The organism is Pseudomonas sp. CCNWLW23 (genome assembly GCF_037095675.1).
Lineage (GTDB): Bacteria > Pseudomonadota > Gammaproteobacteria > Pseudomonadales > Pseudomonadaceae > Aquipseudomonas > Aquipseudomonas atacamensis.
The window spans coordinates 174,384-230,584 of the sequence record NZ_JBAWKM010000001.1 but is presented as its reverse complement, the minus strand read 5'-3'; the positions used below and the strand labels follow the sequence as shown (position 1 = coordinate 230,584).

The window sequence follows — 56,201 nt, the reverse complement described above, 5'->3', positions numbered from 1 at the left end:
GCGCGTTCCTCGCGCCAGGTTTTTTCCTGAGCTAGTAAGAGTGCGTTTTGACTCTTAAGTTGCTCGACTCGGCCAATCAGCAGTTCGAGTCTGGCCATCAGCGCTTGCAGGTCGGTGTCTTCCATTGGGTCCACGTGTTCGTCTGATGGGTGGTGACTGGCGGACAGCCTTTAATGGTCTTGGCGGGGCTGTCGATGTAGGATACAAGGCCTTCATTCTAGACATAGCGCCGTCTGGCGCCTAGCTGCCCATGACCATTGCGAATTCCCCGTACCAAGCCTTTGCCACCCTGCTGACTGCCAGCGGCCACAACGTCTCGCCTGCCGAACTGCACGGCGTGCTGCTCGGGCGCAGTTGCGCCGGGGCCGGCTTCGATCACGAAGGCTGGCTGATCGACGCCGCCGAACTGCTCGAAGGCGACATCCAGGACAACGTCCGCAACGCCCTGATCGGCCTGCAGGAGATGGTCAAAGGCGAGCTGACCGGCGACGACGTCACCGTCGTTCTGTTGCTGCCGACCGACGATGCGCCGCTGGCCGACCGCGCTGCTGCACTGGGCGAGTGGTGCCAGGGCTTCCTCAGCGGTTTCGGCCTGAACTGCCGCGACAGCAGCATGCTCAGCACTGAAGCCACCGAAGTGCTGCAGGATCTGGCAGCCATTTCCCAGGTGCAGGACGCGCTGGAAGAATCCGAAGACGGCGAATCCGACTACATGGAAGTCATGGAATACCTGCGCGTCGCGCCGTTGCTGCTGTTCTCGGAAACCAAAAAAGCCGATGTGCCGCCAGCCGCCAAGCCGTCGCTGCATTAATCGCGTGCCAGGGAAAGCCATCTGCCCATGACCCACATCCCCAAAGCGGAATACAGCCGTCGCCGCAAGGCCCTGATGGCGCAGATGGAACCCAACAGCATCGCGATCCTGCCCGCCGCCGCGGTGGCCATCCGCAACCGCGACGTCGAGCATGTTTACCGTCAGGACAGCGACTTCCAGTACCTCAGCGGTTTTCCCGAGCCACAAGCCGTCATCGTTCTGATGCCCGGTCGCGAGCACGGCGAGTACATCCTGTTCTGTCGTGAACGCAACGCCGAACGCGAATTGTGGGATGGCCTGCGCGCAGGGCAGGAAGGCGCGATCCGCGAGTACGGCGCCGACGATGCTTTTCCGATTACCGACATTGACGACATCCTCCCAGGCCTGATCGAAGGCCGCGACCGGGTGTATTCGGCGATGGGCAGCAATCCCGAATTCGATCGGCACCTGATGGACTGGATCAACGTGATCCGCTCCAAGGCGCACCTCGGCGCGCAGCCGCCGAATGAATTCGTTGCCCTGGATCATCTGCTGCACGACATGCGCCTGTATAAATCGGCGGCAGAAGTGAAGGTGATGCGCGAAGCCGCGCGGATTTCGGCGCAGGCGCATATCCGCGCGATGCAGGCCAGTCGTCCGGGGCTGTATGAATACAGCCTCGAAGCCGAACTGGATTACGAATTCCGCAAGGGCGGGGCGAAGATGCCGGCCTACGGTTCGATCGTCGCCGCCGGGCGCAACAGCTGCATCCTGCATTACCAGCAGAATGACGCGCTGCTCAGGGACGGCGATCTGGTGTTGATTGACGCCGGTTGCGAGATCGACTGTTACGCCAGCGACATCACCCGCACGTGGCCGGTCAACGGCAAGTTTTCGCCGGAGCAGAAGGCGATCTACGAGTTGGTGCTGGCTTCGCAGGAAGCGGCGTTCGCCGAGATCGCCCCCAACAAGCACTGGAACCAGGCGCACGAAGCCACGGTGCGGGTGATCACCGCAGGTCTGGTCAAGCTTGGCTTGTTGCGGGGCGAGGTTGACGAGTTGATCGCAAGCGAAGCCTACAAGGCTTTTTATATGCACCGCGCCGGCCACTGGCTGGGCATGGATGTGCATGACGTTGGCGAGTACAAGGTCGGCGGCGAATGGCGTGTGCTGGAGGTCGGCATGGCGCTGACCGTGGAGCCTGGCATCTACATCGCGGCGGACAATCAGAACGTGGCGAAGAAATGGCGCGGTATTGGCGTGCGTATCGAGGATGACGTGGTCGTGACCCGATCCGGTTGTGAAATCCTCACCAGCGGCGTGCCAAAAACCGTCGCCGAGATCGAAGCGCTGATGGCCCAAGCAAGGACACACGCAGCATGAGTCGAGTCAATCTGGCAATCATCGGTGGCGGTCTGGTCGGCGCCAGTCTGGCGTTGGCGTTGCAGGCCGGGGCCAAGGCGCAGGGCTGGAAAATCGTCCTGATCGAACCGTTCGCCCCCGGCGACAGCTGGCAGCCGAGCTACGACGCCCGCTCCTCGGCGTTGTCGTTCGGCTCGCGGCAGATTTATCAGCGCCTGGGCGTGTGGCAGGAAATATCCCGCCGCGCCGAGCCGATCAAACAGATTCATGTCTCCGACCGTGGCCGTTTCTCCACCGCGCGCTTGTCGGCGATGGAAGAGGGTGTGCCAGCGCTCGGTTACGTGGTGGAAAACGCCTGGCTCGGCCAGTGCCTGTGGCAGCACCTCGACAAAGACGTGATCACGTGGCGCTGCCCGGCGGAAGTCACGCGCATGGAACCGTTGGCCGATGGCTACCGCCTGACCCTCAACGACGAAACCACACTGGAATGCGATCTCGCGGTACTCGCCGATGGCGGCCGCTCCGGGTTGCGCGAACAGTTGGGCATCAACGTGCGCAAGCGCCCGTACAACCAGAGCGCACTGATCGCCAACATCACCCCGAGTGAAGCGCACAACGGCATGGCCTTCGAGCGCTTTACCGACGAAGGCCCAATGGCCCTGCTGCCGCTGCCGGACAATCGCTGCGCGCTGGTCTGGACCCGTCTGGGCATGGACGCGCAGCGTCTGACTGAATTGAGCGAGCGTGATTTTCTCAGCGAGCTGCAAGGCGTGTTCGGTTACCGCCTCGGCACTTTGAAACAGGTCGGCGCACGGCATCTTTATCCGCTGTCACTGATCGAAGCTGAAGAACAGGTGCGCTCGCATCTGGCCGTACTTGGCAACGCCGCACACAGCCTGCACCCGATCGCCGGCCAGGGCTTCAACCTGTCGCTGCGTGACGCCGATGCCTTGGCTGCCGCGCTGCTTGCGAGTGATAAGCCGCTGGGCGACTTCGCCACGTTGCAGGCCTATCGCGAACGGCAGCGCCTCGATCAGGACCTGACGGTGGGCTTCTCCGATCAGGTCACGCGCCTGTTCGGCAGCACCCAGCCGCTGGTGTCGCTGGGGCGCAATCTCGGCCTGCTCGGCCTCGACCTGCTGCCGCCAGCCAAACGCTGGTTCGCCCGGCAGGCGATGGGCCTGGGAACCCGTCCGGATGCTTGAGTGGCTGAGCAAAAAATTCGGCAAGGCACGATTGATGCGCTGGGTAATGACCTTCTACCCGCCGTATCTCGGCGCCGGAGTGCACGTTCGGCACATCAGTGACGACTTTCGCGATGTGCAGGTGTCCATGGGGTTGGGCTGGTACAACCGCAACTATGTCGGCACCCAGTTTGGCGGCAGTCTGTATTCGATGGTCGACCCGTTCTTCATGTTGATGCTCATGGAAAACCTCGGTCCGAAGTACATCGTCTGGGACAAGGCCGCCGACATCGATTTCATTGCGCCGGGCAAAGGCCCGGTGTTCGCCCGGTTCAACATCGACCAGACCCTGCTCGACGAGATCCGCCGGCAGACCGCCAACGGCGATAAATACCTGCCGCAGTTGCAGGTCGACATTCATGACGGCGCCGGCAACCTTGTGGCGCGGGTCGGTAAAACCCTTTACGTGCGGCTCAAGCCGCAAGCGAGACAGGCCTAAAGCATGGAAATGCGCGCAGATCTGCTGATTGTCGGAGCCGGAATGGTCGGCAGCGCCCTGGCGCTGGCGCTACAGGACAGTGGGCTGGAAGTGCTGTTGCTCGACGGCAGCCCGTTGAGCGTGAAGCCGTTCGATGCCGAGGCGGCGTTCGAACCGCGCGTCAGCGCATTGTCGGCGGCGAGCCAGCGCATTCTCGAGCGCCTTGGCGTCTGGGACGGCATCGCCCAGCGGCGCAGCAGCCCGTACACCGACATGCACGTCTGGGACGGCAGCGGCACCGGGCAGATTCATTTCTCGGCGAGCAGCGTACATGCCGATGTGCTCGGCCACATCGTCGAAAACCGCGTGGTCCAGGATGCGCTGCTCGAGCGTTTGCATGATTGCGACCTGGGCATGCTGGCCAATGCGCGGCTGGAGCAGATGCGTCGCTCCGGCGACGACTGGCTGCTGACCCTGGCCGATGGCCGCACCTTGCGCGCGCCGCTGGTGATCGCGGCGGACGGCGCCAATTCAGCGGTGCGCCGTCTGACCGGCGTGGCGACCCGCGAGTGGGATTATCTGCATCACGCCATCGTCACCAGCGTGCGCTGCAGCCAGCCGCACCGCAAAACCGCCTGGCAGCGCTTTACCGATCACGGGCCGCTGGCGTTTTTGCCACTGGAGCGTGACGGTCAGCAGGACTGGTGCTCGATCGTCTGGTCGACCACACCGGCTGAAGCCGAGCGCTTGATGGCGCTGGAAGAGACTGCGTTTTGCGCTGAGCTGGAGCGAGCCTTCGAGGGACGCCTCGGTGAAGTCATCAGCGCCGACCCGCGTCTGTGCGTGCCGTTGCGTCAGCGTCACGCCAAGCGCTACGTCGCTGAGGGCCTGGTCTTGATCGGTGATGCGGCGCACACCATTCACCCCTTGGCCGGGCAGGGTGTGAACCTTGGTTTCCTCGATGCAGCGGTGCTGGCGGAAGTGTTGCTGCAAGCGCATGAGCGCGGTGAGCGACTGGCAGACGTGAAGGTGCTGAGCCGCTACGAGCGTCGGCGTATGCCGCACAATCTGGCGCTGATGGCGGCGATGGAAGGCTTCGAGCGGTTGTTCCAGGCCGACCCGCTGCCGCTGCGCTGGTTGCGCAATGCCGGGTTGAAGCTGGTCGAGCAGATGCCCGAGGCGAAGGCGTTGTTTGTGCGCGAGGCGCTGGGGTTGACCGGGGATCTTCCAGCTCTGGCAAAGCCCTGACCGCCTCATTGAGGCTGATGGCCCCTTCGCGAGCAGGCTCGCTCCCACAGTTGAGATGCATTCCAATGTGGGAGCGAACCTGCTCGCGAAAGCGTCCGCCCACTTACCGCAGTTTTGAGTCGTGCAACATCTGGTAACGCCTTCCCCCAGTGTTCGATTGTGGTGGTAAATGTGAGTCCTTATCATTTGGCCCACATTTCCCGACCGTGAGACCACTCCCATGTTGGCATCCAAGCGTCTTCTGACCGCACTGGCCTTGACCCTGATCGGCAGCACCACTGCCCAGGCCGCCGATGAGGTGGTGGTTTACTCGTCGCGTATCGATGAGCTGATCAAACCGGTATTCGATGCCTACACCGCCAAGACCGGGGTGAAGATCAAGTTCATCACCGACAAGGAAGCGCCGCTGATGCAGCGCATCAAGGCCGAAGGTGAAAACGCCACCGCCGATCTGCTGCTCACCGTCGATGCCGGCAACCTGTGGCAGGCCGAGCAGATGGGCATCCTCCAGCCGTTCACTTCGAAAACCATCGACACCAATATTCCCGCGCAATATCGCTCGTCCACCCACGCCTGGACCGGCCTGAGCCTGCGCGCGCGGACCATCGCCTATTCCACCGAGCGGGTGAAGCCGGGCGAACTGACCACCTATGAAGCGCTGGCCGACAAGAATTGGGAAGGCCGCCTGTGCCTGCGCACGGCGAAGAAGGTCTACAACCAGTCGCTGACCGCGACCATGATCGAAGTTCACGGCGCCGAGAAGACCGAGAAAATCCTCAAGGGCTGGGTCAACAACCTGTCCACTGACGTGTTCTCCGATGACGTTGCGGTGCTGGAAGCGATCAACGCCGGGCAGTGTGACGTTGGCATCGTCAACACCTACTACTACGGTCGCCTGCACAAGCAGAAGCCTGAACTGCCGGTGAAACTGTTCTGGCCGAACCAGGCTGATCGCGGTGTGCATGTGAACCTGTCGGGCATCGGCCTGACCAAGCATGCACCGCACCCGGAAGCGGCCAAGGCTTTGGTCGAATGGATGACCACGCCTGAGGCACAGAAGATTTTTGCCGACGTGAACCAGGAATTCCCGGCCAACCCGGCGGTGGCACCCTCGGAAGAAGTGGCGGCGTGGGGCAAGTTTGTTGCCGATACCTTGCCGGTAGAAGTGGCGGGCAAACGTCAGGCCGAGGCGATCCGGATGATGGATCGGGCGGGGTGGAACTGAGGCGTTTCGTGTAACTGTTGATCTTTCAAGATCGCTCCCTCACCCCAGCCCTCTCCCGGAGGGAGAGGGAGCCAACTTGTGTTGCTTTCGAAACTTGAGTTCGACTCAATATCTCAGGTCGATGTAGTTTGCATGAGCACCTCGGTCAGTTCCCTCTCCCTCCGGGAGAGGGCTAGGGTGAGGGCAGCAATCCCAACCTGAAATACGCAATCCAAGAACACCCCAATCCCTCCAGAGACCCAAAAGTGGCCCACCCCGCCCAACGCCGCTGGTACCCCATCGTCTTCGCCATCGCCGCGCTGGTGTTGTTGCCGCTGAGCGTGCTGTTGTTGTCGTGGCAGACCATCGATCAGCAGATCTGGTCGCACCTGTGGCAAACCCAGATGCCGCGACTGCTCGGCAATACCCTGACGCTGATCCTCGGCGTCGGTGTCGGCGTGACCCTGCTGGGTGTCAGCCTGGCGTGGCTGACCAGTCTCTGTGAATTCCCCGGTCGGCGCTGGCTCGACTGGGCGCTGATGCTGCCCTTCGCCATCCCTGCCTATGTACTGGCGTTCGTCTTCGTCGGCCTGCTCGATTTCGCCGGCCCCGTGCAGTCCCTGTTGCGCGAATGGTTCGGCAGCGGCCTGCGCCTGCCACGGGTGCGTTCCACCGGCGGGGTGATCGTGGTGCTGGTGCTGGTGTTTTATCCCTACGTTTATCTGCTGGCGCGCACCGCATTCCTGGCTCAGGGCAAAGGCCTGATGGAAGCGGCGCGGGTGCTCGGGCAATCGCCGTGGCAGGCGTTCTGGCGGGTCGCGTTGCCGATGGCGCGTCCGGCGATCGGCGCGGGCGTGGCGCTGGCGCTGATGGAAACCCTCGCCGATTTTGGCGCGGTGTCGGTGTTCAACTTCGACACCTTCACCACGGCCATCTACAAAACCTGGTACGGCTTCTTCAGCCTGCCCAGCGCCGCACAACTGGCCAGTCTGTTGCTGCTGGTGGTGATGCTGGTGCTGTACGGCGAGCGCCGTGCGCGCGGGGCGAATCGGGCCAGCAATGAGCGGCCACGGGTGAAAGCGCTGTATCACCTGCGCGGGCTCAAGGCGTTGGCGGCGACAGGCTGGTGTGGAATGGTATTCGCCTGCGCCTTCGTCATCCCGGTGCTGCAACTGATCGTGTGGTTCTGGCAGCGCGGACGCTTCGATCTGGATGAGCGCTACGCCGGACTGATTCTGCACACGCTGTACTTGGGCGCGATGGCCGCGCTGATCACCGTCAGCGTTGCGCTGTTGCTGGCGTTTGCCCGGCGTCTGGCGCCGACCCCAGCCATCAACTCCGGCGTCGGTCTGGCCAATCTCGGCTACGCCTTGCCCGGTTCGGTGCTGGCGGTGTCGATCATGCTTGCCTTCAGTTATCTGGATCGTGAACTGGTGATTCCGCTCTCCGCCTGGCTCGGCGGTGCCGGCAAACCGTTGCTGCTCGGCAGCCTCGCGGCGTTGCTGATGGCTTATCTGGTGCGCTTCATTGCTGTCGCCTACGGGCCGCTGGAAAGCAGTCTGGCGCGTATACGGCCATCTTTGCCCGAAGCGGCACGTAGCCTGGGTGTCAGTGGGCCGCGACTGTTTTTCAAAGTGTATCTGCCGCTGTTGCTGCCCGGCACCTTGAGCGCCGCGTTGCTGGTGTTTGTCGATGTGCTCAAGGAAATGCCTGCGACCCTGCTGATGCGCCCGTTTGGCTGGGACACGCTGGCGGTGCGCATCTTTGAAATGACCAGTGAAGGCGAATGGGCGCGCGCCTCATTGCCGGCATTGACGCTGGTGCTGGTCGGGTTGTTGCCGGTGATCGGATTGATTCGACGTTCGGCGCACCGAAACACTTAGTCGTCAGTCCTACATCATGCGGCTACAATGCGCGGCATTCGGTGCGGTTCGTCTGACAGACCCGTGCGCTGGAATCGGCTGAAAGCCTTATTCATCAAGGCTTTCCGCCGTATAGCGGCGGTCCGCACCCTCGCCACGCCCGGAAGGAGAAACCCATGGGACAGCGTACGCCTCTGTATGACCTGCACCTCGCGCTCGGCGCGAAGATGGTCGATTTTGGCGGTTGGGACATGCCACTGCATTACGGCTCGCAGGTCGAGGAGCACCACGAAGTGCGCCGCGATTGCGGGGTGTTCGATGTTTCCCATATGACCGTGATCGATGTCACCGGCGCCCAGGCCAAGGCCTGGCTCCAGCATTTGCTGGCCAACGACGTCGAACGTCTGCACCGCCCCGGCCGGGCGTTGTACAGCACCATGCTCAATGAGCGCGGCGGCATCGTCGACGACATGATCGTCTATCGCCTCGACGACGCGTACCGGCTGGTGTTCAACGCCTCGACCCGCGATCAGGATCTGGCCTGGATGAACGCCCAGCTCGGCGCCTACGACGTGCAACTGCACGAGCGCGCCGAGCTGGCGATGCTCGCCATCCAGGGCCCGCAGGCCCGGCACAAGATTGCCGAACTGGTCACCCAGTCCCGTGCCACGCTGATCCAGCAACTCAAACCTTTCGAAGGCGCCATCGACGGCGACTGGTTCATCGCGCGTACCGGTTACACCGGCGAGGATGGCCTGGAAATCTGCCTGCCCGCGAATCAGGCGCCGGGTTTCTTCAACGACCTCGTCGGCGCCGGCATTTCGCCGATTGGCCTCGGTGCCCGTGACACCTTGCGGGTCGAGGCTGGGATGAACCTGTACGGTCAGGACATTCATCAGGACGTTTCACCGCTGGCCTCGAACATGGCCTGGAGCATCGCCTGGGAGCCGGCCTCGCGGCAGTTCATCGGCCGCGCGGCGCTGGAGGCGGAAAAAGCCGCCGGTGTGGCGCACAAACTGGTCGGTCTGGTACTGGAAGAACGCGGGGTTTTGCGTGCTCACCAGGTGGTTCGCATCGCCGATGTTGGCGAAGGGGAGATCACCAGTGGTAGTTTCTCTCCTACGCTGAGCAAATCGATTGCCCTGGCGCGTGTTCCGATGGCAACCGCCGACCGCGCCGAAGTGGAAATCCGTGGCAAGTGGTATCCGGTGCGAGTGGTCAAACCGACCTTCGTGCGCCATGGCAAAACCTTGATCTAACCTTTTCTGGCGGGCATGACCGCTGACCAATTTCCGAGGAACCGAAGATGAGCGATATCCCTGCCGAACTGCGATTTGCCGAAAGTCATGAATGGGCGCGTCTGGAAGCTGACGGCACTGTCACCGTGGGCATCAGCGATCACGCGCAGGAAGCGCTGGGCGACGTGGTGTTCGTCGAGCTGACCGAAGTCGGCAAGGTGTTCGCCGCCGGTGATCAATCCGGCGTGGTCGAGTCGGTGAAAGCCGCCTCCGACATCTACGCCCCGGTCAGTGGCGAAGTCATCGCGATCAACGAAGAGCTGGGTGGCTCGCCCGAGCTATTGAACTCCGACCCGTACGGCGCGTGGATCTTCAAGCTCAAGCCAAGCGACAAGGCCGAGCTGGACAAGCTGCTGGATGCGGCGGCTTACAAGGCTGCCATCGGCGAGTAACTTGCCGGCGCGCCCCAAAGCCCCGATTCGTCGGGGCTTTTTTATGGGCGACGAATATCCCTTTGTGGGAGTGAGCCTGCTCGCGAAAGCGCCATATCAGTCAATGCCAAGGTTTCTGAAACACCGCTTTCGCGAGCAGGCTCGCTCCCACAGGGGCGGCGTGATCTTGAAAATTCGCCTGCTATGCTGGTTTGACCGTGTCGATTGACGCCAAGCGCCAGCCAGGAGAACCCGTCATGTCCCAGTCGCCGTCCCTGAGCCAGTTACGCGATCCCGAAGCCTTTCTGCGCCGCCACCTCGGCCCGGATGCCGCCGAGCAGCAAGCAATGCTCGACAGCCTCGGCCTGGGCAGTCGCGCCGAGCTGATCGAGCAGACCGTGCCGCCGGGCATTCGCTTCAATCGCGCACTGGATCTGCCGCCGGCTCTCGACGAACAGGCTGCACTGGCGAAGCTGCGCGGTTATGCCGAGCAGAATCAGCTGTTCACCAGCCTGATCGGCATGGGCTATCACGGCACTGTCACGCCGACCGTCATCTTGCGCAACGTGCTGGAAAATCCCGGTTGGTACACCGCGTACACCCCATATCAACCAGAAATCGCTCAAGGCCGGCTCGAAGCGTTGCTCAATTTTCAGCAACTGACCATCGACCTCACCGGCCTGGAACTGGCCAACGCCTCGCTGCTCGATGAGGCTACCGCAGCGGCCGAAGCCATGGCTTTGGCCAAGCGCGTGGCGAAGTCGAAGAGCAATCTGTTTTTTGTGGATGAAAATTGCCATCCGCAAACTCTCTCCGTGGTACAGACCCGCGCCGAAGGTTTCGGCTTCGAGCTGATCGTCGACGCGGTGGATAACCTGGCGCAGCACGAGGTGTTCGGCGCGCTGCTGCAATACCCCGACACCCACGGCGAAATCCGCGATCTCAAACCCTTGATCAACCACCTGCACGCACAACAGGCCCTGGCCTGCGTCGCCACCGATTTGCTCAGCCTGCTGGTGCTGACGCCGCCGGGTGAGTTGGGTGCCGATGTGGTGTTCGGTTCGTCCCAGCGTTTCGGTGTGCCGATGGGTTATGGCGGCCCGCACGCGGCGTTCTTCGCCAGCCGCGAGGAATACAAACGGGCGATTCCGGGGCGGATCATCGGTGTGTCGAAAGATGCTCGCGGCAACGTCGCGCTGCGCATGGCCCTGCAAACCCGCGAGCAACACATCCGCCGCGAGAAAGCCAATTCGAACATCTGCACCGCGCAGGTGCTGCTGGCCAATATCGCCAGTTGTTATGCGGTGTATCACGGCCCCGAGGGTTTGAAGCGTATCGCCCAGCGCGTGCATCGTCTGACCTGCATCCTCGCGGCGGGACTCGAGCGCAACGGCATCAAACGGCTCAACAGGCAGTTCTTCGACACGCTGACGCTGGAGGTCGGCGGTGCGCAAACGGCGATCATCGAAAGTGCTCAGGCAGCGCAGATCAACCTGCGTATTCTTGGTCGTGGCCGCGTCGGTCTGAGTCTGGACGAGACCTGTGATGAACACACCGTGGCGAAGCTGTTCGATGTGCTGCTCGGCGCCGATCACGGCCTGAGCGTTGATGCGCTTGATGCGCAGGACATCGCCTCGGGAATTCCCGACGAACTCCAGCGCAGTACGCCGTACCTGCAACATCCGGTGTTCAACGCTCACAACAGCGAAACCGAGATGCTGCGTTACCTCAAACAGCTGGAAAACAAGGATCTGGCACTCAACCAATCGATGATCCCGCTGGGCTCGTGCACGATGAAGCTCAACGCCACCAGCGAGATGATCCCGATCACCTGGCCGCAGTTCGCCCATCTGCACCCGTTCGTGCCGAGGGAGCAGGCTGTCGGTTACACGCTGATGATCGAGGAGCTTGAGCGTTGGTTCTGTGCGATTACCGGTTTCGATGCGATCTGTATGCAGCCCAACTCCGGCGCCCAGGGCGAATACGCCGGGCTCCTGGCGATCCGTAGATATCACGAGAGCCGAGGGGAGGGCGAGCGGGATGTCTGCCTGATTCCGTCATCGGCCCACGGCACCAATCCAGCGTCGGCGCAGATGGCCGGGATGCGCGTGGTGATTGTCGAATGCGATGAGGCGGGCAACGTTGATCTGGATGATTTGCAGCTGAAAGCCGCCGAGGCCGGGAATAAGTTGTCGTGCCTGATGGCGACCTATCCGTCGACCCACGGGGTTTACGAGGAGGGCATCAGCGAAATCTGCGCAGTGATTCACCAGCATGGCGGCCAGGTGTATATGGATGGCGCCAATCTCAATGCCCAGGTCGGCCTGGCCAGGCCGGCGGACATCGGCGCCGACGTGTCGCACATGAACCTGCACAAGACCTTCTGCATTCCCCATGGCGGCGGCGGGCCGGGCATGGGCCCGATCGGCGTTCGTGCGCATCTGGCGCCGTTCGTCGCCAACCATCCGGTGGTGCCGATTGACGGGCCGCTGGCGCAGAACGGCGCAGTCAGCGCAGCGCCGTGGGGCAGTGCGAGCATTTTGCCGATCAGTTGGATGTACATCGCCATGATGGGCCCGCAACTGGCGGACGCCAGCGAGGTGGCGATTCTGGCGGCGAATTATCTGGCGCAGCATTTATCCGGCGCGTTTGCGGTGCTCTACACCGGGCGCAATGGCCGCGTGGCGCATGAATGCATTCTTGATCTGCGCCCGCTGAAGGCGCAGACCGGCATCAGCGAGGAAGACGTCGCCAAGCGGCTGATGGATTACGGCTTCCACGCGCCAACCATGTCCTTTCCGGTACCCGGTACGTTGATGGTCGAGCCGACCGAGAGCGAATCCAAGGCTGAGCTCGACCGCTTCATCGCGGCGATGCTGAGCATTCGCGCCGAGATCAATGAAGTGCAGAAGGGCAACTGGCCGGGCGAAGACAACCCGCTCAAACGCGCCCCGCATACCTTGGCCGATGTCACTGGGATCTGGGAACGGCCTTACAGCATCGAACAGGCCATCACCCCGGATGCGCACACACGCTTGCACAAATATTGGCCGGCGGTGAATCGGGTGGATAACGTCTACGGCGATCGCAATCTGTATTGCGCTTGTGTGCCGGTGGATGATTACCGCTGACATTCAGTCTGTATGCAGTCATCGTGGGAGCGAGCTTGCTCGCGAAAGCGTCGTGTCAGACGCCGCATATTTTGGATGTGAAATTGCCTTCGCGAGCAAGCTCGCTCCCACAGGGTTCTGTATCGGGTTCAGAATCCGGGCAAAAAAATGCCGCTCGTTTGAGCGGCATTTTTTGTTACTCGGAAGCCACGGCGTTCTTCGCCAGAATCGCGTTCGCCAGTTCCATGTCCGAAGCCTGCAGGCCCGGGTTGTCGGCGCGGACTTTCTGCATCGCTGCTTCCAGGTACGGGCCACGGATGCCGCCGTCGCTGGCGACGAAGCTGCCGGCGTCGTCCTGGGCGGCGACGATCAGCTTGTGATCCTTGAAGGTCAGGTAGGTCGAACCGGTGGTGGCGCCGGAGGAGATGACGTTACGCCAAAAGCTGTCCGCCATGGCCGAACCAACGGGAAGCGACAGCAGGGCCAAGGTGGCGACAGCGAGTTTGAAACGCATGATGAGGTGACTCCTGGGATTGACTACGGCGTTGGATAGCCGATCCCCGATCCAGTTCCGTGCTGAATTATTTCAACTCACTTTGCGGTGTCACCCGCAGCACTTCCTCCACCGTGGTCAGCCCCGCCGCAACTTTCTGCGCACCGGACAGGCGCAGGCTGCGCATGCCTTCCTTGAAGGCCTGACGCCTGATCGCGGTGAGGTCGGTATCCGGGGTGATCAGCGCTTTGAGGCTGTCGCTCAGTTGCATGATTTCGTACACGCCGGCGCGGCCGCGATAGCCGGTGTCGCGGCATTCCAGGCAACCGATCGCCCGTTGCGCATTGCTCGGCAGCGGCGCCTGCCAGGGCCGGGTCAGGGTTTGCCAGTCTTCATCTTCGAGCGTCAGCGGCGCCTTGCAGTGCGGGCACAACGTGCGCACCAGACGCTGAGCCATAACGCCGAGCACGGTGGCTTTGATCAGGTAATGCGGCACACCCAGTTCGAGCAAACGGCTGATGGCGCTCGGCGCATCGTTGGTGTGCAGTGTGGACAGGACCAAGTGCCCGGTGAGCGCGGCCTGAATCGCCATTTCCGCAGTTTCAAGGTCGCGGATTTCGCCGATCATGATGATGTCCGGGTCCTGCCGCATCAGCGCGCGCACCCCGGCGGCGAAGGTCAGTTCGATGTTGTGCTGCACCTGCATCTGGTTGAAGGCCGGCTCGACCATTTCGATCGGGTCTTCGATGGTGCAGAGGTTGACCTCCGGCGTCGCCAGTTTTTTCAGCGTGGTGTACAGAGTGGTGGTCTTGCCCGAACCGGTCGGCCCGGTGACCAGAATGATGCCATTGGGCTGGCGGGTCATGTCCTGCCAGCGGCGCAGGTCGTCGGCGCTGAAACCCAACTGGTCGAAATTCTTCAGCAGCACTTCCGGGTCGAAAATCCGCATGACCATTTTTTCGCCGAACGCTGTCGGCAAGGTCGACAGCCGCAACTCCACTTCGCCGCCGTCCGGGGTCTTGGTCTTGACCCGGCCATCCTGGGGTTTGCGCTTTTCGGCGACGTTCATGCGGCCAAGGCTTTTCAGGCGGCTGACGATCGCCATCGTCACCTGCGGCGGGAACTGATAGACGTTGTGCAACACGCCGTCGATGCGAAAGCGCACGGTGCCGTGCTCGCGGCGCGGTTCGATATGGATATCGCTGGCGCGCTGCTGGAAGGCGTACTGGAACAGCCAGTCGACGATGTTGACGATGTGCGCGTCGTTGGCGTCCGGCTCCTGATCGCTGGCGCCGAGGTTCAGCAGTTGTTCGAAGTTGCCGAGATTGCCGCCCTGGGCGTCGGCATTGCTGGCACCGCTGACCGATTTGGCCAGCCGGAAAAACTCGACGCTGAAGCGCTGGATGTCGACCGGGTTGGCCACGACCCGTTTGATCGGCAGCTTCAATACGTGGGTCAGGTCGGCTTCCCAACCGCTGACGTAGGGCTGAGCGCTGGCCACGGTGACCGAGTCGCGGTCCACGGCGACGGCGAGAATCTTGTGCCGTTGCGCGAAGGCGTAAGACATCAGCGGTGTGATCGCCGCGACGTTGATTTTCAACGGATCGATGCGCAAATACGGCTGACCGGCCTGTTGCGCCAGCCACAGGGTCAGGCTTTCCAGATCCAGATGTTTGCCCGGACGGCTGAGGTCGTCGAGTTGCTGGCTGGCGATGAATTCCAGCGGATGCATCTGCCCGTGAGCAGCATGGCGACGGCGGGCATTGAGCGCCTGTTCCGCCGCGTCCTGGCAGATGAAGCCTTGGGCGACCAGTTCCCGTAATACATCGTTGAGGTCCAGCCAGCGGTCCTGAGTGACAAATTGAACGGACATGCGGCTTTCCTTTTTAAGCGTCATGCGCAAAAGGATAGTCGTGGCCCCGCTGACCGTTGGGCCACTACCCGACGAAGCCGTTGCCGAATTTGTCAGCCGGCAGCCTGTGCGGGCGCCTGCCACGCCGTGTCGGCGTTGTGCAGGTCCACCGCGCAGACGCTGATCAGGTTACGCAGTTTCTCCGCGATCACTTGCGCGCGATGCCAGCTCAGGCCGCTCATGAGCAGATCGATCGACAGCAGATCGTCCTGGCGCTGGACCTTGACCTGCTCCGGCGTCAGAAATTGCAAGGCGAACAGATTCAACACGCGCACCAGCAGATCCGGCTCGGCCTCGGCGAGGATTTGGTATTGCGCCAGGCAGTGGGCGTTGTTGACGTTCCAGACATCAGCGCGGGCGGCGGGGCTGTTTACGGCTTCAAGGTGCGGCATGGCGAGTCTCCAAAATCACTGGAGAAATTTTTACATTCGGTGCGGGGTATTTCTTGGCTATGATCGGCGCCTGAACGGATTTATCGAAAGAATTGATTCGTGAAAGCTGATCTTTGAGGATTTTTTATGCACAGCGAGCTGGACGCCTACGACCGCAAGATTCTCGCCTTGCTGCAGGAAGACGCTTCGCTGTCGAGCGCGCAGATCGCCGAGCAGGTGGGCCTGTCGCAATCGCCGTGCTGGCGGCGGATTCAGCGGATGAAGGAGGAGGGCATCATTCGCGGCCAGGTGACCTTGCTGGATCGCAAGAAGATCGGCCTGAACACGCAGATTTTTGCCGAGATCAAACTCAACGCTCATGGGCGTTCGAACTTCACCGAGTTCACCGAGGCGATTCGCGGCTTTCCGGAAGTGCTGGAGTGTTATGTGCTGATGGGGGCGGTGGATTTCATGCTGCGCATTGTCGCGGGGGATATCGAGGCGTACGAGCGGTTCTTTTTCGAGAAGCTGTCGCTGGTGCCGGGGATACAGGAAGTGAATTCGATCGTGGCGCTGTCGGAGATCAAGTCCACCACCAGCCTGCCGGTCTAGTGCGGATGGCCTTCGTGGCGAGGGGATTTATCCCCGCTGGGCTGCGCAGCAGTCCCCGCTTGATCGTTCCCACGCAGAGCGTGGGAACGATCGGGTGGGAAGGTGTTTAGCTGCGCAGGAGGATTTTCCAGGCGCGGTTCTGGTACACCGCAATCGCCTGATGCTTGCGCGCATCGAGCAGTTCGTCGGTGATGGTCGGCTCGTTGGCCAGTTGCGCCAGTTTGTTCAATTCACCGTACAGGCGATCCATTTCCGGGATGTCCAGCACGTTGCGCGCATGGTGCAACCAGACCTGAATGCGCTCGATACGCGGCAGTTGTTCAGCAAGATCTTCCGGCTGCTGCTGATAGCGTTGCAGCTGCAGAGCAGTAGCTTCTTCGCCGAGCAGACGCGGCAACCAGCTGTGCAATTGCGCGTCACCCTGACGATTACCGCGAGTATTGCGGTCGGCGGTCCAGGTGCGGGCCAGCAGCCAGCGTGAAGCGTTCAGCGAGAACTGGCCCCAGCGCGGGTCTTCCAGCTCTTCGAGGAACTGCTCAGGCGCGGCCTTGCGCACGTCTTCGTCCTCGATGCCGACCTGCACCAACGGGCGCCAGTCTTCGAGCAAGGCATCGAGGGCCACGCGCAAATCGTGGGTCGACTGACGCGGCGCCGCCTGGCCGAGGCTGCTGAGCAGGGCGCGCATTTCCGCGAGGTTCTCGACCCAGTCCTGCAACAGGCGCCAGTGGCCGTTGAAACGATATTGTTCAGCCAGACGCTGGCTGCTGCCGAGCAGATGCCAGCTCAGCGCGGCGAAGGCGTCGTCGAGACGGGTTTCGCTGGTCAGCTGCGGCGCCGGGAGGCTCAGCGAGTAGCTGTTGGCGTCGTGCAGGCGATAACCGCGCTCAGCCTTGCTGATATCGCATGGCATCAGCGCCAGGGTTTCGGCCAGTTCGGCAGCCAGTTCCAGCAGCGCCGCAGGCTCGCCTTCGCGCAGTTCCAGTTCCAGCTCGCAGATCTCTTCCTTCTGCTTGCCAACCACCACGTGACCGAGGTCCAGCGCGGCTTCGATGACCACTTTGGTCTTGCCACGGCCCCAGGCGATTTCGGCGCGCTCGCGGACGAAATCGGTGGTGAAGATCGGCTTGAGGGTTTTCTTGTCCAGCTCGGCCAATGCCTCGGGCCAGCATTCGCCGTCGAGTTTCTTTACGTCGAGCTTGGCTTTCGGCAGTTTCCAGTCGTACTCGTTACGCTCGGACAGACCGGCGACGCTCTGGCCACGGGTCTTGAGGGTCTGAATCACTTCGTCACCGTCCTTGCGCAGGCGCAGTGCGACTTTGGCTTGGGCGAGGTCGCGCTCGGGGGTGTCGAAGTACTGGTTCATCAACTCACGGCGTTCCCAGCCACTTTTGTTGCGTTTCTTCAGCAGCGGGTGCTCGCGCAGGGCAGCGAGGGTTTCGCGGCTGACGCGGAGTTTGATTTCAGTTTCTTTTTGCATGGCCGGAACATCCAGAATCGGGAGCGCAGCCGGGGGAATGTGTGGCTGCCAAGGCCGTGCAGTGTACAGGAGTCAAACTTCCTACGCCCTGCGGCGGTTTATTCCGCGCGCCGGATGGTTCTATAGTGGGCCTCAATCCGGGACCTGGAGTCAGTGATGCCATTGCCGTCCATGCAAGACCAGTTCGCCGCGCTGATTGCCGCGCCATCGGTCAGCTGTACTCAACCGAACCTGGACCAGTCCAACCGCGCCGTCATTGATCTGCTCGCTGGCTGGCTCGGTGACCTGGGCTTCAGCTGCGATATCCGGCAGGTCAGCCCCGGCAAATTCAATCTGCTCGCCAGTTTCGGCAGCGGCCCCGGCGGCCTGGTGCTGGCCGGGCACAGCGACACCGTGCCGTACGACGACGCGTTGTGGCAGACCGACCCGCTGAAGCTCACTGAAGTCGATGGCCGCTGGGTCGGGCTGGGCAGCTGCGACATGAAGGGTTTCTTCGCGCTGATCATCGAAGCCGTACGGCCGCTGCTCGATCAGCCGTTCAAGCAACCGCTGCTGATCCTCGCCACCTGCGACGAAGAAAGCTCGATGTCCGGCGCTCGCGCGCTGGCCGAGGCCGGGCAGCCGCTGGGCCGCGCGGCGGTGATCGGCGAGCCGACCGGGCTCAAGCCGATTCGCATGCACAAAGGCATCATGATGGAGCGCATCGACATTCTCGGGCAGAGCGGCCACTCGTCTGATCCGCGTCTGGGCCACAGCGCCCTTGAAGCGATGCACGATGCCATCGGCGAACTGCGCGGTCTGCGCCTGTTGTGGCAGCGCGAATTCAGCAATCCACAATTCAGCGTGCCGCAACCGACGATGAACTTCGGCTGCATCCATGGCGGCGACAACCCCAATCGCATCTGCGGCCAGTGTTCGCTGGAGTTCGACCTGCGACCGCTGCCGGGCATGGACCCGAACCTGCTGCGCGCGGAAATCCTGCGCAAGCTCAACCCGGTGGCCGAGCGGCATAAGGTGAAAATCGATTACAAACCGCTGTTCCCGGAAGTACCGCCGTTCGAACAGTCAGAGGATGCCGAACTGGTGCGCATCGCCGAAAAGCTCACCGGCCATCGCGCCGAAGCAGTAGCGTTCGGCACCGAAGCGCCTTATCTTCAGCGCCTCGGCTGCGAAACCATCGTCCTCGGCCCCGGCGACATTGCCTGCGCGCATCAACCCGGCGAGTACCTTGAAATGTCACGTTTGCAGCCTACCGTGCATCTGATTCGGCAGTTGATTGAACATTACTGCCTGACGACAGACGAACGATGATGGCCCTGTGAGGGAGCGAGCCTGCTCGCGAAAGCGTTTTGTCAGCCGCCATTGATGAACCTGATCCACCGTTTTCGCGAGCAGGCTCGCTGCCACAGGGTTAAATGTCTTGCATCAACCCGGTAAATTGCCTGCACCACAACCCGTATTCATGAGGAGAGCGCGCGTGTCGCCAAGCCTGTTCCGACGATAACCATCAGCCCGCTGTGCGTTTTTCGTTTCGCCCCTTTTTTCGGCTGCTCTTTATTACAGGCCCAGGTTCATGCCCGAATACGTTAATTGGCTTCGCCACGCGTCCCCTTACATCAATGCCCACCGCGATTGCACCTTCGTCGTCATGCTGCCCGGCGACGGCGTCGAGCATCCCAACTTTGGCAACATCGTCCACGACCTGGTCTTGCTGCACAGTCTGGGCGTGCGTCTGGTGCTGGTGCACGGCTCGCGCCCACAGATCGAAACCCGCCTCGCCGCCCGTGGCCTGACCCCGCATTACCATCACGGCATGCGCATCACCGATGCCGCGACCCTGGAATGTGTGATCGACGCGGTCGGCCAGTTGCGCATCGCCATCGAAGCGCGGCTGTCGATGGACATGGCCTCGTCGCCGATGCAGGGCTCGCGCCTGCGCGTGGCCAGCGGCAACCTCGTCACCGCGCGGCCGATCGGTGTGCTGGAAGGTGTCGACTATCACCACACCGGTGAAGTGCGTCGGGTTGATCGCAAGGGCATCAACCGCCTTCTCGACGAGCGCTCGATCGTGCTGCTGTCGCCGCTGGGCTATTCGCCGACCGGCGAGATCTTCAACCTTGCCTGCGAAGACGTCGCCACTCGCGCCGCCATTGATCTGGGCGCGGACAAGCTGCTGTTGTTCGGCGCCGAGCTCGGCCTGATCGACGAGAACGGCAAACTGGTGCGCGAACTGCGCCCACAGCAAGTGCCGGCCCATTTGCAGCGTCTGGGCATGAGCAACTATCAAGCGGAGTTGCTCGATGCCGCCGCCGAAGCCTGCCGTGGCGGCGTGGCGCGCAGTCATATCGTCAGTTACGCCGAAGACGGCGCACTGCTGACGGAGCTGTTCACCCGTGACGGTGGCGGTACGCTGGTGGCGCAGGAGCAATTCGAATTGGTGCGCGAGGCGGCGATTGAAGACGTCGGCGGCCTGCTCGACCTGATCAGTCCGCTGGAAGAGCAGGGCATTCTGGTGCGCCGCTCGCGGGAAGTGCTGGAGCGCGAGATCGAGCAGTTCAGCGTGGTCGAGCGCGAAGGCATGATCATCGCCTGTGCGGCGCTGTATCAGATTGCCGATTCCGATGCCGGCGAACTGGCGTGCCTGGCGGTGAGTCCCGAGTATCGCCATGGCGGACGCGGCGACGAATTGCTAGAACGCATCGAAACCCGTGCGCGGGCGCAGGGTTTGAAAACCCTGTTCGTACTCACCACGCGCACCGCGCACTGGTTCCGCGAGCGCGGATTCGAGCCGAGCAGCGTGGAACGCCTGCCAGCGGCACGGGCGTCGCTGTACAACTATCAGCGTAATTCGAAGATCTTCGAAAAGACCCTCTGAACAACAGAGAGGTCTGTGGCGAGGGGATTCATTCCCGCTGGACTGCGCAGCAGTCCCCTTGCGTTTCCAAGTGAAAACATAGGTGGTCGCTACGCGACCCAGCGGGGATAAATCCCCTCACCACAGGGTTCTGCATTCAGTCAGTGATGAATTTGGCGCTGACGTACGGCGAATAATCAGGCAGCACCGTCTCGACCTTGCCTTGTTCCTTCAAGAATTTCGCCGTTTCGGCAATGGCCTTGGCGGTGCCGCCGTCCAGCAGCGCGGTGCTTTGCTGCGCCTTGGCATCCGGGAACGCCGAACCGGCCATCAGTTCCGGCACATCTGCTGCGTTGGCACCGGTCAATTTGGCGATTTTCTGCACAGGCACCGAGTCGGCCGTCCAGCTGTCTTTGTGTGCGGCGTAATCAGCGAACGAGTCCAGGGTGACCTTGGCAAACTTGGCCACGACCTCGGGATGCTTCTCGGCAAAGTCCTTGCGCGCCACCCACACCTCGAAGGTCGGCGCACCCCACTGGCCGACCTGGGCGGCGTCGGTCAGGGTCTTGCCGGTCTTGCGGATCTCGCCCAGTGCCGGCGACCAGACAAACGCCCCGTCGATGTCGCCTCGCTTCCAGGCGGCGGCAATCTCGGCCGGTTGCAGATTGACCACTTTGACTTGCGAGGTAGTCAAGCCCCAGTGCTTCAACGCCCCAAGCAGACTGTAGTGCGAGGTCGACACGAACGGCGTGGCGATGGTCTTGCCGATAAGGTCCTGTGGTTTGTCGATGCCGCTGCCGTTGCGCACCACCAAGGCTTCGGCGGCATTAATCTGCGCCGAAACGATAAACGCCACGATCGGCAGATTGCGTGAAGCAGCTGCTGCCAGTGGGCTTGAGCCAAGGTTGCCGATCTGCACGTCGCCAGAAGCAATGGCAGTGACGACTTCCGGGCCGCTGTTGAAACGACGCCAGTCGATCTTCTCGCCGATGGTTTTTTCATAGACACCATCGGCCTGCGGCACTTTGCTCGGATCGATCCCGGTCTGGTAGCCGACCGTCAGACTGGCGGCATGTGCGGAAAAAGAAAGCAGTGCCGACACACAAACTGTAACAAATTGACTTGATAGTGCGCGTTTCGCCATGATGCGTCGCCTTTTCGATGGGATTTGCCGTGTTGGGAGCACGGCAAAGCTAATCGATCTAAAAAAAGGTCAACAAATACCATTTAGGAATGAGCTTAGGCGCCGATACGCTGTTTCCCGGCGCAAAGGGCCATTAATGGGCCATATGTCCGAATGGTATGAAAAAGGATGAATAAATTCTTTTTGGGATTATCAGGAAGTCTTTACGCTGCAGGGACCCAATCACTGGCGATTAGACGATGGTCGTAGACACACAAGGTTACGATTGACTTGGCAGTCACGGTCTGGCGCTAATCGCGCATCTTAGGATTCAGGGCAAATCGACCCCGAACCAGGAACACAAGAATTAGAACGAGAGGAGCGATACATGAACAAGTCCACCTTGGCCCTGGCTGTGGCCGTTGGGGTTATGGCGCAGCAGGCAGGCGCCGCCGGTTTCATCGAAGACAGCAAGGCTACTCTGGGGCTGCGTAACTTCTATATCAACAACGATAACCGTGATAGCGCTGCCAATAGTCCCGCTAACAAGCGTAACGGTGTGCAGAGCAAGAACGAAGAATGGGGCCAAGGCTTCGATCTGCGCTTCATCTCCGGCTACACCCAAGGCACCGTAGGTTTTGGTATCGATGCTATCGGTCTGCTGGGCGTTCGCCTGGATTCGGGCGGTGGTACCAACGGTGCGACCTCGACTTCGTACGGCGGAACTGTATTCCCAAGCAAATCCAATGGCGAAGCTGTTGATAACTTCTCGAGCCTGGGTCTGACGGCTAAAGCCAAGATTTCCCAGACAGAGCTGAAGCTGGGTACCTTGCAGCCGAAGAACCCGGTCATCGTCACCAACGACGGTCGTCTGCTGCCGCAAACCTGGCAGGGTGGCCAGATTACTTCCGGCGAGATCAAGGACTTGACGCTGGTCGGTGGCCAGATCGAGCACGTGAAAGGTCGTAACTCCAGCAACAATGAACAGCTGTCGATCGGTGGCGCAACTGCGCGCACCACAAACAGCAACAAGTTCATCTACGCCGGTGGTGACTATAAAATCACCAAGGATCTGACGGCCCAGTACTACTACGGCAACCTGGAAAACTTCTACAAGCAACACTTCCTGGGTCTGGTGCATAACTGGTCGATTGGCCCAGGTGTGTTGAAGTCCGACTTCCGGTACTTCAATAGCTCCGATGACGGCCGCAATGGCAACGATTCGGACTACTTCAGCAACGGTGCGTACGGCAACAGTACGCTGGGTAACGGCAAAGGTAAGGTCGACAACAACCTGTACAGCGGCTTGTTCCTTTATACCGTTGCCGGTCACACCTTTGGTGGCGGCTATCAGGTGAGCAACGGCAGCAGCGACTTCCCTTGGCTGAACCAGGGTGACGGCTCGTCTAACTACACGATCACCGACATGCAGATCCAGAAGTTCAACCGTGCCGGCGAGCGCACTTGGCAGGCACGCTACTCCTATGACTTCGCCAAAGTTGGCGTGCCAGGCCTGACCGCTGGCATGGTTTATCTGCGCGGCGACAACATTGATACCTACGGTAGTCGTGTGCAAACCTCGAATGGCGCCTCCGAGTGGGAACGCGATTTGACCGTGGCGTACGTTGTTCCGGAAGGCCCGTTGAAGAACGTCGGCTTCATGTGGAAAAACGCTACGTGGCGCAACGACATCGCCGGTCAACGCGACCAGGACGAAAACCGCCTGATCCTCAGCTACTCGATCCCGCTGCTGTAACAGCTCGACCAAGTAACTGAAGCAAAAAAAGCCCCGTCCGGCATCGCGCCGGACGGGGCTTTTGCGTTTCGAGTCAGGCTCACCCCCGTAAGCCCTTCTCGATTTCCCTCTTTGCTGCAACTCAAGGCCTTCTCGAACCTTGCAACCGATATTCGTCGCGATGCCGGCCGGTGTCCAATGAACAGATGTTTAATATTCATTAATGATCTAGATATCTAGTTATTTATTCTTTTTCACGCTGTTCGATCACGAGCTACAGTTGTTGTCTCCCATCCCTCATCAGGAGCAGCACCATGAGCCTCAGACTCGGCGACATCGCCCCCGATTTCGAACAAGACTCCAGCGCCGGCAAGATTCGTTTCCACGAATGGCTGGGCGATAGCTGGGGCGTGCTGTTCTCCCACCCGGCGGACTTCACCCCGGTGTGCACCACCGAGCTGGGTTTCACCGCCAAGCTCAAGGATGAATTCAGCCAGCGTGGCGTCAAGGCCATCGCGCTGTCGGTCGACCCGGTGGACTCGCACCACAAGTGGATCGAGGACATCAACGAAACCCAGAACACCATCGTCAACTTCCCGATCCTGGCCGATGCCGATCGCAAGGTCTCCGATCTCTACGACCTGATCCACCCGAACGCCAATGACACGCTGACTGTGCGTTCACTGTTCGTCATCGATCCGAACAAGAAGATCCGCCTGACCATTACCTATCCGGCGAGCACCGGGCGCAACTTTCACGAGATCCTGCGGGTGATCGACTCGCTGCAGCTCACCGACAACTACAAGGTCGCCACCCCGGCCAACTGGCAGGACGGTGAAGAGGTGGTGATCGTGCCGTCGCTCAAGGATGAGGACGAAATCAAGCAGCGCTTCCCCAAAGGCTATCGCGCGGTGAAGCCGTACCTGCGCCTGACGCCGCAGCCGAACAAATAAGTCAGTGAGATTTTGATCGTTCCCACGCTCTGCGTGGGAATGCCGCCCGTGACGCTCCGCGTCACAGTGGACGCGGAGCGTCCATGGATTCATTCCCACGCAGAGCGTGGAAACGATCTTCGTGTGACTACGCAGGGGAATTTCGGCCGTTTCGACGGCTTTTTTTTCGCCTGTATTCTGCGCAGCGGTATATCTCTTAAATGCATAACCAAATGAATAAATATGATTTATGGATATATAAATCAGCTGGTAAGGTCACTGCCATTGAAGCGAGATCGCAGCCTGCGAATCGCCCGTAACGCTTAAAGGAATCTGCAATGCTGGTCGTCTCACTCGGTGGCAGCCCCAGCCTGCGCTCCCGTTCCGGGGTGCTGCTGGAGCGTTCGCAACGCTGGTTGCAACAGCAAGGGGTGGAAGTGGTGAGTTATCAGGTGCGGGACTTCCCGGCCGAGGATCTGCTCCACGCGCGCTTCGACAGCCCGAAGGTCCTCGACCTGCTGCAACAGATCGCAAACGCCGATGGCCTGCTGATCGCCACGCCGGTGTACAAGGCCTCGTTTTCCGGAGCGCTGAAGACCCTGCTGGATCTGCTCCCCGAGCGTGCCTTGAATCACAAGGTAGTCTTGCCGATGGCTACCGGCGGCAGCATCGCCCACATGCTGGTGGTCGATTACGCGCTCAAGCCTGTGCTGTCGGCACTCAAAGCGCAGGAAATGCTTCAGGGCATTTTCGCCGAGGACAGCCAGATCGCTTACGGCGAAGGCAGTGCCGCCGCGCAACTGGCGCCGGCCCTGGAGCAGCGCTTGCACGAGGCCCTGGACCAGTTCGTCGGTGCCATGGCGCGCCGGCCGAAACCGCTGGAGCCGGGCCTGCTGAACGAACGTTTGTTGAGTGCTCGCTGGAGCATTTAAGCCTCATCGAAATTTGAAGTACTGGCCTTACTCGCCCGCCAACGGGCAAGCAGGTGCAGCCAAAACCCAACAGCAAAAAGGAGAGCGCTATGCGCACTGTATTTTTGCGTCGTGGTCTGGTCGCTCTGTTTGCTGCGGCTGTCACCTTCGGCGCCATTACCCAAGCTCAAGCCGAGACCCTTCGGATCGGTTATCAGAAGTACGGCACGCTGGTGCTGCTCAAAGCCAAAGGCACGCTGGAAAAACGCCTCGCCGCGCAAGGCGTCGACGTGCAATGGACCGAGTTTCCCGGCGGCCCGCAGCTGCTCGAAGGCCTCAACGTCGGCTCGATCGATTTCGGCGTGACCGGCGAAACCCCGCCGGTTTTCGCCCAGGCCGCTGGCGCGGATCTGCTCTACGTCGCCTATGAACCGCCAGCGCCGAACAGCGAAGCGATCCTCGTGCCGAAGGACTCGCCGATCAAATCGGTGGCCGACCTCAAGGGCAAGAAAGTCGCCCTGAACAAAGGCTCCAACGTGCACTACCTGCTGGTGCGTGCACTGTCAGACGCCGGCCTTAAGTACAGCGATATTCAGACCGTGTTCCTGCCACCGGCCGATGCCCGCGCTGCGTTCGAACGTGGCAGTGTCGACGCCTGGGTCATCTGGGATCCGTACCAGGCCGCTGCCGAGAAACAACTGCAAGCGCACACCCTGCGTGACGGCAAAGGCATCGTCGACAACCACCAGTTCTATCTCGCGACCAAACCTTACGCGCAGAAAAATCCCGAGGTGATCAAGACCCTCGTCGAAGAGGTGCGCGCGGTGGGTGAATGGTCGCAAGCCAATCTCGAAGACGTGACGCAACAGGTCGCGCCACTGCTGGGCCTGCCGGCGGACATCACCCTGACCTCGGTGAAACGCCAGGGCTACGGCGCGTTGTTCCTGACCCCGGAAGTGGTCGCTGCGCAACAGAAAATCGCTGACACGTTCTTCCAGCTCAAGCTGATTCCCAAGCCGTTGAGCATCAAGGATGTGATCTGGACCCCGCCGGCCGCTGTGGCCCAAAGCTCCCCAGCCCAGTAATTCGAATCCACAAGGAGACCACTCCATGAGCCTCAATATCTTCTGGTTCCTGCCTACCCACGGCGACGGCCATTACCTTGGCACCGCCGAAGGCGCCCGCGCGGTTGATCACGGTTATCTGCAACAGGTCGCGCAAGCGGCGGATCGTCTGGGTTTTGGCGGTGTGCTGATTCCTACCGGGCGCTCCTGCGAAGACTCATGGCTGGTCGCGGCCTCACTGATTCCGGTGACCCAGCGTTTGAAATTCCTCGTCGCCCTGCGCCCCGGGATCATTTCCCCGACGGTCGCGGCGCGGCAGGCAGCGACGCTGGATCGTTTGTCCGGCGGGCGTGCGCTGTTCAATCTGGTCACCGGTGGCGATCCGGAAGAACTGGCCGGCGACGGTCTGTTCCTCAATCACCAAGAGCGTTATCAGGCTTCGGTGGAATTCACCCGTATCTGGCGCCGTGTGCTGGAAGGCGAAACCGTCGATTACGACGGCGAGCACATTAGCGTGAAGGGCGCGAAGCTGCTGTATCCGCCGATCCAGCAACCGCGTCCGCCGCTGTATTTCGGTGGCTCTTCGGAAGCGGCGCAGGATCTGGCGGCCGAGCAGGTCGAGATGGTCCTGACCTGGGGCGAGCCGCCGGCCGCGGTGGCCGAGAAGATCGCACAAGTCCGGGCCAAAGCCGCCAAGCTCGGCCGCACCGTGCGCTTCGGTATTCGTCTGCATGTGATCGTCCGTGAAACCAACGCCGAAGCCTGGCAGGCAGCGGACCGGCTGATCTCGCATCTGGACGACGACACCATCCAACGTGCGCAGGCTTCGCTGGCGCGCTTCGATTCGGTCGGCCAGCAACGCATGGCCGCGCTGCACGGCGGCAGCCGCGACAACCTCGAAGTCAGCCCCAACCTCTGGGCCGGCGTCGGTCTGGTACGTGGCGGTGCCGGTACTGCGCTGGTCGGCGATGGCCCGACCGTGGCAGCGCGGGTCAAGGAATATGCCGATCTTGGTATCGACACCTTCATCTTCTCCGGTTATCCACACCTCGAAGAATCGTATCGCGTGGCCGAGCTGCTGTTCCCGCACCTCGATGTCGAACGCCCGGAACTGCCGAAGAGCGCCGGTTATGTCAGCCCGTTCGGCGAGATGGTCGCTAACGACATCCTGCCCAAAGCCGCATCGCAGAGCTGAGGCGCGGCCATGAACAAATTTATCCACAGCCTCGCGCCTTGGGCGTTGCCGGTGTTGCTGCTGGCGGTGTGGCAGTTGTCGGTGTCGACGGGCTGGTTGTCGACACGGATTCTGCCGGCCCCGGTGGCGGTGATCGAAGCCGGTGTCAGTCTGGTGCGCAGCGGCGAGATCTGGACGCACCTGGCGATCAGCGGCTGGCGCGCGGCACTCGGTTTTACCATCGGCGGCAGCATTGGTCTGGTGCTGGGTTTCATCACCGGCCTGTCGAAGTGGGGCGAGCGCCTGCTCGACAGCTCGGTGCAGATGATCCGCAACGTGCCCCATCTGGCGCTGATTCCGCTGGTGATCCTGTGGTTCGGCATCGACGAGTCAGCAAAGATTTTCCTTGTGGCGCTGGGCACCTTGTTTCCGATTTACCTGAACACTTATCACGGCATCCGCAACGTCGACCCGGCGCTGGTGGAAATGGCGCGCAGTTATGGTCTGAGCGGTTTCAGCCTGTTCTGGCAGGTGATTCTGCCGGGCGCGCTGCCGTCGATTCTGGTCGGCGTGCGCTTCGCCCTGGGCTTCATGTGGCTGACGCTGATCGTCGCTGAAACCATCTCGGCCAGCTCCGGCATCGGCTATCTGGCGATGAACGCTCGAGAGTTCTTGCAGACCGACGTGGTGGTGCTGGCGATCCTGCTTTACGCGGTGCTCGGCAAACTCGCCGACCTCGCCGCCCGTGGACTTGAACGTGTGTGGCTGCGCTGGCACCCGGCCTATCAGGTTGCCAAGGGAGGTGCGGCATGACTGCTCAACAACCTCCACGCCTGCTGCGCGGGATTCCGCTGGCGGTGCGCAACCTGCAGAAAACCTTCGGCGCGCGCCAGGTGCTGCGCGACATCGATCTGCACATTCCGGCGGGGCAATTTGTCGCCGTGGTCGGGCGCAGCGGTTGTGGCAAGAGCACGTTCTTGCGCTTGCTCGCCGGCCTCGATCAACCGACTGGCGGCGAGCTGCTGGCCGGCTCCGCGCCGCTCAGCCAGGCGCGCGACGATACGCGGCTGATGTTCCAGGAAGCGCGGCTGCTGCCGTGGAAAAGGATCATCGACAACGTCGGTCTCGGCCTCAAGGGCAACTGGCGCCAGCAAGCGCTGGATGCACTGGAAGCCGTGGGTCTGGCTGATCGCGCCAATGAGTGGCCGGCGGCATTGTCCGGTGGCCAGAAGCAGCGCGTGGCGCTGGCCCGGGCGCTGATTCACCAGCCGCGTCTGCTGCTGCTCGACGAACCACTCGGCGCACTGGATGCGCTGACCCGCATCGAGATGCAGCAACTGATCGAACGGCTGTGGCAGCAACACGGTTTTACCGTGCTGCTGGTGACCCATGACGTCAGTGAAGCGGTGGCGATTGCCGATCGGGTGATTCTGATCGAGGACGGCGAAGTCGGCCTCGACCTGCACGTCGAACTGCCGCGCCCCAGGGTGCGTGGCTCGCATCGCCTCGCCGCACTGGAAACCGAAGTGCTCAACCGTGTTCTGTCCCTGCCCGGCGAACCGCCGGCGCCGGAACCCGTTTCACCCCTGCCTACGCAATTGCGTTGGGCGCAATAACACCTTTATCAACGACAGGAATCAATGCCATGACTATCAAAGCCATCAACGTGCGCAACCAGTTCAAAGGCTCGATCAAGGAAATCGTCCTCGGCGACGTGCTGTCGGAAATCGACGTGCAGACCGCTTCGGGCATCGTCACTTCGGTGATCACTACCCGCTCTGTGAAAGAGCTGGAGCTGGTGGTCGGCAGCGAAGTGATCGCCTTTGTGAAATCCACCGAGGTATCGATCGCCAAGTTGTAAGCCGGTGAACAAAAAACAACCCCGGAGGGTGTGAGCCCTGCGGGGTTTTTTGTGCCTGTCGATCGTTCCCATGCTCCGCGTGGGAATGCCTCTAGGGACGCTCCGCGTCCAGTGACGCGGAGCGTCACGGGCTGCATTCCTTTGCTGCGCGTGGGAACGATCATGTCTCAGCGCTTGGGCAGATACGGCGGTAGATACAGGCCAATGTAGGCATCAAACACGCGCATCCCTTCCTCGGCCATGCGCGGGGTGATCTGCCCGTGCTGCTGCACCGAACGAGCATATACGCGGTCGCCCAGTTCCATCGCCAGGGCAAACACATCGACATCGTCCGGCAGCCTTGGCAACTCGAAATGCTGGTCGAACAGCTTGTGCATCAGGTCGCCCAGTTCGAGGTCGTGCTGGCGGTCGGCCTGGGTCACTTCGGTCAGGCCGTGTTGCGCCAGGATCAATTGCCGTGCGGCCGCATCCTGGTCGTAGATCTCGAGCATGCGCTGTTCGACCAGTCGCGACAGATCTCGCCAGTCACGCAAAGCATCGTGATCGATCGGCGCTTGCAGGCAAGCGCGGAAGGCTGCGTGGACATCGGCGGTCAGCGCTTCGAGCAGCGCCGGTACGCTGGCGAAGAAGTGATACACGGAGGAGGGCGGAATCTGCGCGCGCTCGGCGACGCTGTAGATCGACAGACTGGCCACGCCCTCGGCCGCCAGCAGCGTGCGCGCGGCATCGAGGATCGAATCGATCCGCGCCTGACTGCGGGCACGGGGTTTGCGGACGGTGGCGGGACGCGTCATGGAAGTCTCCTGCGGGGCAGCGGGCATTGTACGAGGCGGTTCAGGTGTTGTCTGCCAGTACCCTGTGGCGAGGGGATTTAGCGAAACGTCGCACCGCCCCGTTCGGCTGCGCAGCAGTCGTAAACCCTGAGAGCCGGGTATTCCTGACGCACCGAGTGGGATGGATTTGGGGCTGCTTCGCAACCCAACGGGGATAAATCCCCTCGCCACAGGTTTTGTGTTCGGCCATAAAAAAACGCCGCTGGCTGAATCAGCCAACGGCGTTTTTTTGAAGCTGCAAACCATTTAAACGGTATGCAGATACCAGTTGTACTCAAGGTCGGAGATGGAGTGTTCGAACTCCTCCAGCTCGCTTTCCTTGCAGGCGACGAAGATATCGATGTACTTCGGATCGATGTACTTGGCCATCACCTCGCTGTCGTCCAGCTCGCGCAGGGCATCGCGCAAGTTGTTCGGCAGGCTCTGTTCGTTCTGCTCGTAGCTGTTGCCTTCGACAGGCGCGCCCGGTTCGATCTTGTTGACCAGGCCGTGGTGCACGCCGGCAAGTACCGAAGCCATCAGCAGGTACGGGTTGGCGTCGGCGCCGGCCACGCGGTGCTCGATACGTACGGCATCGGCTGAACCGGTTGGTACGCGGATCGCCACGGTGCGGTTGTCCAGGCCCCAGCACGGCGAGTTCGGTACGTAGAACTGCGCGCCGAAGCGACGGTAGGAGTTGACGTTCGGGCAGAGGAAAGCCATCTGCGCCGGCAGGGTCTCGAGCACACCGCCGATCGCGTGACGCAGCGCGGCGTTCTGCTCGGGATCCTCGCTGGCAAAAATGTTTTTGCCGGCTTTGTCCAGAATCGAAATGTGTACGTGCAGACCATTGCCCGCCTGGCCCGGATACGGCTTGGCCATGAAGGTGGTGTCCATTTCATGGTCGTAGGCGATGTTCTTGATCAGACGCTTGAGCAGGACGGCGTAGTCGCAGGCCTTGATCGGGTCGGCGACGTGGTGCAGGTTCACTTCGAACTGCGCCGGGGCACTTTCCTTGACGATCGCATCGGCCGGGATGCCTTGCTCTTTGGCACCTTCCAGAATGTCCTGGAGGCAGTCGACGTATTCGTCGAGGTCGTCGATCAGGTAGACCTGCGTCGAGTGCGGGCGTTTGCCGGAGATCGGCGAGCGTGGCGGCTGCGGACGGCCGTTCACGTTTTCCTGGTCGATCAGGTAGAACTCGAGTTCGAAGGCGGCGCAGATGGTCAGGCCGAGCTCGTCGAACTTGGTCACCACCTGGCGCAGCACTTCACGGGGATCGGCGAAGAACGGATCGCCTTCGAGTTCGTGCATGGTCATCAACAGCTGCGCGGTCGGGCGCTTCTGCCATGGCTCGTTGCACAGGGTATCGGGGATCGGATAGCAGATGCGATCGGCGTCGCCGATGTCCAGGCCCAGACCGGTGCTTTCCACCGTGGAGCCGTTGATATCCAGAGCAAATAGAGAGGCCGGCAGGTTGATGCCTTTCTCGTAAACCTTGTGGAGGCTGGTGCGTTCGATGCGCTTGCCGCGCACCACACCATTCATATCCGCAATCAGAAGGTCAACGTACAGAACCTCAGGATGTTCCTTAAGGAACGCGTTCGCTTCGTTAAGCTGAACGGCACGCGGGGGTACCGACATGATGCAACACCTTTGTTGTTAAAAATATCAATCATTGATCTTTTCTGGTTTCAGTCAACCCGAACGGCCTGCCGAAGTCAAGCGAGGCCTTTTTTGCCCCGAAAAAGCGCTTGAAGGGCATTTATGGGGCACTTTGGGGCGTTTTTTCAAACCTTGAACGTTGCTCAGCTGCGGGCTTGAGCAGGCCGTGTTGTATTTTTTACGGGGGTGTTGTGTAAAAAAATGAACAAGGCTAAGCTCCGGTCAAACCCATAACAGCAATAATACCGGGGTGCTTCATGTCTCGCCTGCCGTTAATCGGCATCACCGACTGCTCGCAACAGTCCGGTCTGCATGCTCATCACATCAGTGGCGATCAATCCGTCCGTAGCGCAGCCAGCAAGGCGCGCAGCCTGTTGACGACACGCTCGCCAACATCCGGCAAAACGGCAGCGTCCGATATTCTGGACGTCGGGCACAGCATCCGCTTTATGGCGTCTCCTTTCACTATAGAACTCTTTCCCTCTCAAAGCCCGTGCCGCACTCAGCGTCATGCTTGTGATTCTGCACGTTTGCAAAGTGCACGGGAAATGCAACGCCAGCGTCAAGGGCAGGTAAGCTCCTCTTTCATTGTCTATGCGCGGTGCCAGGCGTAAGCCGGCACTGCGCGAGCAAGCCCCCTTTAACGCGACGCCGCAAGCGTCAAAATTGCCTGACATCGCGTCAGGAGACTCAGCCCAGAGGCATTTATGAGTAACAACCTCGACCAGCTCACCGATTGGTTGAAAGACCGCAAGATCACAGAAGTCGAATGCATGATCGGCGATTTGACCGGTATTACCCGGGGCAAGATCTCGCCGACCAACAAGTTCATCGCCGAGAAAGGCATGCGTCTGCCGGAGAGCGTGCTGCTGCAGACCGTGACCGGCGACTACGTCGAAGACGACATCTACTACGAACTGCTCGACCCGGCCGACATCGACATGATCTGCCGCCCCGACCAGAACGCCGTGTACCTGGTGCCGTGGGCCATAGAGCCGACCGCGCAGGTGATCCACGACACCTACGACAAGCAAGGCAACCCGATCGAGCTGTCGCCGCGCAACGTTCTCAAGAAGGTCTTGAAGCTGTATGCCGACAAGGGCTGGCAGCCGATCGTGGCGCCGGAAATGGAGTTCTACCTGACCAAGCGCAGCGACGACCCCGACTATCCGTTGCAGCCGCCGATCGGCCGCTCGGGCCGTCCGGAAATCGGCCGGCAGTCGTTTTCCATTGAAGCGGCCAACGAATTCGACCCGCTGTTCGAAGACGTCTACGACTGGTGCGAATTGCAGGAGCTGGACCTCGACACACTGATCCACGAAGACGGCACCGCGCAGATGGAAATCAACTTCCGTCACGGTGATGCCCTGTCGCTGGCCGATCAGATTCTGGTGTTCAAGCGCACCATGCGCGAAGCCGCGCTCAAGCACGACGTGGCGGCGACGTTCATGGCCAAGCCGATGACCGGCGAGCCGGGCAGCGCCATGCACCTGCACCAGAGCATCATCGACATTCAGACCGGCAAGAACGTCTTCTCCAACGAAGACGGGACCATGAGCCAGTTGTTCCTGCACCACATCGGTGGCTTGCAGAAGCTGATCCCCGAGCTGTTGCCGCTGTTCGCGCCGAACGTCAACTCGTTCCGCCGCTTCCTCCCGGACACATCGGCACCGGTGAACGTCGAGTGGGGCGAAGAGAACCGTACCGTCGGCCTGCGCGTACCGGATGCCGGCCCGCAGAACCGCCGCGTGGAAAACCGCCTGCCGGGCGCCGACGCCAACCCGTACCTGGCGATTGCCGCGAGCCTGCTCTGCGGTTACATCGGCATGGTCGAGGGCCTGAACCCGAGCGCGCCAGTGGTCGGTCGTGGATACGAGCGCCGCAACCTGCGCCTGCCGCTGACCATCGAAGACGCGCTGGAGCGTATGGAAAACAGCGCGACCATCGAGAAGTACCTCGGCAAGACCTTCATCACCGGCTACGTCGCGGTCAAGCGGGCCGAGCATGAAAACTTCAAGCGCGTGATCAGTTCCTGGGAGCGTGAGTACCTGCTCTTCGCCGTCTGATGCGCCGGGCGCGGCGGCCAGCCGTCGCGCCTTCACCGATAACAAGGAGAATTGGCATGACCAGCAACAACCCGCAAACCCTTGAGTGGCAAGCGCTGAGCAGCGAACACCACCTGGCCCCGTTCAGCGACTTCAAGCAACTGAAAGAGAAGGGCCCGCGGATCATCACCAACGCCAAGGGCGTTTATCTGTGGGACAGCGAAGGCAACAAGATCCTCGACGGCATGGCTGGCCTCTGGTGCGTGGCGATCGGTTACGGTCGCGATGAGCTGGCCGATGCCGCCGCCAAACAGATGCGCGAACTGCCGTACTACAACCTGTTCTTCCAGACCGCACACCCGCCGGCACTGGAACTGGCCAAGTCGATTGCCGACGTGGCGCCAGAAGGCATGAACCACGTGTTCTTCACCGGTTCCGGCTCCGAAGGCAACGACACCATGTTGCGCATGGTCCGTCACTACTGGGCGATCAAAGGCCAGCCGAACAAGAAAGTCATCATCAGCCGCAAGAACGGTTATCACGGTTCGACCGTGGCCGGCGCGAGCCTCGGCGGCATGACTTATATGCACGAGCAGGGCGACCTGCCGATTCCGGGCATCGTCCACATCGCCCAGCCGTACTGGTTTGCCGAAGGCGGCGACATGTCGCCGGAAGAGTTCGGCATCTGGGCGGCCAATCAGCTCGAAGAAAAGATTCTCGAGGTCGGCGTCGACAACGTCGGTGCCTTTATTGCCGAGCCGATCCAGGGTGCCGGCGGCGTGATCATTCCGCCTGATACCTACTGGCCGCGCATCAAGGAAATCCTCGCCAAGTACGACATCCTCTTTGTTGCCGACGAAGTGATCTGCGGCTTCGGCCGTACCGGTGAGTGGTTCGGTAGCGATTTCTACGACCTCAAGCCGCACATGATGACCATCGCCAAGGGCCTGACCTCCGGCTACATCCCGATGGGCGGGTTGATCGTGCGTGATTCGGTGGTGGCCGTGCTCAATGAAGGCGGCGATTTCAACCATGGCTTCACTTACTCCGGCCACCCGGTGGCAGCCGCTGTGGGCCTGGAAAACATCCGCATCCTGCGCGACGAAAAAATTATCGAGAACGCCCACAACGAAACGGCACCGTATTTGCAGAAACGTCTGCGCGAGCTGAACGATCACCCGTTGGTGGGTGAAGTTCGCGGCGTCGGTCTGCTGGGGGCGATCGAGCTGGTGCAGGACAAGGCCACGCGCAAGCGTTACGAAGGCAAGGGTGTGGGCATGATCTGCCGGCAGTTCTGCTTCGACAACGGCCTAATCATGCGCGCAGTCGGCGACACCATGATCATCGCGCCGCCGCTGGTGATCAGCAAAGCGGAGATCGATGAGCTGGTTACAAAGGCACGCAAGTGTCTGGACCTGACCCTCGGTGCGCTACAGGCCTAGGTGCTAGGCTTTGGGCGGGGGAGCTGCGGCGCACTCGCTCAAAGCTGTCAGAAAGGCTGGTCTTTTGTTGAAAGACCGCCTCGGATCTTGCCAGACTAGCCGCGGTTCCAGTTGTCCGGGTTCGGCCGCTGAACAAAGTGGTTCAAAAAAGAAAAATTTGGAGCATGACGCATGAAGGCATTAGGTAAAAAGCTAGCTGGCAAGACTCTGCTCGCGCTGTCCATGGCGGGCATGATGGCGGGTGCGGTGCACGCGGACGACAAGGTACTGCACGTCTACAACTGGTCCGACTACATCGCGCCGGACACCGTGGCCAACTTCGAAAAAGCCACCGGGATCAAAGTCGTCTACGACGTCTTCGACAGTAACGAAACCCTGGAAGCCAAGCTGCTGGCCGGCAAGTCCGGTTACGACATCGTGGTGCCTTCCAACAATTTCCTCGCCAAGCAGATCAAGGCCGGCGTTTACCAGGAGCTGGACAAGTCCAAGCTGCCTAACTGGAAAAACCTCGACGAAGACCTGCTCAAGGCCGTTGGCGATGCCAGCGACCAGGGCAACAAACACGCCTTCCCGTACATGTGGGGCTCGATCGGCATCGGCTACAACCCGGCCAAGGTCAAGGCTGCGCTGGGCATCGACAAGATTGATTCGTGGGACGTGGTGTTCAAGCCGGAAAACATCGAGAAACTCAAAAGCTGCGGCGTGAGCTTCCTCGATGCCCCGACCGAAATGATTCCGGCGGCATTGCACTATCTGGGCAAGCCGACCAACAGCAAGGACAAGGCTGACCTGAAAGCCGCCGAAGACCTGTTCCTGAAGATCCGTCCGTCGGTCGCCTACTTCCACTCTTCCAAGTACATCTCCGACCTGGCCAACGGCAACATCTGCGTCGCCGTCGGTTACTCGGGTGACCTGGAGCAATCCAAGACCCGCGCCCAGGAAGCCGGTGACAAGGTCAAACTGGCCTACACCATTCCGAAAGAAGGCGCCGGTACTTTCTATGACATGGTCGCCATTCCCAAGGATGCCGAAAACGTCGAAGCCGCCTACAAGTTCATGAACTACCTGATGGAGCCGCAAGTGATGGCCGGCATCACCAACGCCGTGCGTTTCCCGAACGGCAACAAGGCGGCGACGCCTATGGTGGACAAGGACATCACCAGCGACCCGAGCATCTACCCGTCGGCTGAAGTGAAGAAGCAGCTCTATGCGATCAGCGATCTGGACGCCGCAACGCTGCGTCTGATCACCCGCAGCTGGACCAAGATCAAATCGGGCAAATAAGCCGGTTTGTCGCCACAACCGCTGGCCGTCGTCGTCGCGACGGCGGCCAGCGGATAATTAAATGACAGAAAGTTTTGCTGGATCGGTTTTTCGAGGGTAAGTTGCGCGCCGGTTTTGTTGTCGGGCAGCCACGGCTGTCATGCAGCGCGGGGCAACTTGGGCCCAATCCATTTAGAGGACCTCCACTTGCCTGTATTTTCTTCTTTGCGCAAAGCCCTGCTGGCCGCTGCCGGCCTGACAATCGCTGTCGGAGCCCAGGCCGCCGGTACGGTGCATATTTATAACTGGTCCGATTACATCGGCGAATCGACCCTGGCCGACTTCGAGAAAGAGACCGGGATCAAACCGGTCTACGACGTTTTCGACTCCAACGAAACCCTGGAAGGCAAGCTGCTCGCCGGGCGTACCGGTTACGACGTGGTCGTGCCGTCGAACCACTTCCTTGGCAAGCAGATCAAGGCGGGCGCGTTCCAGAAGCTCGACAAGGCACAGCTGCCGAATTATTCCAACCTTGACCCGGTGCTGCTCAAGCGCCTGGAGCAGAACGATCCCGGCAACCTCTACGCCGTGCCGTATCTGTGGGGCACCAACGGCATCGGCTACAACGTCGACAAGGTCAAGGCTGTGCTGGGCATCGACAAGATCGATTCCTGGGCCGTGCTGTTCGAGCCGGAAAACATCAAGAAGCTGCACAGCTGCGGCGTTGCGTTCCTCGATTCGGCTGATGAAATGATGCCGACCATGCTCAATTATCTGGGCCTGAACGCCAACAGCACCAACACCAAAGACTACGAAAAGGCCACCGCCAAGTTGCTCGCGGTGCGTCCCTACGTGACCTATTTCCATTCCTCGAAGTACATCGGCGATCTGGCCAACGGCGACATCTGCGTGGCCATCGGTTTCTCCGGCGACATCTTCCAGGCGAAGAACCGTGCCGAGGAAGCCAAGAAGGGCGTCAACATCGCCTATTCGATCCCGAAAGAGGGCGGCGCGCTGTGGTTCGACATGCTGGCGATCCCCAAGGATTCGTCCAACGTCAAGGAAGCCCACGCCTTCATCAACTATTTGCTGAAACCTGAGGTGATCGCCCAGGTCAGTGATTACGTCGGTTACGCCAACCCCAACCCGGGTTCGGACAAGCTGATGGAACAATCCATTCGCACCGATGAAGCGGTTTACCCACCGCAAGCAGTCCTCGACAAGACCTACGTGTCGACCGAGTTGCCAGCCAATATTCAGCGTTTGATGACCCGTAGCTGGACCAAGGTCAAGTCGGGCAAATAACGCACAAACTATCCAGGGTTCGTCTTGCGGGGCGAACTGCTGCTTCTGTTGGGAGTTTCGTAAATGGCAGTTGCCTCCGGCGCCTACAAGAAAGCCCTCGAGGGCGACCAGACACCAAAACAGGTGCTGGTCAAAATCGACCGGGTCACGAAGAAGTTCGACGAGACGATTGCCGTGGACGACGTGTCCCTGGAAATCAAGAAGGGCGAAATTTTTGCCCTGCTCGGCGGTTCGGGATCGGGCAAATCCACCTTGCTACGGATGCTTGCAGGCTTCGAACGGCCCACGGAAGGGCGGATTTTCCTCGACGGCGTCGACATCACCGACATGCCGCCGTACGACCGTCCGATCAACATGATGTTTCAGTCCTACGCCTTGTTCCCGCACATGACCGTGGCGCAGAACATTGCCTTCGGCCTGCAGCAGGACAAGATTCCCAAGGCTGAAATCGACGCCCGCGTGGCCGAGATGCTCAAGCTGGTGCAGATGAGCCAGTACGCCAAGCGCAAGCCGCATCAACTGTCCGGCGGTCAGCGCCAGCGTGTGGCCCTGGCCCGTTCGCTGGCCAAGCGGCCGAAGCTGTTGCTGCTCGACGAACCGATGGGCGCACTGGACAAGAAACTGCGTTCGCAGATGCAACTGGAACTGGTGGAAATCATCGAGCGCGTCGGCGTGACCTGCGTAATGGTGACCCACGACCAGGAAGAGGCCATGACCATGGCCGAGCGCATCGCGATCATGCACCTCGGTTGGATCGCGCAAATCGGCAGTCCGATCGACATCTACGAAACCCCGACCAGCCGTCTGGTCTGCGAATTCATCGGCAACGTCAACATCTTCGAAGGCGAAGTGATCGACGACGCCGAAGGCCACGCGACCATCACCTGCAAGGACCTCGACCGGCAGATCTACGTCGGTCACGGCATCAGCACCTCGGTGCAGGACAAGTCGGTCACCTACGCGATTCGTCCGGAGAAGCTGCTGGTCACCGCCGACATGCCGACCTGCGAGTACAACTGGTCGAGCGGCAAGGTCCACGACATCGCTTATCTGGGCGGACACTCGGTGTTCTACGTCGAATTGCCGAGCGGCAAACTGGTGCAGTCGTTCGTCGCCAACGCCGAACGTCGCGGCGCGCGTCCGACCTGGGGCGATCAGGTCTACGTGTGGTGGGAAGACGATAGCGGCGTGGTACTTCGCTCATGAACATGCGCAAATTCAAACGCCGCATAAACCGAATCATCCCCAATGGCCGGCAGATGGTCATCGGGGTACCGTTCATCTGGCTGTTTCTGTTCTTCATGCTGCCGTTCTTCATCGTTCTGAAGATCAGCTTCGCCGAAGCCGACGTGGCGATCCCGCCGTACACCGAGATCTACACCTACGCCGAGCAGAAACTGCAAGTGCTGCTGAACCTGGGCAACTACGCGTTGCTGGCCGGCGACGAGTTGTACATCGCTGCCTATCTTGGCTCGCTGAAAATGGCCTTTATCAGCACCGTGCTCTGCCTGCTGATCGGCTATCCGATGGCCTATGCCATCGCCAGCGCGCGCAAAGAGCTGCAAACGGTGCTGGTGCTGTTGATCATGATGCCGACCTGGACGGCGATCCTGATCCGCGTCTACGCGTGGATGGGCATCCTCAGCAACAACGGCCTGCTCAACGGCTTCCTGATGAGCATGGGCCTGATCGACGAGCCGCTGCAGATCCTCAATACCAACCTGGCGGTGTACATCGGGATTGTCTATTCGTACCTGCCGTTCATGATCCTGCCGCTGTACGCCAACCTGGTCAAACACGATCAGAGTCTGCTGGAAGCCGCGTCCGATCTGGGTTCGAGCACGTTCAACAGCTTCTGGAAAATCACCATTCCGCTGTCCAAGAACGGCATCATTGCCGGCTGCATGCTGGTGTTCATTCCGGTGGTCGGCGAGTTCGTGATCCCGGAACTGCTCGGCGGCCCGGAAACCCTGATGATCGGTAAGGTGCTCTGGCAAGAATTCTTCAACAACCGCGACTGGCCGGTGGCGTCCGCGCTGGCGGTAGTGATGCTGGCGATCCTGATTGTGCCGATCATTCTGTTCAACCGCAGTCAGGCCAAGGAAATGGAGGGTAAAGAATGAAGCGCTTCCGTTTCTCCAGCCTGATGCTGGTATTGGGTCTGCTGTTCATCTATCTGCCGATGCTGATCCTGGTGATCTACTCGTTCAACGCCTCGAAACTGGTGACGGTGTGGGGCGGCTGGTCGATCAAGTGGTACGTCGGCCTGCTCGACAACTCGCAACTGATGGGTTCAGTGCTGCGCTCGCTGGAAATCGCCTGCTACACCGCGGTTGCTGCGGTGGCATTGGGTACCCTGGCCGCCTTCGTGCTGACCCGTATCACCCGCTTCAAGGGCCGCACGCTGTTCGGCGGCCTGGTGACTGCACCACTGGTGATGCCGGAAGTGATCACCGGTCTGTCGCTGTTGCTGCTGTTCGTGGCCATGGCGCAGATGATCGGCTGGCCGCAGGAGCGCGGCATCGTCACCATCTGGATCGCCCACACCACGTTCTGCGCGGCGTATGTGGCGGTGGTGGTGTCGGCGCGCTTGCGTGAGCTGGACCTGTCGATCGAAGAGGCGGCGATGGACCTGGGCGCGCGACCGTGGAAGGTGTTCTTCCTGATCACCATCCCGATGATCGCGCCGTCACTGGCGGCGGGCGGGATGATGTCGTTCGCACTGTCGCTGGATGACCTGGTGCTGGCAAGCTTCGTGTCCGGCCCGGGTTCGACGACCCTGCCGATGGAAGTGTTCTCGGCCGTGCGCTTGGGCGTGAAGCCGGAAATCAACGCCGTGGCCAGTCTGATTCTGCTGGCGGTGTCGCTGGTGACCTTCCTCGTCTGGTTCTTCAGCCGCCGCGCCGAAGAAGCCCGCAAGAAAGCCATCCAGCAGGCCATCGAAGAAAGCGCGGCTGATTCGTGGAAGCAACCGGACGCACGCCGCGCGCCTGCGCCACAGACTGTGTGAGCCGGCGGGTTGGTTTCATTCCCGAGGCCAACCCAAATCAAAATGTGGGAGCGGGCTTTTGTGGTGAGGGGATTTATCCCCGATGGACTGCGCAGCAGGCCTTTTTTTGGGGGTCGCTTCGCAACCCAACGGGGATAAATCCCCTCGCCACAGAGCCCAGTTCCAAATCTGGTTTTAAGCAGTCCAGGGAGACTGGCGGATGACCTCGACGAAATTCATCGGTTTGAACCCCGGCTCCTGATCCACCAGCACATCAGTCTTCACATTGCCAAACGTGGTCTGCGGGCGATGACGCAAGCCGTCGGCGAACGCGCAGATGATGCACTCCTTGAAACCCTCCCCACGTGGATGCGCATGCACCACCGCTTCGCGCTGCACGCTGCTGAACGCCGCGTAGTCCATGCCCAGCACGTCCATCTCCACCCCGGCGGTCACCAGCGCGACGGTCGGGCGCAGATGCCTGGGTACGCCCGGCGTGGTGTGCAATGCGATCGACAGCCACACCTGCTCGATGTCGTCGTCACTCAGCCCGTACGGCTTGAGAAAGGCAGCTGCGGCATTTGCGCCGTCCACTTCGAAGCGCTTGTCATCGCTGCGATGACCTGCGACCAGACCAAGGTCGTGGAACATCGCCCCGACATACAGCAGCTCCGGGTTATAGGCCAGTCGCTGGCGCTCGCCGCTCAGGGCACCGAACAGAAACACCCGGCGCGAGTGGTGATAAAGCAGTTCGGATTCGATGTCGCGGATGTATTCGGTGGTGGCCCGGGCGAGGGCGCTGTCAGGGATCTTGATGCCGGCGATGGTGCTGGTCATAACGGTTTCCTCGTCGAAAACGCCGTCGTGGCGCTGCTGGAGAAAGTCTGTTCCCCGCGCGCCAAGCGAACAATCGAGTCATGGCTGCGATCCTTGCCATTGCACCTGCAAATCGTGCCAAGCTCACTTGTCGGGTGTGGGCTGGCCAGGGTTAGCTCGATCAACCAGTTGGACATGGCCCATGTGGGAGCGAGCTTGCTCGCGAAAGCGGTTTCTCATTCGACAGCTATGTTGCGTGTGTTGGCCTCTTCGCGAGCAAGCTCGCTCCCACGGGTTTGTGTGTTTGCCACAGGTATTGAGGACGTTTCAGTCATGAACAAATCCGTCGCCATTGTGGTGTTCCCCGGCGTGCAGTCACTGGACGTCAGCGGCCCGATGGACGTGTTCGCCGAAGCCAACCGCTTTCTTGCGCCGCAGGATCACTATCGCTTGCAAGTGATCGGCGTCGAGCATGGACCGATGGCCTGTTCCAACGGAATGAGCCTGAACGCCCATCGTCACTTCAGCGAAGCAAAGGATAGCCCTGACCTGTTGCTGGTCGCCGGTGGCCCGCAGTTGCCGTTCATGGATTTTGGCCCCACGTTCGATGCCTGGCTGCGTGAAGCCTGTGGCCGCGCCCGGCGTTTCGGCTCGATCTGCAATGGCGCGTTCATGCTCGCCCGCGCCGGTTTGCTCGAGGGGCGCACTGTCACCACGCACTGGAACGATGCCGAGGCGTTGGCGCAGTTGTGCCCGACCACGCGGGTCGAAGCGGATCGCCTGTATGTCGAGGACGCCACGCTCTACACTTCGGCCGGGGTCACGGCGGGCATCGATCTGTCGCTGTACCTGCTGGCGCGCGACCACGGTGCCGAGGTCGCGCTGAGTGTGGCGAAACGGCTGGTGGTGTTCACCCAGCGCTCGGGCGGGCAATCGCAGTTCAGCCCGTTCCTCACGCCGCATGCCGAGCCGACGTCAGCGGTGGCGCTGGTGCAGTTGTATGTGCTGGCCAATCTCACTGGCGATCTGACGATCGCCGATCTGGCCAATGCGGCGAACATGAGTGCGCGCAATTTCTCGCGGGTGTTTGCGCGGGAAGCGAAAGTGACCCCGGCGGAGTTTGTCGAACGGGCGCGGGTGGATGCGGCGCGGGTCATGCTGGAAAGCACCACGGCGCCGCTGAAGACCGTGGCCTATCAGTGCGGGTTTCGTGATGCGCAGCATATGCGCAGTGTGTTCAACCGCAGATTAGGCGTGACGCCGCAGCAGTTTCGGATGAATTTTGCGCTGAATGTTTGATCCGGGCTTGAGCTCGAAAGCCCTCACCCCAGCCCTCTCCCAGAGGGAGAGGGAGCCGACTGCAGTGTCTGGCGTGTTATATCGACCTGAAAGACCTTATCGATTATGGATTCGGCGCCAATCTTTCACGTCGGCGTTTCTCATGAATATCCCCCAATCGGTCCCCTCTCCCTCTGGGAGAGGGCTAGGGTGAGGGGCTCTTCAGGGCTTGCGCGCAGGCAGCAGCTTCAACGTACTGCGCGTATTCGCCAGCACCTCTTCCTCGCTGAAATGCGCCTGCACATAAATCCCCTCCACATACGCCTCGGCCTGGTCGTCATAGTGAGTGTCCAAAGGCACGCCACTCTGGCCGACCGGGTTGATCGTCAGGCCATGCACCGGATCGGCGAAATCCACCAGACGTCGCGTCGACGGTCCATAGGTCACCGGCCATGGCGCCGGGCCGATCTTCGCCGAGAGGTTGTTCGGCACTTCGTGGCTGCCCGGCGCTGCGAACGGGCCGACGTTGAACAGGCGGTCCAGCGGCTTCTGCTGCCCCAGCGGATGGCCGTGGGTGAGGGTGTGCGCCGCGCCCCACTGCCAACCGGCCACGTTATCGCCGAGGGTCAGTTTCAGATGCGCCATGCTTGCCGCCCACGCCGTGCGCACGACATCGGCGCGGGTTTCTTTGGCTGGCGTGCTGCGATTGTCCCACCACGGTGAATCCGCCTTGGCCGCCAGGCGTGGCAGCGCCGAATCGATCACCCTCGTCGACAGCAGTGTTTCGAAGAAGTCATTGCCCAACTCATCGCGCATCGCCGCATCGGCAAGGTCGTAGAGGAATTGGTTGAACAGCGTCGCGCTGACGGAATTCAGCGGATAGTCGCCGGGCCACTGCGCCAGCTGCTCGACCAGTTTCAGTTGCGCCGGATCACTGACCACCTCACGCAACACCGGCAACAGCGGCGCCAACAGACGCGGGCCGTAACCGGTCGCCGTGCCCAATTGCAGTTTTTGGTTGGCCTCGTTGCTCCACTTCACCCGGTTGTCGCTGAGCTGACGGTCAAGCTGCTGACCACGATCGGCAAGGTTGTAGTAACCGGGAATCTCCATGCCGGTCGGCGACACGGGCTGGAAGTTGGCCGAGACGATATAGCCGCGCGCCGGGTTCTCTTCCTGCGGGTTGGCGCTGAACGGGTAGTAGCCGTCCTTGTCCGCCTCGGGCGTGCTCCCGTCGAGGATGAAGCCCGGTTTCACCCCGGCCGGACGTTTGGGCAGCAGGGCCGAGGCCCACCAGGCGATATCGCCCTTGGCATTGGCGTACACCAGATTCAGACCCGGCGCCTGCACCTTGGCCGCTGCCGCGCGGGCCTTGGCCAACGTGTCGGCGCGGTTGAGCTGGTAGAAACCGTCGAGGATCGGGTTGGGTGTTTCGAGGAAGGCCCACCACATCGCGATTGGTGTTTTTCCGGCAGCGCTGCCGAGGGCGTCGTTGACGATTGGCCCGTGCGGAGACTGGCGCAGGGTTATCGTCACTGGAGCCTGGCCTTTCACATTGATCTGCTGCTCGCTGACGAGCATGTCGGTCCACTGACCGCGATACCAGACCTGATTGGGGTTGTCCGGGTTGACCTTCTCGGCGATCAGATCGAGATCGTCGTTCTGGAACATGGTCAGGCTCCAGCCGAAATCGAGGTTGTGTCCCAGAAACGCGAACGGCACCAGTGCCTGATGATGGCCGTATAACTCGAAACCCGGCGCCGACAACTGCGCCTCGTACCACACCGACGGCACCGAGAAGCGGATATGCGGATCGCCGGCCAGCAACGGCTTGCCACTCTGGCTGCGGCTGCCGGTAATCACCCAGGCGTTGCTGCCCTCGAACTGCGGCAGGCCGTTGTCGAGCAGCGCCTGTTCGCTGAGGCGGGCGAGGGCGGTGAGGTCCTGCCAGTCGCCGGCGGCGAGGGCCGGTGCGTGCCGAGTGTGATCGGTGGCCAGAACCCCTTTGGCCTGCCATTCGAGATCGAACACATCGAGGTAATCGGCGCCGAGCTGATCGCGCACGTAGGTCAGCAGCGGTTCGGTGCGAAATGCGGCGGCAAAGCTGTAGGCCATGTAGCCGGCGACGCTAATGCTGTCTTCGGCCGTGAACGGCCGCTTGGGGATGCCCAGCACGTCGAACTCGATCGGCGCGACGTGGCTGTCCTGATATTGGTTGATGCCGTCCAGATAGGCTTGCAGGCCCTTCCACGCCGGCGACTGCTTGTCGAGGCTGGCGACGTAACTGGCCGCACGCTCGCGGATGCGCAGGCTGCGAAACAGTTTGTCGGTGTCGAGCAGTTTCGGCCCGAGCACTTCGGCCAGCTCGCCCCTGGCGAGGCGGCGCATGGCTTCCATCTGGAACAGACGATCCTGCGCGTGGACATAACCGAGGGCGCGATAGAGGTCGGTTTCGTTCTCGGCGCGGATATGCGGCACACCGCGCTCGTCATAGCGCACGGTCACCGAGCCTTGCAGATTGCGCAGCTCGACCTGGCCCTGGCGCGTCGGCTGCTTGCTGTAGATATACCCGCCGGCGGCGCCGAGCAGGACAACGATGAGCAAGGCAACGACGATCAACGCACGCTTCATGGTGACTCCTTGTGCAGGCGAAAAGGCCGCCCGTCGGGCTGCAAACATTTAGCACAGAGCATCTGTGCGGTGCAGCGCTGTCCTTGAAAAGTCCGGAATGCCTTACTTCGCGTCCGCCGGCCACGGGCAATAACAACCCACTGCCAGCGTATGCGTGGCATTGACCGGGCGATCTTCCGTCAGCGCATGCAGGATCGGTTCGATAAAGCTGTTGCTGGAGTTGCAGGTCAGGCCTTCGCTGTACGGGCCGAAATAGGCGAGTTTGCCGCTACGATCCCAGATCGCCACGGCGGGGCTGGCGGGGATCTGTTCGGCGCCGGGCAGGACGATGATGGTTTTCAGGCTGGCGAGGGTGGCGGGCAACTGGCCGTGGCTGCCGGGCTTTTGTACGGCGAAGAACTCCACGCCACGCGCGCCGAACTGTTCGACCATCTCGCTCAGGTGCTGTTGATTACCGACGTTGCACGGGCAGGCCGGATCCCAGAAGTGTACGAGGCGAATATTGCCCGGCCCGGCAAGGTTGTCCGGCAGGCGCAGCGGGTCACCGGAAAATACCGCCGTATGTTCGCTGAACGCGCGCAGATAGCGGCCCTGAAACCAGTCATACGCCGCCCACAGCACCCCGGCGCAGATCAGCGCGAGCAGGCTGGCGAACAGTGCGGTGCGGTAGGGCGAACGCATGATTTCGGAATCTGAAAAGGTTGGCTAGCTTGCCATGCTTGCTCCGACAGATGAATATCGCAGGCCGATAAAGTCCGTTTACCGCTTTGGAATGTGCGCATGCCTGATACTTTCGACCCCGATCATTTACGCGCGAGCCTCAAGCCATTGGCCGAGTGGCAGCCGTTATCGGATGAGGCGAAGGCTTATCAGCGCTTCTACAAGACCGACTTCGCCGAGCGCGATGTCTGGCGCGGCATGGGTCGTTTCGAGGTCGATGGCTACGAGCTGGTCAGCCATTGCTGGTGGCCGGAGAAGGTCAAGGCGACGCTGTTTCTGCTGCACGGTTACTACGATCACATCGGCCTGTACCGGCATGTGATCGAATGGGCGCTGGATCAGGATTTCGCCGTGATCGCCTGCGACTTGCCGGGCCATGGTCTGTCGAGCGGGCCACGGGCAAGCATTCGTGATTTCTCTGAATACCAGGACGTGTTGCAGGCGCTGTTTGCTGAAGCGAACTCGATCGCGCTGCCGCAGCCTTGGCATTTGTGCGGGCAAAGCACCGGTGGCGCGATTGTCGTCGATCACCTGCTCAACCATGGCGAGAACAGCCCGGCGCAGGGGCAGGTGATTCTGCTGGCGCCATTGGTAAGGCCGAGGGCGTGGGGCTGGTCGCAGTTGAGTTATTACCTGCTGCGGCCGTTTGTACGCGGGGTCGCGCGACGCTTCAGCGAGAACTCCAACGATCCGGATTTCCTGCCGTTTCTGCAGGCCGATCCGTTACAGCCAAGACGCCTGCCGACGAAATGGGTGGGCGCGCTGTCGCGCTGGATCATCCGCGTCGAGCACGCGAAAAAAAGTCCGCGACGGCCGCTGATCATTCAGGGGCAGGCGGACATGACTGTCGACTGGCAGCACAATCTGCAGGTGTTGAAATGGAAGTTCGACCGGCCGCAGATTCTGCTGCTGGCCGAGGCACGGCATCACCTGGCCAATGAAACGGCGGAGATGCGTGAGGAGTATTTCGAATTCTTGAGCAAGCGGATCAGGGGGCGGAATCTCTAGTGCCTGGGAGGGCCTCTTCGCGAGCAGGCTCGCTCCCACAGGGGAATGCGTTACAACTGTGGGAGCGAGCCTGCTCGCGAATGCGATCTTTCAGGTAACGAACATCACTGGCCGACCGCCAACCCCGCCCGAATCGCCGCCAGCGCCGCCTGGTAATAAGCCTTGCCCTCGGTCGACTCGGCAAACGTCGCAAATTCTTCGAGCTCTTCATCCGACAAGTCGCGATACACGTAAAGCAAAGTGTTGTTCAGATCGGCGCCAATCTGATCCATCAGCCGCTGGCGCTGACCGTTCAACATGCCCTGTGCCTGTCCACCGCCGAGCAGTCCCGGGATCATCGAACTCAAGCTGTCCGCCGCTACGCCGGCAATCGCCAGACTGACCTCGGCGCCCGCCTCACGGGCTGGCAGGGCCTGGGCGAGATGGCCGATGATCAGCAAGCGACTGTCGCTGGCCTGCATCTTCGGCAGGCCCTGGGCATTTTTTGCCAGTTGATCGCGGCGGGTCGCCAGCAGTTCGGCGGCAACGATCTTCTTGCCCAGCGGCGACTGGAAGAAGGTCAGCGCCGGTTTCGGGTCGGCGAGTTTCTGCCGCAGTTGCGCTTCGGCACGCTGATCCACGGCCTGCGCGGCGAAGCGCTGATTGCTGTTGTTGACCAGCGCCTGAAATACCGCAGGCGGCAGGCTGTTCTGATAGCGCTGCTGGGCGGCGCTCAGGGCATCGTTGAAATGCGCGCGTTGTTCTGGCCAGCCGGCGACCTTGTACAACTGATCGTGGCCGTCCGCCCAGGCGGGCAATACGCAGAACATCAACAGTGAAAAAAGCAAACGGCGCATAGGGACTCCTGTCAGCAGCGGACTATTGTCCGTGCGGTGCCGGTACTTGTCGAGAATTCGTAGCAAGGCGCTGCGTGGCTCTGTCGGATTTATCGCCGTCGGCATACTATGCGCGCCATGCCGATATCCTCTGAACACCCGCTGCTGTTACGCATTGTCGACGACCTGGCCGAACACGGCTGGTCGCAGCAGAACATCTTCCTGCCCGCCGATCTGACCCGGGCGCTGGCGGCCGAGTGCCGTAAACGTGAAGCCGAAGGTGAGCTGGCGCCGGCAGCGGTCGGTCGCGGGCCGTTTTCGGAGATTCGCGAGGGTATTCGCGGCGATCACATCCAGTGGATCGACCCGGGTCAGGCCGAGGCCACTGACCGCTATCTGAGCCTGATGGACAGTCTGCGCGAGGCACTTAATCGTGGCTTGTTTCTGGGGCTTGAGGATTTCGAATGCCATTTCGCCCTGTACCCGCCTGGCGCGTTCTACCTCAAGCACGTTGACCGCTTTCGCGATGATGACCGGCGCATGGTCTCGGCGGTGATCTATCTCAACGAGGCCTGGTTGCCGGAGGACGGTGGCCAGTTGCGCATGTACCTGGGCGAGGAACGCGTGCATGACGTACAGCCGACCGGCGGCTGTCTGGTGGTGTTTCTCTCCGGTGAAGTGCCCCACGAAGTATTGCCGGCCCATCGCGAGCGCCTGTCGCTGACTGGCTGGTTTCGTCGCCGTGGCAACGAGCCGTTCTGAACATGGAAAAGGTCCTGGTCAGTCGCTGCCTGTTGGGCCATCGCGTGCGTTATGACGGTGGTGCGAGCGGGCCGTTTGATCTGCTTGAGCAGTGGATCGAAGAAGGGCGCGTGGTACCGTTGTGTCCGGAGGTGGCCGGTGGATTGCCGACGCCGCGGGCGGCGGCGGAGATTCCTGGCGGGCAGGGCGGTGAGGTGCTGGATGGCATTGCCGCAGTCATCACTACTGATGGCGAGGATGTCAGCGCGCAGTTTCTCGAGGGGGCGCGGCAAGCGCTGGAACTGGTGCAAAAGCACGGCATTCGGGTGGCGGTGCTCAAGGCCAACAGTCCGTCTTGCGGGAATCTGCTGACGTATGACGGCACCTTCAGAGGGGTTAAAGTCAGTGGCGAGGGAGTGACGGCGGCGTCGCTCAAGCGTCATGGGGTTCGGGTTTTCAGTGAGCTTGAGCTGGCTGAGGCGGCGGTGACTCTGGCGGCTTTGGACTGATCCGCCATCGTTGCCCTCACCCCAGCCCTCTCCCGGGGGGAGAGGGGGCCGACCGAGGTGTCTGGCGCTGTCCATCGACCTGAAAGACCTTGGCGACCAGGGATTCGACAAAGCCATGATCAGTCGATTTCGGATTCGGTATAGCAATCCCAAGTCGGCGTACCTCTAAAGCATCCCCGGATCAGTTCCCTCTCCCTCCGGGAGAGGGTTAGGGTGAGGGACTCTTACGGTTTCAACCACTTCTCGGACAACGCCGCCAACCGCCCATCCGCCTTGATCCGTTCCAGCGCGCTCTTGAGGCTGGCCTGAAACGCCGGATTACCCTTCTGAAACGGTATCGCCAATTCCACCGGCGCTGCCGCTTTCGGCTTCGCTTCGGTCAACGCCTGCACCAGCACCATCGGCCGCGGCGTCTCGTCCTTCTTCGCCAACAATTGCCCATCAACCTCGCCGTACGGCTCGCTGAAGTCGAAACGATCCTTGAGTTCGGGTGTCAGTGCTATGTGGTTGAGCGCGACGTCGTACTTGCCGCTTTCAACGCCCTGGAGCAGGTCGCCCTCGTCGGTGACGATGAAGTCGGCGCGTACATCCAGCTCGTTGGCGATCAGTTGCCCAAGCTCGACCTCGAACCCCGTGAGGGTGTCGCCTTCCTTGTAATTGAAGGGCGGTGTATTAGCCTCAAGGGCTATGCGCAGCTCGCCACGGTCGTTGATGTCATCAATCAGTTCGGCGTGAGCCAGCGGGCTCAGAAGGGGTAGCAGGCAGATCAGGCCAGGCAGCAGGCGCATGGTCACTCCTTTGAAATCATTATCGCGACGCTCTGATTCAGGCTCGCTTTGCTATGGTTGTCGAGTGCCTTCGACAACAAATGGTCATGAAGTTGTCATGACCGTGCGGATTTTACGGAAAAACTGGAGAAGAAAATGAAAAGCTTTTTGTCACGTGCAGCGTTGGCCGGTGTGCTGATGGGTGTTTCGGTGCTGGCCAGTGCGGCGACACCGGCGCCGAAGGATGCTGAAGTGTTCATCGTTTCTCCCGAGGACGGCGCCACCGTCTCGCAGGAATTCAAGGTCAAGTTCGGCGTCAAGAACATCGCGCTGGCCCCGGCGGGTGACACCACCAAGAACACCGGCCACCATCACCTGCTGATCGACGTCGACGACCTGCCGGCCGAAGGCGCGCCGATCCCGACTGACGCCCACCACATGCATTTCGGCAAGGCGCAGACCGAAGCCACGATCAAACTGGCCCCGGGCAAACACACCTTGCAACTGATCCTCGGCGACAGCGGCCACATGCCGTTCGACCCATCGATCGTTTCGGAAAAAATCACCGTCAACGTGAAATAAAAAAAGGGAGCCCTGCGGGGCTCCCTTTTTTAATTCAGCTTCAAGTGGCTAGCTGCAAGCGGCAAGGTAAAGCAAAAGCGCTGTTCACTTGCCGCTAGTAGCTTGAAGCTTGCCGCTGCTTCTTCAGAAGAGAACACGGCTACGGATAGTGCCGTTGACGTGTTGCAGTTTCTCTTGCGCCAGCTCCGAGTATTCGGCGTCGACGTCGATCACCACGTAACCGACTTTCTCGTTGGTCTGCAGGAACTGACCGGAGATGTTGATGCCGTTTTCGGCGAAAACCTTGTTGATCTCGCTCATCACACCCGGGATGTTCTCGTGGATGTGCAGCAGGCGGTGCTTGCCAGGGTGAGCCGGCAGGGCCACTTCCGGGAAGTTGACCGACGACACCGAAGTACCGTTGTCGCTGTACTTGACCAGTTTCTCTGCTACTTCCAGACCGATGTTGGCTTGCGCTTCGGCGGTCGAGCCACCGATGTGCGGGGTCAGGATCACGTTGTCGAGGCCGCGCAGCGGGCTTTCGAACTCTTCGTCGTTGGAGCGGGGCTCCACCGGGAACACGTCGATGGCCGCGCCGATCAGGTGCTTGTCCTTGATCGCGTCCGCCAGGGCGTCGAGCTCGACCACGGTGCCCCGTGCAGCGTTGATCAGGATGCCGCCCTTCTTGATGGCGCGGATTTCCTTCTCGCCGATCATCCACTGAGTGGCGGCGGTTTCCGGGACGTGCAGGGTGACGATGTCGGACATGCCCAGCAGCTCGTGCAGGTTGTTGACCTGCGTAGCGTTGCCCAGTGGCAGCTTGGTCACGGTGTCATAGAAGAACACCTGCATGCCCAGGCCTTCAGCCAGCACCGACAGCTGCGTGCCGATCGAGCCGTAGCCGACGATGCCCAGCTTCTTGCCACGGATCTCGAACGAGTTGGCGGCGGACTTGATCCAGCCGCCACGGTGGCAGGATGCATTCTTCTCAGGGATGCCGCGCAGCAGCAGGATCGCTTCGGCCAGTACCAGTTCCGCTACGGAACGGGTGTTGGAGTACGGCGCGTTGAACACGGCAATACCGCGCTCGCGGGCCGCGCTGAGGTCAACCTGGTTGGTACCGATGCAGAAACAGCCGACCGCGACCAGTTTCTTCGCGTGATCGAAGATCTCTTCGGTCAGTTGCGTGCGCGAGCGGATGCCGATGAAGTGAGCGTCAGCGATCTTTTCCTTGAGCTGGGCTTCCGGCAAGGAACCAGTCAGGTATTCGATGCTGGTGTAGCCCGCCGCCTTGAGGACGTCGACAGCCGATTGGTGGACGCCTTCGAGAAGAAGGAACTTGATCTTGCTCTTATCGAGAGAAGTCTTGCTCATCTGCGTAAACCTGTATCCCGGAGAAAAATGGCAGGGAGGGAGCAGCCTGGAGCTGACCCGCACGGCAACAAAGCCGTCACCGCGGATCTGGCCTTGGGCACTGTCCTGCGGGGTCGGTATGCTAGCATAGCCACCCCGCTAAACACTCATTCCTGCGACGTGAAGCGTTCTCAGGATGACCATGAATTGTTCGAGAGTTCTGTCGATGACCAATCCTGCGCTGATTGATGAACTGAAGACCCTGGTTGAGCCTGGCAAAGTCCTCACTGACGCCGACTCCCTGAACACTTACGGCAAGGATTGGACCAAGCATTTCGCGCCGGCGCCGAGCGCCATCGTGTTTCCCAAGACCATCGAGCAAGTGCAGGCCGTGGTGCGTTGGGCCAATTCCCACAAAATTGCGCTGGTGCCATCCGGCGGGCGCACCGGGCTGTCCGCCGCAGCAGTGGCGGCCAATGGCGAAGTGGTGGTTTCGTTCGATTACATGAACCAGATTCTCGACGTCAACCTCACCGATCGCACCGCCGTGTGCCAGCCGGGTGTGGTCACTGAGCATCTGCAGAACGTCGCCGAGGAAAACGGCCTGTACTATCCGGTCGACTTCGCCTCGGCGGGTTCCAGCCAGATTGGCGGCAATATCGGCACCAACGCCGGCGGGATCAAAGTGATTCGCTATGGCATGACCCGCAACTGGGTGGCCGGCATGAAAGTCGTCACCGGCAAGGGCGACGTGCTGGAACTGAACAAGGACCTGATCAAGAACGCCACCGGTTACGACCTGCGTCAGCTGTTCATCGGTGCCGAAGGCACCCTCGGTTTCGTTGTCGAAGCGACCATGCGCCTCGATCGCGCGCCGAAAAACCTCACCGCCATGGTCCTCGGCACCGCCGATTTCGATTCGATCATGCCGGTGCTGCACGCCTTCCAAGGCAAACTCGACCTGACGGCGTTCGAATTCTTCTCCGACAAGGCCTTGGCCAAGGTCATGGGCCGTGGTGACGTGCCGGCGCCATTCGAGACCGAGTGCCCGTTCTACGCCCTGCTGGAATTCGAAGCGACCACCGAAGAAGTGGCCAACAGCGCGCTGGAGACCTTCGAACACTGCGTAGAACAGGGCTGGGTGCTCGACGGCGTGATGAGCCAGAGCGAAACCCAGCTGCACAATCTGTGGAAGCTGCGCGAGTACATCTCCGAAACCATCTCCCACTGGACGCCGTACAAGAACGACATCTCGGTTACCGTCTCGAAAGTGCCGGCGTTCCTGCGCGAAATCGACGCGATCGTTGGCGAGCACTACCCGGATTTCGAAATCGTCTGGTTCGGCCACATCGGCGACGGCAATCTGCACCTGAACATCCTCAAGCCGGAAAACCTGAGCAAGGACGAGTTCTTCGCCAAGTGCGCCACCGTCAACAAGTGGGTGTTCGAAACCGTCGAGAAGTACAACGGCTCGATCTCGGCCGAGCACGGCGTCGGTATGACCAAGCGTGATTACCTGACCTACAGCCGCTCGCCGGCCGAGATCGAGTACATGAAAGCGGTCAAGGCAGTGTTCGACCCGAACGGCATCATGAACCCGGGCAAGATTTTCCCGGTTTGATCGGTAATCTCTGTTGAATCAATAAAGGCAGGAGTCGGTAAATGAGCTATCAGCACCAGTACGTCGACGGCACGCGCATTCACTTCCCGATCGGGAAAGTCGTGTGCATTGGCCGCAATTACGCCGAACACGCCAAGGAACTGGACAATCCGGTGCCGACCGAGCCGCTGCTGTTCATCAAGCCGGGCAGTTGCGTGGTGCCGCTGGAAGGCGGGTTCAGCATTCCGACCGAGCGTGGTTCGGTGCACTACGAAGCGGAAATCGCCGTGTTGATCGGCAAGCCGCTGTCGACCAAGCCAAGCCGTGAAGAAGTCCTCGATGCGATCTCCGGCTTCGCCCCGGCGCTGGACCTGACCCTGCGCGACAAGCAGGCCGAGCTGAAAGCCAAGGGCCTGCCGTGGGAAATCGCCAAGTCGTTCGACGGCGCGGCGGTGATCGCGCCGTTCGTGGTCGGCAGCACCTTCGCTGACCTGACCGACATCGGCATCCGCCTGACCATCAACGGCGAAGTGCGCCAGGACGGCAACAGCAGCGCGATGCTCAACCCTATCGTGCCGATGATCCAGCACATGGCCGGCTGCTTCTCGCTGCAGGCCGGCGACGTGATCCTCACCGGCACGCCAGTGGGCGTCGGCCCGCTGAACGTCGGCGATGAAATCGTCCTCGAACTGCCGGGGGCGAGCAGCTTCAGCAGCAGCGTGCGCTAACCGCAGAACCCCTTGTAGGGGGTGAGCTTTGTGGTGAGAGGGTTTAGCGAAACGTCGCACCGCCCCGTTGGCGCGCGAAGCGGGCCCCTCTTGATCTTAAAGAGGGGCCTGCTGCGCAGTCCAACGGGGCGGTGCGACGTTTCGCTGAATCCCCTCGCCACAAGGGCCATTCCATATCTGTAATGTGTTGCTGCTGGCAAATGCACACGGCAATCCCGCCATTTCCCGTTTTTTTCACATCCTCTCTGGATAATTCCCGCGATTCTGGCGTCTCAGCCGGCCTCTTTGTGCTATTACCCTTGGCCTGAATTAACGGAACGCATCCCTTGATGGCATCTTCAACTCAGCAGAAATCCCCCTTCCGTTCGCGCTTCGTCCTGCGCTGGTATGTCTGGCTGTTGCTGGTCATCGCCGCAGCCTATGGGCTGGCGTTCGCCATGCATTGGGATGATCGCGGCGTGCTGTGGGTGCTGGAGCGCTTCGAGAGCAAGGCCGAGCAGAAGGAGAGCGTGTGGCTGCCGGACTATCAGGTGGTGATCGATGCCAAGCCGCTGCCGGGCATGGAGAAGGACGAAGCTTCGGATCTGGCCTACAACCCGCAGACCAGGACCCTGTTTGCGGTGATGGGCAAGAATGCCTTTCTGGTCGAGCTGACGCTTCAGGGCGACGTGTTGCGCAAGATGCCGTTGGTGGGCTGGAGTAATCCGGAAGGCTTGACGGTCATGGAAAACGGTTTGCTGGCCATTGTCGATGAGCGTGAGCATACGCTGTCGATCGTCAAGGTCGATGCCGCGACTCGTGAGCTGAACATCGCCGATTTCCCCAAATACGACCTCGGGCCGTCGAAAGATCAGAACAAGGCTTTTGAGGCCATCACGTGGGATCCGCGCAATCAGCGACTTATTCTGGGGGAGGAACGCCTCCCGGCGCTGTTCGCGTGGAAAAGCGATGGCGGCCAGACCCTGCAGGGCGACAAGCAGAAACTGGCCAGCGATCAGCTGGATCTGCGCAACCTGTCGGCGCTGGCTGTCGATCCGCGCACTGGCCATCTGCTGGTGTTGTCCGCCGATTCGCACCTGTTGCTGGAACTGGACGAAGCCGGCAAGCAAGTCAGCTTCATGACATTGCTCGGCAATTTCAACGGTCTGAAAGACACCATCCCCCGCGCCGAAGGCATGACCATGGATGAGGAAGGCACGCTGTACATGGTCAGCGAACCGAACCTGTTCTACCGATTCGAAAAACATCGGTAATGCTTTCCCTGTAGGAGCCGCCGCAGGCTGCGATCTTTTGATGTTGCCTTTCAAAAGCAAGATCAAGAGATCGCAGCCTTCGGCAGCTCCTACACGGGTTGGCTTGTGGTCTGGGGCAAGTGGCCATTAAGCTTCAGTTCAGACAGGCGTGATATTTCATCGGCCTGTCATGAATCCGAGCCTGCCTGAATGCGTCGACTTGCCCGCCCCAAACCGCTGATCCTCGTCCTGTTGATGATTGTCCTGATCGCGTTGATCGCGATCGGCCAATACCTGCGCCTGTTCGAGCGCGCCTGGTTCAACCTGCACACGCTGTGGCAACCGGTGAGCAGCGAGGCGATCGGCCTGGATCAATATCGGGTGACCATCGAAGCGCGGCCGATCGACGGGCTCGACGATGACGTCTCGGCGCTGACCTACGATCCGGTGCGTAAAAGCCTGTTCACCGTGACCAACAAGAATTCCGAACTGGTC

The 56,201-nt window shown here is 61.0% G+C and carries 51 protein-coding genes (2 of these 51 cut by a window edge); 37 read left to right on the top strand and 14 right to left on the bottom strand.

The annotated features are described in order from the left end of the window. Window positions 1–125 carry the 5' portion of a TIGR02449 family protein gene (locus V8J63_RS01050; protein ID WP_007911197.1) on the bottom strand. 85 nt of this gene lie to the left of the window's left edge, so 125 of the gene's 210 nt are visible here — the first part of the coding sequence; its start codon is at window positions 123–125; its stop codon lies off the left edge, out of view. A gap of 125 nt (window positions 126–250) precedes the next feature. On the opposite strand from V8J63_RS01050, the gene V8J63_RS01045 reads away from it, so the two are divergent. The 10 genes from V8J63_RS01045 to gcvP all read left to right on the top strand — a co-directional run bounded on the left by V8J63_RS01045 (window position 251) and on the right by gcvP (window position 12,928). After that, window positions 251–811, top strand: a complete 561-nt coding sequence (locus V8J63_RS01045; RefSeq protein WP_016772633.1) for a YecA/YgfB family protein — start codon at window positions 251–253, stop codon at window positions 809–811. A 27-nt stretch (window positions 812–838) separates the two neighbouring features. Continuing rightward, window positions 839–2,173, top strand: a complete 1,335-nt coding sequence (pepP, locus tag V8J63_RS01040) for a Xaa-Pro aminopeptidase (RefSeq protein ID WP_336463450.1) — start codon at window positions 839–841, stop codon at window positions 2,171–2,173. Further along, window positions 2,170–3,357, top strand: a complete 1,188-nt coding sequence (gene ubiH / locus V8J63_RS01035) for a 2-octaprenyl-6-methoxyphenyl hydroxylase (RefSeq protein WP_095181278.1) — start codon at window positions 2,170–2,172, stop codon at window positions 3,355–3,357. The genes pepP and ubiH overlap by 4 nt, the downstream gene beginning before the upstream one ends. Continuing rightward, a complete protein-coding gene (locus tag V8J63_RS01030) occupies window positions 3,350–3,835 on the top strand; it encodes a DUF4442 domain-containing protein (protein WP_130889090.1) in 486 nt (161 codons plus the stop codon). Before ubiH ends, V8J63_RS01030 begins: the two co-directional genes overlap by 8 nt. 9 nt (window positions 3,836–3,844) lie before the next feature. Then, a complete protein-coding gene (locus tag V8J63_RS01025) occupies window positions 3,845–5,062 on the top strand; it encodes a 2-octaprenyl-3-methyl-6-methoxy-1,4-benzoquinol hydroxylase (protein ID WP_177433303.1) in 1,218 nt (405 codons plus the stop codon). 220 nt (window positions 5,063–5,282) lie between these two features. Beyond that, window positions 5,283–6,287 carry an extracellular solute-binding protein gene (locus V8J63_RS01020; protein WP_130889091.1) on the top strand — a complete coding sequence of 335 codons (1,005 nt, stop codon included), beginning with the start codon at window positions 5,283–5,285 and terminating at the stop codon, window positions 6,285–6,287. 245 nt (window positions 6,288–6,532) lie between these two features. After that, entirely contained in the window at window positions 6,533–8,149 is a 1,617-nt protein-coding gene (locus V8J63_RS01015) for an ABC transporter permease (RefSeq protein WP_336463449.1), read from the top strand. A gap of 155 nt (window positions 8,150–8,304) precedes the next feature. Beyond that, window positions 8,305–9,387 (top strand): glycine cleavage system aminomethyltransferase GcvT, encoded by a 1,083-nt coding sequence (gcvT, locus tag V8J63_RS01010; protein ID WP_071172161.1) that lies wholly within the window; start codon window positions 8,305–8,307, stop codon window positions 9,385–9,387. A 47-nt stretch (window positions 9,388–9,434) separates the two neighbouring features. Next, window positions 9,435–9,818: a glycine cleavage system protein GcvH gene (gene gcvH / locus V8J63_RS01005; RefSeq protein ID WP_024014734.1), complete on the top strand. Its 384-nt coding sequence runs from the start codon at window positions 9,435–9,437 to the stop codon at window positions 9,816–9,818. Between the two features lie 236 nt (window positions 9,819–10,054). Beyond that, window positions 10,055–12,928: an aminomethyl-transferring glycine dehydrogenase gene (gene gcvP / locus V8J63_RS01000; protein WP_336463448.1), complete on the top strand. Its 2,874-nt coding sequence runs from the start codon at window positions 10,055–10,057 to the stop codon at window positions 12,926–12,928. A 175-nt stretch (window positions 12,929–13,103) separates the two neighbouring features. Here the strand turns inward: gcvP and V8J63_RS00995 are convergent, their stop codons facing one another. From V8J63_RS00995 to V8J63_RS00985, 3 genes are all read right to left on the bottom strand, one after another. Further along, window positions 13,104–13,424, bottom strand: coding sequence for a DUF2388 domain-containing protein (locus V8J63_RS00995; protein WP_336463543.1), 321 nt, complete (start codon window positions 13,422–13,424; stop codon window positions 13,104–13,106). A 64-nt stretch (window positions 13,425–13,488) separates the two neighbouring features. Next, the gene (locus tag V8J63_RS00990) at window positions 13,489–15,273 is read right to left on the bottom strand and encodes a GspE/PulE family protein (RefSeq protein WP_024014732.1); all 1,785 of its coding nucleotides are present in this window, start codon (window positions 15,271–15,273) and stop codon (window positions 13,489–13,491) included. Between the two features lie 92 nt (window positions 15,274–15,365). After that, window positions 15,366–15,704, bottom strand: coding sequence for a hypothetical protein (locus tag V8J63_RS00985; RefSeq protein ID WP_024014731.1), 339 nt, complete (start codon window positions 15,702–15,704; stop codon window positions 15,366–15,368). 126 nt (window positions 15,705–15,830) lie between these two features. Between V8J63_RS00985 and V8J63_RS00980 the strand changes: the two genes are divergently transcribed. Further along, complete coding sequence (locus V8J63_RS00980) at window positions 15,831–16,295, top strand: Lrp/AsnC family transcriptional regulator (RefSeq protein ID WP_336463447.1); 465 nt, start codon at window positions 15,831–15,833, stop codon at window positions 16,293–16,295. 106 nt (window positions 16,296–16,401) lie between these two features. Here V8J63_RS00980 and V8J63_RS00975 read toward each other — a convergent pair whose 3' ends face one another. Next, window positions 16,402–17,772: a CYTH domain-containing protein gene (locus V8J63_RS00975; RefSeq protein WP_024014729.1), complete on the bottom strand. Its 1,371-nt coding sequence runs from the start codon at window positions 17,770–17,772 to the stop codon at window positions 16,402–16,404. A 156-nt stretch (window positions 17,773–17,928) separates the two neighbouring features. On the opposite strand from V8J63_RS00975, the gene argE reads away from it, so the two are divergent. Both argE and argA read left to right on the top strand, forming a co-directional pair. Further along, complete coding sequence (argE, locus tag V8J63_RS00970) at window positions 17,929–19,083, top strand: acetylornithine deacetylase (RefSeq protein WP_130889096.1); 1,155 nt, start codon at window positions 17,929–17,931, stop codon at window positions 19,081–19,083. A gap of 262 nt (window positions 19,084–19,345) precedes the next feature. Beyond that, window positions 19,346–20,647: an amino-acid N-acetyltransferase gene (gene argA / locus V8J63_RS00965; protein WP_130889097.1), complete on the top strand. Its 1,302-nt coding sequence runs from the start codon at window positions 19,346–19,348 to the stop codon at window positions 20,645–20,647. A 136-nt stretch (window positions 20,648–20,783) separates the two neighbouring features. On the opposite strand, the gene tauA is transcribed toward argA, so the two are convergent. Continuing rightward, a complete protein-coding gene (gene tauA / locus V8J63_RS00960) occupies window positions 20,784–21,770 on the bottom strand; it encodes a taurine ABC transporter substrate-binding protein (RefSeq protein ID WP_336463446.1) in 987 nt (328 codons plus the stop codon). A 367-nt stretch (window positions 21,771–22,137) separates the two neighbouring features. Here tauA and V8J63_RS00955 point away from each other — a divergent pair, with 367 nt between their 5' ends. The 8 genes from V8J63_RS00955 to V8J63_RS00920 all read left to right on the top strand — a co-directional run bounded on the left by V8J63_RS00955 (window position 22,138) and on the right by V8J63_RS00920 (window position 29,426). Then, window positions 22,138–23,505, top strand: coding sequence for an OprD family porin (locus tag V8J63_RS00955; RefSeq protein WP_071172168.1), 1,368 nt, complete (start codon window positions 22,138–22,140; stop codon window positions 23,503–23,505). Window positions 23,506–23,798: 293 nt separating this feature from the next. Continuing rightward, window positions 23,799–24,437: a peroxiredoxin gene (locus V8J63_RS00950; protein ID WP_024014725.1), complete on the top strand. Its 639-nt coding sequence runs from the start codon at window positions 23,799–23,801 to the stop codon at window positions 24,435–24,437. 317 nt (window positions 24,438–24,754) lie between these two features. Further along, window positions 24,755–25,348 (top strand): NADPH-dependent FMN reductase, encoded by a 594-nt coding sequence (ssuE, locus tag V8J63_RS00945; RefSeq protein WP_130889098.1) that lies wholly within the window; start codon window positions 24,755–24,757, stop codon window positions 25,346–25,348. An 89-nt stretch (window positions 25,349–25,437) separates the two neighbouring features. Next, window positions 25,438–26,412: a sulfonate ABC transporter substrate-binding protein gene (locus V8J63_RS00940; RefSeq protein ID WP_130901496.1), complete on the top strand. Its 975-nt coding sequence runs from the start codon at window positions 25,438–25,440 to the stop codon at window positions 26,410–26,412. 25 nt (window positions 26,413–26,437) lie between these two features. Further along, complete coding sequence (ssuD, locus tag V8J63_RS00935) at window positions 26,438–27,586, top strand: FMNH2-dependent alkanesulfonate monooxygenase (RefSeq protein ID WP_130901495.1); 1,149 nt, start codon at window positions 26,438–26,440, stop codon at window positions 27,584–27,586. Between the two features lie 9 nt (window positions 27,587–27,595). After that, on the top strand, window positions 27,596–28,378 hold the full coding sequence (ssuC, locus tag V8J63_RS00930; RefSeq protein WP_122612327.1) for an aliphatic sulfonate ABC transporter permease SsuC: 783 nt from the start codon (window positions 27,596–27,598) through the stop codon (window positions 28,376–28,378). Beyond that, window positions 28,375–29,181: an aliphatic sulfonates ABC transporter ATP-binding protein gene (gene ssuB, locus V8J63_RS00925; protein WP_016772655.1), complete on the top strand. Its 807-nt coding sequence runs from the start codon at window positions 28,375–28,377 to the stop codon at window positions 29,179–29,181. The genes ssuC and ssuB overlap by 4 nt, the downstream gene beginning before the upstream one ends. A 29-nt stretch (window positions 29,182–29,210) precedes the next feature. Continuing rightward, the gene (locus tag V8J63_RS00920; protein WP_003229256.1) at window positions 29,211–29,426 is read left to right on the top strand and encodes a TOBE domain-containing protein; all 216 of its coding nucleotides are present in this window, start codon (window positions 29,211–29,213) and stop codon (window positions 29,424–29,426) included. Window positions 29,427–29,593: 167 nt separating this feature from the next. Here V8J63_RS00920 and V8J63_RS00915 read toward each other — a convergent pair whose 3' ends face one another. Together V8J63_RS00915 and V8J63_RS00910 are read right to left on the bottom strand one after the other, a co-directional pair. Next, complete coding sequence (locus V8J63_RS00915) at window positions 29,594–30,220, bottom strand: TetR/AcrR family transcriptional regulator (protein WP_042607059.1); 627 nt, start codon at window positions 30,218–30,220, stop codon at window positions 29,594–29,596. A 285-nt stretch (window positions 30,221–30,505) separates the two neighbouring features. After that, a complete protein-coding gene (locus tag V8J63_RS00910) occupies window positions 30,506–31,882 on the bottom strand; it encodes a glutamine synthetase family protein (protein WP_016772657.1) in 1,377 nt (458 codons plus the stop codon). A 728-nt stretch (window positions 31,883–32,610) separates the two neighbouring features. Here V8J63_RS00910 and V8J63_RS00900 point away from each other — a divergent pair. From V8J63_RS00900 to V8J63_RS00870, 7 genes are all read left to right on the top strand, one after another. Further along, window positions 32,611–33,969: a glutamine synthetase family protein gene (locus V8J63_RS00900; protein ID WP_016772658.1), complete on the top strand. Its 1,359-nt coding sequence runs from the start codon at window positions 32,611–32,613 to the stop codon at window positions 33,967–33,969. Window positions 33,970–34,025: 56 nt separating this feature from the next. Then, entirely contained in the window at window positions 34,026–35,390 is a 1,365-nt protein-coding gene (locus V8J63_RS00895) for an aspartate aminotransferase family protein (RefSeq protein ID WP_336463445.1), read from the top strand. Window positions 35,391–35,561: 171 nt separating this feature from the next. Next, on the top strand, window positions 35,562–36,674 hold the full coding sequence (locus V8J63_RS00890; protein WP_016772660.1) for a polyamine ABC transporter substrate-binding protein: 1,113 nt from the start codon (window positions 35,562–35,564) through the stop codon (window positions 36,672–36,674). 186 nt (window positions 36,675–36,860) lie between these two features. Further along, window positions 36,861–37,958 (top strand): polyamine ABC transporter substrate-binding protein, encoded by a 1,098-nt coding sequence (locus V8J63_RS00885; RefSeq protein ID WP_038860901.1) that lies wholly within the window; start codon window positions 36,861–36,863, stop codon window positions 37,956–37,958. Window positions 37,959–38,021: 63 nt separating this feature from the next. After that, entirely contained in the window at window positions 38,022–39,164 is a 1,143-nt protein-coding gene (locus tag V8J63_RS00880; RefSeq protein ID WP_016772662.1) for an ABC transporter ATP-binding protein, read from the top strand. 35 nt (window positions 39,165–39,199) lie between these two features. Next, window positions 39,200–40,081 (top strand): ABC transporter permease subunit, encoded by an 882-nt coding sequence (locus V8J63_RS00875; protein ID WP_205900673.1) that lies wholly within the window; start codon window positions 39,200–39,202, stop codon window positions 40,079–40,081. After that, on the top strand, window positions 40,078–40,968 hold the full coding sequence (locus V8J63_RS00870) for an ABC transporter permease subunit (protein ID WP_016772664.1): 891 nt from the start codon (window positions 40,078–40,080) through the stop codon (window positions 40,966–40,968). The genes V8J63_RS00875 and V8J63_RS00870 overlap by 4 nt, the downstream gene beginning before the upstream one ends. Window positions 40,969–41,142: 174 nt before the next feature. Here V8J63_RS00870 and V8J63_RS00865 read toward each other — a convergent pair whose 3' ends face one another. Continuing rightward, entirely contained in the window at window positions 41,143–41,784 is a 642-nt protein-coding gene (locus tag V8J63_RS00865) for an HD domain-containing protein (protein WP_197892847.1), read from the bottom strand. A 312-nt stretch (window positions 41,785–42,096) separates the two neighbouring features. Between V8J63_RS00865 and V8J63_RS00860 the strand changes: the two genes are divergently transcribed. Beyond that, window positions 42,097–43,062, top strand: a complete 966-nt coding sequence (locus tag V8J63_RS00860) for a GlxA family transcriptional regulator (protein WP_125916743.1) — start codon at window positions 42,097–42,099, stop codon at window positions 43,060–43,062. Window positions 43,063–43,263: 201 nt separating this feature from the next. On the opposite strand, the gene V8J63_RS00855 is transcribed toward V8J63_RS00860, so the two are convergent. After that, window positions 43,264–45,672: a penicillin acylase family protein gene (locus V8J63_RS00855; RefSeq protein ID WP_336463444.1), complete on the bottom strand. Its 2,409-nt coding sequence runs from the start codon at window positions 45,670–45,672 to the stop codon at window positions 43,264–43,266. Between the two features lie 102 nt (window positions 45,673–45,774). Beyond that, window positions 45,775–46,353 (bottom strand): DUF6436 domain-containing protein, encoded by a 579-nt coding sequence (locus V8J63_RS00850; RefSeq protein ID WP_056786241.1) that lies wholly within the window; start codon window positions 46,351–46,353, stop codon window positions 45,775–45,777. 99 nt (window positions 46,354–46,452) lie between these two features. Here V8J63_RS00850 and V8J63_RS00845 point away from each other — a divergent pair, with 99 nt between their 5' ends. Beyond that, entirely contained in the window at window positions 46,453–47,400 is a 948-nt protein-coding gene (locus V8J63_RS00845) for an alpha/beta hydrolase (protein ID WP_024014713.1), read from the top strand. A 104-nt stretch (window positions 47,401–47,504) separates the two neighbouring features. Here V8J63_RS00845 and V8J63_RS00840 read toward each other — a convergent pair whose 3' ends face one another. Continuing rightward, window positions 47,505–48,236 (bottom strand): DUF2059 domain-containing protein, encoded by a 732-nt coding sequence (locus tag V8J63_RS00840; protein WP_336463443.1) that lies wholly within the window; start codon window positions 48,234–48,236, stop codon window positions 47,505–47,507. Between the two features lie 108 nt (window positions 48,237–48,344). Here V8J63_RS00840 and V8J63_RS00835 point away from each other — a divergent pair, with 108 nt between their 5' ends. Together V8J63_RS00835 and V8J63_RS00830 are read left to right on the top strand one after the other, a co-directional pair. Continuing rightward, window positions 48,345–48,977 carry a 2OG-Fe(II) oxygenase gene (locus V8J63_RS00835; protein WP_024014711.1) on the top strand — a complete coding sequence of 211 codons (633 nt, stop codon included), beginning with the start codon at window positions 48,345–48,347 and terminating at the stop codon, window positions 48,975–48,977. Between the two features lie 2 nt (window positions 48,978–48,979). Continuing rightward, window positions 48,980–49,465 (top strand): DUF523 domain-containing protein, encoded by a 486-nt coding sequence (locus V8J63_RS00830; RefSeq protein ID WP_125925408.1) that lies wholly within the window; start codon window positions 48,980–48,982, stop codon window positions 49,463–49,465. Between the two features lie 224 nt (window positions 49,466–49,689). Here the strand turns inward: V8J63_RS00830 and V8J63_RS00825 are convergent, their stop codons facing one another. After that, a complete protein-coding gene (locus V8J63_RS00825) occupies window positions 49,690–50,253 on the bottom strand; it encodes a transporter substrate-binding domain-containing protein (RefSeq protein WP_336463442.1) in 564 nt (187 codons plus the stop codon). Between the two features lie 135 nt (window positions 50,254–50,388). Here V8J63_RS00825 and V8J63_RS00820 point away from each other — a divergent pair, with 135 nt between their 5' ends. Continuing rightward, window positions 50,389–50,814 carry a DUF4399 domain-containing protein gene (locus V8J63_RS00820; protein WP_024014708.1) on the top strand — a complete coding sequence of 142 codons (426 nt, stop codon included), beginning with the start codon at window positions 50,389–50,391 and terminating at the stop codon, window positions 50,812–50,814. A 123-nt stretch (window positions 50,815–50,937) separates the two neighbouring features. Here the strand turns inward: V8J63_RS00820 and serA are convergent, their stop codons facing one another. Next, window positions 50,938–52,167, bottom strand: coding sequence for a phosphoglycerate dehydrogenase (gene serA, locus V8J63_RS00815; RefSeq protein ID WP_024014707.1), 1,230 nt, complete (start codon window positions 52,165–52,167; stop codon window positions 50,938–50,940). A gap of 205 nt (window positions 52,168–52,372) precedes the next feature. On the opposite strand from serA, the gene V8J63_RS00810 reads away from it, so the two are divergent. From V8J63_RS00810 to V8J63_RS00795, 4 genes are all read left to right on the top strand, one after another. After that, window positions 52,373–53,767: an FAD-binding oxidoreductase gene (locus tag V8J63_RS00810; protein ID WP_125925410.1), complete on the top strand. Its 1,395-nt coding sequence runs from the start codon at window positions 52,373–52,375 to the stop codon at window positions 53,765–53,767. A 41-nt stretch (window positions 53,768–53,808) separates the two neighbouring features. Further along, on the top strand, window positions 53,809–54,474 hold the full coding sequence (locus V8J63_RS00805; RefSeq protein ID WP_024014705.1) for a fumarylacetoacetate hydrolase family protein: 666 nt from the start codon (window positions 53,809–53,811) through the stop codon (window positions 54,472–54,474). Between the two features lie 329 nt (window positions 54,475–54,803). After that, on the top strand, window positions 54,804–55,727 hold the full coding sequence (locus V8J63_RS00800; RefSeq protein WP_336463441.1) for an SdiA-regulated domain-containing protein: 924 nt from the start codon (window positions 54,804–54,806) through the stop codon (window positions 55,725–55,727). A gap of 189 nt (window positions 55,728–55,916) precedes the next feature. Then, window positions 55,917–56,201, top strand: the beginning of a protein-coding gene (locus V8J63_RS00795) for an SdiA-regulated domain-containing protein (protein WP_130889107.1). Its footprint extends 633 nt past the window's final position; 285 of the gene's 918 nt are visible here — the first part of the coding sequence; it begins with the start codon at window positions 55,917–55,919; its stop codon lies beyond the right edge, outside the window.

Bases quoted from the DNA above. Each gene is read 5' to 3' on its own strand.
- V8J63_RS01045 (WP_016772633.1), top strand. From the start codon at position 251: ATGACCATTGCGAATTCCCCGTACCAAGCCTTTGCCACCCTGCTGACT.
- pepP (WP_336463450.1), top strand. From the start codon at position 839: ATGACCCACATCCCCAAAGCGGAATACAGCCGTCGCCGCAAGGCCCTG.
- ubiH (WP_095181278.1), top strand. From the start codon at position 2,170: ATGAGTCGAGTCAATCTGGCAATCATCGGTGGCGGTCTGGTCGGCGCC.
- V8J63_RS01030 (WP_130889090.1), top strand. From the start codon at position 3,350: ATGCTTGAGTGGCTGAGCAAAAAATTCGGCAAGGCACGATTGATGCGC.
- V8J63_RS01025 (WP_177433303.1), top strand. From the start codon at position 3,845: ATGCGCGCAGATCTGCTGATTGTCGGAGCCGGAATGGTCGGCAGCGCC.
- V8J63_RS01020 (WP_130889091.1), top strand. From the start codon at position 5,283: ATGTTGGCATCCAAGCGTCTTCTGACCGCACTGGCCTTGACCCTGATC.
- gcvT (WP_071172161.1), top strand. From the start codon at position 8,305: ATGGGACAGCGTACGCCTCTGTATGACCTGCACCTCGCGCTCGGCGCG.
- gcvH (WP_024014734.1), top strand. From the start codon at position 9,435: ATGAGCGATATCCCTGCCGAACTGCGATTTGCCGAAAGTCATGAATGG.
- gcvP (WP_336463448.1), top strand. From the start codon at position 10,055: ATGTCCCAGTCGCCGTCCCTGAGCCAGTTACGCGATCCCGAAGCCTTT.
- V8J63_RS00990 (WP_024014732.1), bottom strand. From the start codon at position 15,273: ATGTCCGTTCAATTTGTCACTCAGGACCGCTGGCTGGACCTCAACGAT.
- V8J63_RS00985 (WP_024014731.1), bottom strand. From the start codon at position 15,704: ATGCCGCACCTTGAAGCCGTAAACAGCCCCGCCGCCCGCGCTGATGTC.
- V8J63_RS00980 (WP_336463447.1), top strand. From the start codon at position 15,831: ATGCACAGCGAGCTGGACGCCTACGACCGCAAGATTCTCGCCTTGCTG.
- V8J63_RS00975 (WP_024014729.1), bottom strand. From the start codon at position 17,772: ATGCAAAAAGAAACTGAAATCAAACTCCGCGTCAGCCGCGAAACCCTC.
- argE (WP_130889096.1), top strand. From the start codon at position 17,929: ATGCCATTGCCGTCCATGCAAGACCAGTTCGCCGCGCTGATTGCCGCG.
- argA (WP_130889097.1), top strand. From the start codon at position 19,346: ATGCCCGAATACGTTAATTGGCTTCGCCACGCGTCCCCTTACATCAAT.
- tauA (WP_336463446.1), bottom strand. From the start codon at position 21,770: ATGGCGAAACGCGCACTATCAAGTCAATTTGTTACAGTTTGTGTGTCG.
- V8J63_RS00955 (WP_071172168.1), top strand. From the start codon at position 22,138: ATGAACAAGTCCACCTTGGCCCTGGCTGTGGCCGTTGGGGTTATGGCG.
- V8J63_RS00950 (WP_024014725.1), top strand. From the start codon at position 23,799: ATGAGCCTCAGACTCGGCGACATCGCCCCCGATTTCGAACAAGACTCC.
- ssuE (WP_130889098.1), top strand. From the start codon at position 24,755: ATGCTGGTCGTCTCACTCGGTGGCAGCCCCAGCCTGCGCTCCCGTTCC.
- V8J63_RS00940 (WP_130901496.1), top strand. From the start codon at position 25,438: ATGCGCACTGTATTTTTGCGTCGTGGTCTGGTCGCTCTGTTTGCTGCG.
- ssuD (WP_130901495.1), top strand. From the start codon at position 26,438: ATGAGCCTCAATATCTTCTGGTTCCTGCCTACCCACGGCGACGGCCAT.
- ssuC (WP_122612327.1), top strand. From the start codon at position 27,596: ATGAACAAATTTATCCACAGCCTCGCGCCTTGGGCGTTGCCGGTGTTG.
- ssuB (WP_016772655.1), top strand. From the start codon at position 28,375: ATGACTGCTCAACAACCTCCACGCCTGCTGCGCGGGATTCCGCTGGCG.
- V8J63_RS00920 (WP_003229256.1), top strand. From the start codon at position 29,211: ATGACTATCAAAGCCATCAACGTGCGCAACCAGTTCAAAGGCTCGATC.
- V8J63_RS00915 (WP_042607059.1), bottom strand. From the start codon at position 30,220: ATGACGCGTCCCGCCACCGTCCGCAAACCCCGTGCCCGCAGTCAGGCG.
- V8J63_RS00910 (WP_016772657.1), bottom strand. From the start codon at position 31,882: ATGTCGGTACCCCCGCGTGCCGTTCAGCTTAACGAAGCGAACGCGTTC.
- V8J63_RS00900 (WP_016772658.1), top strand. From the start codon at position 32,611: ATGAGTAACAACCTCGACCAGCTCACCGATTGGTTGAAAGACCGCAAG.
- V8J63_RS00895 (WP_336463445.1), top strand. From the start codon at position 34,026: ATGACCAGCAACAACCCGCAAACCCTTGAGTGGCAAGCGCTGAGCAGC.
- V8J63_RS00890 (WP_016772660.1), top strand. From the start codon at position 35,562: ATGAAGGCATTAGGTAAAAAGCTAGCTGGCAAGACTCTGCTCGCGCTG.
- V8J63_RS00880 (WP_016772662.1), top strand. From the start codon at position 38,022: ATGGCAGTTGCCTCCGGCGCCTACAAGAAAGCCCTCGAGGGCGACCAG.
- V8J63_RS00870 (WP_016772664.1), top strand. From the start codon at position 40,078: ATGAAGCGCTTCCGTTTCTCCAGCCTGATGCTGGTATTGGGTCTGCTG.
- V8J63_RS00865 (WP_197892847.1), bottom strand. From the start codon at position 41,784: ATGACCAGCACCATCGCCGGCATCAAGATCCCTGACAGCGCCCTCGCC.
- V8J63_RS00860 (WP_125916743.1), top strand. From the start codon at position 42,097: ATGAACAAATCCGTCGCCATTGTGGTGTTCCCCGGCGTGCAGTCACTG.
- V8J63_RS00855 (WP_336463444.1), bottom strand. From the start codon at position 45,672: ATGAAGCGTGCGTTGATCGTCGTTGCCTTGCTCATCGTTGTCCTGCTC.
- V8J63_RS00850 (WP_056786241.1), bottom strand. From the start codon at position 46,353: ATGCGTTCGCCCTACCGCACCGCACTGTTCGCCAGCCTGCTCGCGCTG.
- V8J63_RS00845 (WP_024014713.1), top strand. From the start codon at position 46,453: ATGCCTGATACTTTCGACCCCGATCATTTACGCGCGAGCCTCAAGCCA.
- V8J63_RS00840 (WP_336463443.1), bottom strand. From the start codon at position 48,236: ATGCGCCGTTTGCTTTTTTCACTGTTGATGTTCTGCGTATTGCCCGCC.
- V8J63_RS00835 (WP_024014711.1), top strand. From the start codon at position 48,345: ATGCGCGCCATGCCGATATCCTCTGAACACCCGCTGCTGTTACGCATT.
- V8J63_RS00830 (WP_125925408.1), top strand. From the start codon at position 48,980: ATGGAAAAGGTCCTGGTCAGTCGCTGCCTGTTGGGCCATCGCGTGCGT.
- V8J63_RS00825 (WP_336463442.1), bottom strand. From the start codon at position 50,253: ATGCGCCTGCTGCCTGGCCTGATCTGCCTGCTACCCCTTCTGAGCCCG.
- V8J63_RS00820 (WP_024014708.1), top strand. From the start codon at position 50,389: ATGAAAAGCTTTTTGTCACGTGCAGCGTTGGCCGGTGTGCTGATGGGT.
- serA (WP_024014707.1), bottom strand. From the start codon at position 52,167: ATGAGCAAGACTTCTCTCGATAAGAGCAAGATCAAGTTCCTTCTTCTC.
- V8J63_RS00810 (WP_125925410.1), top strand. From the start codon at position 52,373: ATGACCAATCCTGCGCTGATTGATGAACTGAAGACCCTGGTTGAGCCT.
- V8J63_RS00805 (WP_024014705.1), top strand. From the start codon at position 53,809: ATGAGCTATCAGCACCAGTACGTCGACGGCACGCGCATTCACTTCCCG.
- V8J63_RS00800 (WP_336463441.1), top strand. From the start codon at position 54,804: ATGGCATCTTCAACTCAGCAGAAATCCCCCTTCCGTTCGCGCTTCGTC.